The organism is Caballeronia mineralivorans PML1(12), from assembly GCF_001028175.1.
In the GTDB taxonomy this organism is placed as follows: Bacteria; Pseudomonadota; Gammaproteobacteria; order Burkholderiales; family Burkholderiaceae; genus Caballeronia; species Caballeronia mineralivorans.
In genome coordinates, this window is the sequence record NZ_AEJF01000134.1 from 1 (window position 1) to 56,039 (window position 56,039).

At 60.6% G+C, this 56,039-nt stretch carries 54 protein-coding genes and 1 pseudogene (1 of these 55 running past the window's edge); 32 read left to right on the plus strand and 23 right to left on the minus strand.

What is annotated here, in order from left to right:
* The first annotated feature begins 12 nt into the window (after positions 1-12).
* Together EOS_RS21515 and dapA are read left to right on the plus strand one after the other, a co-directional pair.
* Positions 13-1,740 (plus strand): ABC transporter permease subunit, encoded by a 1,728-nt coding sequence (locus EOS_RS21515; protein ID WP_063779101.1) that lies wholly within the window; start codon positions 13-15, stop codon positions 1,738-1,740.
* A 26-nt stretch (positions 1,741-1,766) separates the two neighbouring features.
* Positions 1,767-2,672 (plus strand): 4-hydroxy-tetrahydrodipicolinate synthase, encoded by a 906-nt coding sequence (gene dapA / locus EOS_RS21520; RefSeq protein WP_047848729.1) that lies wholly within the window; start codon positions 1,767-1,769, stop codon positions 2,670-2,672.
* Between the two features lie 15 nt (positions 2,673-2,687).
* Here dapA and EOS_RS21525 read toward each other — a convergent pair whose 3' ends face one another.
* The gene (locus EOS_RS21525; RefSeq protein WP_047848730.1) at positions 2,688-3,515 is read right to left on the minus strand and encodes an IclR family transcriptional regulator; all 828 of its coding nucleotides are present in this window, start codon (positions 3,513-3,515) and stop codon (positions 2,688-2,690) included.
* 94 nt (positions 3,516-3,609) lie between these two features.
* Here EOS_RS21525 and EOS_RS21530 point away from each other — a divergent pair, with 94 nt between their 5' ends.
* Both EOS_RS21530 and EOS_RS21535 read left to right on the plus strand, forming a co-directional pair.
* Positions 3,610-4,758, plus strand: a complete 1,149-nt coding sequence (locus EOS_RS21530; RefSeq protein ID WP_047848731.1) for an alpha-hydroxy acid oxidase — start codon at positions 3,610-3,612, stop codon at positions 4,756-4,758.
* Positions 4,759-4,842: 84 nt separating this feature from the next.
* A complete protein-coding gene (locus tag EOS_RS21535) occupies positions 4,843-5,184 on the plus strand; it encodes a zinc ribbon domain-containing protein YjdM (protein WP_047848732.1) in 342 nt (113 codons plus the stop codon).
* Between the two features lie 77 nt (positions 5,185-5,261).
* Here the strand turns inward: EOS_RS21535 and EOS_RS21540 are convergent, their stop codons facing one another.
* Positions 5,262-5,909, minus strand: coding sequence for a YukJ family protein (locus EOS_RS21540; protein ID WP_047848733.1), 648 nt, complete (start codon positions 5,907-5,909; stop codon positions 5,262-5,264).
* Between the two features lie 63 nt (positions 5,910-5,972).
* A complete protein-coding gene (locus EOS_RS21545; protein ID WP_082163459.1) occupies positions 5,973-7,430 on the minus strand; it encodes a metallophosphoesterase family protein in 1,458 nt (485 codons plus the stop codon).
* A gap of 320 nt (positions 7,431-7,750) precedes the next feature.
* Here EOS_RS21545 and EOS_RS43625 point away from each other — a divergent pair, with 320 nt between their 5' ends.
* On the plus strand, positions 7,751-8,062 hold the full coding sequence (locus EOS_RS43625; RefSeq protein WP_152693156.1) for an XRE family transcriptional regulator: 312 nt from the start codon (positions 7,751-7,753) through the stop codon (positions 8,060-8,062).
* 67 nt (positions 8,063-8,129) lie between these two features.
* Here the strand turns inward: EOS_RS43625 and EOS_RS21555 are convergent, their stop codons facing one another.
* Entirely contained in the window at positions 8,130-8,516 is a 387-nt protein-coding gene (locus EOS_RS21555) for a nuclear transport factor 2 family protein (RefSeq protein ID WP_047848734.1), read from the minus strand.
* A 389-nt stretch (positions 8,517-8,905) separates the two neighbouring features.
* On the minus strand, positions 8,906-10,048 hold the full coding sequence (locus EOS_RS21560; RefSeq protein ID WP_047848735.1) for a GGDEF domain-containing protein: 1,143 nt from the start codon (positions 10,046-10,048) through the stop codon (positions 8,906-8,908).
* 626 nt (positions 10,049-10,674) lie between these two features.
* Here EOS_RS21560 and EOS_RS21565 point away from each other — a divergent pair.
* Positions 10,675-11,367: a nucleoside 2-deoxyribosyltransferase gene (locus EOS_RS21565; RefSeq protein WP_082163460.1), complete on the plus strand. Its 693-nt coding sequence runs from the start codon at positions 10,675-10,677 to the stop codon at positions 11,365-11,367.
* A 44-nt stretch (positions 11,368-11,411) separates the two neighbouring features.
* Here the strand turns inward: EOS_RS21565 and EOS_RS21570 are convergent, their stop codons facing one another.
* On the minus strand, positions 11,412-12,167 hold the full coding sequence (locus EOS_RS21570; RefSeq protein ID WP_047848736.1) for a DeoR/GlpR family DNA-binding transcription regulator: 756 nt from the start codon (positions 12,165-12,167) through the stop codon (positions 11,412-11,414).
* An 82-nt stretch (positions 12,168-12,249) separates the two neighbouring features.
* Between EOS_RS21570 and EOS_RS21575 the strand changes: the two genes are divergently transcribed.
* Together EOS_RS21575 and EOS_RS21580 are read left to right on the plus strand one after the other, a co-directional pair.
* The gene (locus EOS_RS21575; protein ID WP_047848737.1) at positions 12,250-12,849 is read left to right on the plus strand and encodes an NUDIX domain-containing protein; all 600 of its coding nucleotides are present in this window, start codon (positions 12,250-12,252) and stop codon (positions 12,847-12,849) included.
* Positions 12,846-13,226, plus strand: coding sequence for an NUDIX hydrolase (locus EOS_RS21580; RefSeq protein WP_047848738.1), 381 nt, complete (start codon positions 12,846-12,848; stop codon positions 13,224-13,226). Before EOS_RS21575 ends, EOS_RS21580 begins: the two co-directional genes overlap by 4 nt.
* Positions 13,227-13,286: 60 nt before the next feature.
* Here EOS_RS21580 and EOS_RS21585 read toward each other — a convergent pair whose 3' ends face one another.
* Together EOS_RS21585 and EOS_RS21590 are read right to left on the minus strand one after the other, a co-directional pair.
* Complete coding sequence (locus tag EOS_RS21585) at positions 13,287-13,793, minus strand: methylated-DNA--[protein]-cysteine S-methyltransferase (RefSeq protein ID WP_047848739.1); 507 nt, start codon at positions 13,791-13,793, stop codon at positions 13,287-13,289.
* Positions 13,790-15,232, minus strand: a complete 1,443-nt coding sequence (locus EOS_RS21590) for a DNA-3-methyladenine glycosylase 2 family protein (RefSeq protein ID WP_047848740.1) — start codon at positions 15,230-15,232, stop codon at positions 13,790-13,792. Before EOS_RS21590 ends, EOS_RS21585 begins: the two co-directional genes overlap by 4 nt.
* A gap of 206 nt (positions 15,233-15,438) precedes the next feature.
* Between EOS_RS21590 and EOS_RS21595 the strand changes: the two genes are divergently transcribed.
* Complete coding sequence (locus EOS_RS21595; RefSeq protein ID WP_047848741.1) at positions 15,439-16,071, plus strand: LysE family translocator; 633 nt, start codon at positions 15,439-15,441, stop codon at positions 16,069-16,071.
* A gap of 18 nt (positions 16,072-16,089) precedes the next feature.
* Here EOS_RS21595 and EOS_RS21600 read toward each other — a convergent pair whose 3' ends face one another.
* The 6 genes from EOS_RS21600 to EOS_RS21625 form a co-directional block, all read right to left on the minus strand.
* Positions 16,090-16,986 (minus strand): DMT family transporter, encoded by an 897-nt coding sequence (locus EOS_RS21600; protein WP_047848742.1) that lies wholly within the window; start codon positions 16,984-16,986, stop codon positions 16,090-16,092.
* Positions 16,987-17,218: 232 nt separating this feature from the next.
* Entirely contained in the window at positions 17,219-18,448 is a 1,230-nt protein-coding gene (locus EOS_RS21605) for a CaiB/BaiF CoA transferase family protein (RefSeq protein WP_235442908.1), read from the minus strand.
* A 1-nt stretch (position 18,449) separates the two neighbouring features.
* The gene (locus EOS_RS21610; RefSeq protein WP_047848743.1) at positions 18,450-19,232 is read right to left on the minus strand and encodes an enoyl-CoA hydratase/isomerase family protein; all 783 of its coding nucleotides are present in this window, start codon (positions 19,230-19,232) and stop codon (positions 18,450-18,452) included.
* A gap of 59 nt (positions 19,233-19,291) precedes the next feature.
* Complete coding sequence (locus EOS_RS21615; protein ID WP_047848782.1) at positions 19,292-20,593, minus strand: MFS transporter; 1,302 nt, start codon at positions 20,591-20,593, stop codon at positions 19,292-19,294.
* 198 nt (positions 20,594-20,791) lie between these two features.
* The gene (locus EOS_RS21620; protein WP_047848744.1) at positions 20,792-23,812 is read right to left on the minus strand and encodes an FAD-binding and (Fe-S)-binding domain-containing protein; all 3,021 of its coding nucleotides are present in this window, start codon (positions 23,810-23,812) and stop codon (positions 20,792-20,794) included.
* A 75-nt stretch (positions 23,813-23,887) separates the two neighbouring features.
* Positions 23,888-25,108 (minus strand): pyridoxal-phosphate-dependent aminotransferase family protein, encoded by a 1,221-nt coding sequence (locus EOS_RS21625; protein ID WP_047848745.1) that lies wholly within the window; start codon positions 25,106-25,108, stop codon positions 23,888-23,890.
* Positions 25,109-25,265: 157 nt separating this feature from the next.
* On the opposite strand from EOS_RS21625, the gene EOS_RS21630 reads away from it, so the two are divergent.
* Complete coding sequence (locus EOS_RS21630; protein ID WP_047848746.1) at positions 25,266-26,030, plus strand: GntR family transcriptional regulator; 765 nt, start codon at positions 25,266-25,268, stop codon at positions 26,028-26,030.
* 42 nt (positions 26,031-26,072) lie between these two features.
* Here EOS_RS21630 and EOS_RS21635 read toward each other — a convergent pair whose 3' ends face one another.
* Positions 26,073-27,155, minus strand: a complete 1,083-nt coding sequence (locus tag EOS_RS21635) for an aldo/keto reductase (RefSeq protein ID WP_047848747.1) — start codon at positions 27,153-27,155, stop codon at positions 26,073-26,075.
* A 166-nt stretch (positions 27,156-27,321) separates the two neighbouring features.
* Between EOS_RS21635 and EOS_RS21640 the strand changes: the two genes are divergently transcribed.
* The 3 genes from EOS_RS21640 to EOS_RS21650 all read left to right on the plus strand — a co-directional run bounded on the left by EOS_RS21640 (position 27,322) and on the right by EOS_RS21650 (position 30,566).
* On the plus strand, positions 27,322-28,218 hold the full coding sequence (locus EOS_RS21640) for an AraC family transcriptional regulator (RefSeq protein ID WP_047848748.1): 897 nt from the start codon (positions 27,322-27,324) through the stop codon (positions 28,216-28,218).
* Positions 28,219-28,410: 192 nt separating this feature from the next.
* A complete protein-coding gene (locus EOS_RS21645) occupies positions 28,411-29,520 on the plus strand; it encodes a porin (RefSeq protein ID WP_047848749.1) in 1,110 nt (369 codons plus the stop codon).
* A gap of 2 nt (positions 29,521-29,522) precedes the next feature.
* Entirely contained in the window at positions 29,523-30,566 is a 1,044-nt protein-coding gene (locus EOS_RS21650; RefSeq protein ID WP_047848750.1) for a nucleoside hydrolase, read from the plus strand.
* 19 nt (positions 30,567-30,585) lie between these two features.
* Here EOS_RS21650 and EOS_RS21655 read toward each other — a convergent pair whose 3' ends face one another.
* Entirely contained in the window at positions 30,586-31,494 is a 909-nt protein-coding gene (locus EOS_RS21655) for a LysR family transcriptional regulator (protein ID WP_047848751.1), read from the minus strand.
* 93 nt (positions 31,495-31,587) lie between these two features.
* On the opposite strand from EOS_RS21655, the gene EOS_RS21660 reads away from it, so the two are divergent.
* The 3 genes from EOS_RS21660 to EOS_RS21670 all read left to right on the plus strand — a co-directional run bounded on the left by EOS_RS21660 (position 31,588) and on the right by EOS_RS21670 (position 35,462).
* Positions 31,588-32,937, plus strand: coding sequence for an NCS2 family permease (locus EOS_RS21660; protein WP_047848783.1), 1,350 nt, complete (start codon positions 31,588-31,590; stop codon positions 32,935-32,937).
* Positions 32,938-32,965: 28 nt separating this feature from the next.
* Positions 32,966-34,060 carry an adenosine deaminase family protein gene (locus tag EOS_RS21665; RefSeq protein ID WP_047848752.1) on the plus strand — a complete coding sequence of 365 codons (1,095 nt, stop codon included), beginning with the start codon at positions 32,966-32,968 and terminating at the stop codon, positions 34,058-34,060.
* A 127-nt stretch (positions 34,061-34,187) separates the two neighbouring features.
* On the plus strand, positions 34,188-35,462 hold the full coding sequence (locus EOS_RS21670; protein WP_047848753.1) for an MFS transporter: 1,275 nt from the start codon (positions 34,188-34,190) through the stop codon (positions 35,460-35,462).
* 21 nt (positions 35,463-35,483) lie between these two features.
* Here the strand turns inward: EOS_RS21670 and EOS_RS21675 are convergent, their stop codons facing one another.
* On the minus strand, positions 35,484-36,548 hold the full coding sequence (locus tag EOS_RS21675) for an AraC family transcriptional regulator (RefSeq protein ID WP_047848754.1): 1,065 nt from the start codon (positions 36,546-36,548) through the stop codon (positions 35,484-35,486).
* A 350-nt stretch (positions 36,549-36,898) separates the two neighbouring features.
* Here EOS_RS21675 and EOS_RS21680 point away from each other — a divergent pair, with 350 nt between their 5' ends.
* Positions 36,899-37,183 (plus strand): hypothetical protein, encoded by a 285-nt coding sequence (locus EOS_RS21680; protein WP_047848755.1) that lies wholly within the window; start codon positions 36,899-36,901, stop codon positions 37,181-37,183.
* A gap of 26 nt (positions 37,184-37,209) precedes the next feature.
* On the opposite strand, the gene EOS_RS21685 is transcribed toward EOS_RS21680, so the two are convergent.
* The gene (locus tag EOS_RS21685) at positions 37,210-38,124 is read right to left on the minus strand and encodes a LysR family transcriptional regulator (RefSeq protein ID WP_047848756.1); all 915 of its coding nucleotides are present in this window, start codon (positions 38,122-38,124) and stop codon (positions 37,210-37,212) included.
* Between the two features lie 93 nt (positions 38,125-38,217).
* On the opposite strand from EOS_RS21685, the gene EOS_RS21690 reads away from it, so the two are divergent.
* Positions 38,218-39,225, plus strand: a complete 1,008-nt coding sequence (locus EOS_RS21690) for a zinc-dependent alcohol dehydrogenase family protein (protein ID WP_047848757.1) — start codon at positions 38,218-38,220, stop codon at positions 39,223-39,225.
* A 54-nt stretch (positions 39,226-39,279) separates the two neighbouring features.
* Positions 39,280-39,789 carry a DinB family protein gene (locus tag EOS_RS21695; RefSeq protein WP_053064002.1) on the plus strand — a complete coding sequence of 170 codons (510 nt, stop codon included), beginning with the start codon at positions 39,280-39,282 and terminating at the stop codon, positions 39,787-39,789.
* Positions 39,790-39,810: 21 nt separating this feature from the next.
* On the opposite strand, the gene EOS_RS21700 is transcribed toward EOS_RS21695, so the two are convergent.
* Both EOS_RS21700 and EOS_RS21705 read right to left on the minus strand, forming a co-directional pair.
* Positions 39,811-40,272 (minus strand): GNAT family N-acetyltransferase, encoded by a 462-nt coding sequence (locus tag EOS_RS21700; RefSeq protein ID WP_047848759.1) that lies wholly within the window; start codon positions 40,270-40,272, stop codon positions 39,811-39,813.
* A 51-nt stretch (positions 40,273-40,323) separates the two neighbouring features.
* Positions 40,324-40,572 carry a hypothetical protein gene (locus EOS_RS21705; protein ID WP_047848760.1) on the minus strand — a complete coding sequence of 83 codons (249 nt, stop codon included), beginning with the start codon at positions 40,570-40,572 and terminating at the stop codon, positions 40,324-40,326.
* 105 nt (positions 40,573-40,677) lie between these two features.
* Here EOS_RS21705 and pdxR point away from each other — a divergent pair, with 105 nt between their 5' ends.
* From pdxR to EOS_RS48990, 4 genes are all read left to right on the plus strand, one after another.
* Positions 40,678-42,177: a MocR-like pyridoxine biosynthesis transcription factor PdxR gene (pdxR, locus tag EOS_RS21710; protein ID WP_047848761.1), complete on the plus strand. Its 1,500-nt coding sequence runs from the start codon at positions 40,678-40,680 to the stop codon at positions 42,175-42,177.
* A 146-nt stretch (positions 42,178-42,323) separates the two neighbouring features.
* Positions 42,324-43,571, plus strand: a complete 1,248-nt coding sequence (locus tag EOS_RS21715) for an MFS transporter (protein ID WP_047848762.1) — start codon at positions 42,324-42,326, stop codon at positions 43,569-43,571.
* A 6-nt stretch (positions 43,572-43,577) separates the two neighbouring features.
* Positions 43,578-44,411 (plus strand): amidohydrolase family protein, encoded by an 834-nt coding sequence (locus EOS_RS21720; protein WP_047848763.1) that lies wholly within the window; start codon positions 43,578-43,580, stop codon positions 44,409-44,411.
* Between the two features lie 105 nt (positions 44,412-44,516).
* Positions 44,517-46,088 carry a methyl-accepting chemotaxis protein gene (locus tag EOS_RS48990; protein WP_075645382.1) on the plus strand — a complete coding sequence of 524 codons (1,572 nt, stop codon included), beginning with the start codon at positions 44,517-44,519 and terminating at the stop codon, positions 46,086-46,088.
* A 19-nt stretch (positions 46,089-46,107) separates the two neighbouring features.
* On the opposite strand, the gene EOS_RS21730 is transcribed toward EOS_RS48990, so the two are convergent.
* The 3 genes from EOS_RS21730 to EOS_RS21740 all read right to left on the minus strand — a co-directional run bounded on the left by EOS_RS21730 (position 46,108) and on the right by EOS_RS21740 (position 47,845).
* Complete coding sequence (locus EOS_RS21730; protein WP_047848764.1) at positions 46,108-46,830, minus strand: GntR family transcriptional regulator; 723 nt, start codon at positions 46,828-46,830, stop codon at positions 46,108-46,110.
* A gap of 124 nt (positions 46,831-46,954) precedes the next feature.
* The gene (locus tag EOS_RS21735) at positions 46,955-47,284 is read right to left on the minus strand and encodes a TfoX/Sxy family protein (protein WP_047848765.1); all 330 of its coding nucleotides are present in this window, start codon (positions 47,282-47,284) and stop codon (positions 46,955-46,957) included.
* Positions 47,285-47,314: 30 nt separating this feature from the next.
* Positions 47,315-47,845 (minus strand): GNAT family N-acetyltransferase, encoded by a 531-nt coding sequence (locus tag EOS_RS21740; protein WP_047848766.1) that lies wholly within the window; start codon positions 47,843-47,845, stop codon positions 47,315-47,317.
* Between the two features lie 338 nt (positions 47,846-48,183).
* Between EOS_RS21740 and EOS_RS48780 the strand changes: the two genes are divergently transcribed.
* From EOS_RS48780 to EOS_RS21780, 9 genes and pseudogenes are all read left to right on the plus strand, one after another.
* The gene (locus EOS_RS48780) at positions 48,184-48,897 is read left to right on the plus strand and encodes an SH3 domain-containing protein (RefSeq protein WP_075645383.1); all 714 of its coding nucleotides are present in this window, start codon (positions 48,184-48,186) and stop codon (positions 48,895-48,897) included.
* Positions 48,898-49,166: 269 nt separating this feature from the next.
* Positions 49,167-50,027 carry a DMT family transporter gene (locus EOS_RS21750; protein ID WP_235442909.1) on the plus strand — a complete coding sequence of 287 codons (861 nt, stop codon included), beginning with the start codon at positions 49,167-49,169 and terminating at the stop codon, positions 50,025-50,027.
* 604 nt (positions 50,028-50,631) lie between these two features.
* Positions 50,632-50,718 (plus strand): annotated as a pseudogene (locus tag EOS_RS46370) (VOC family protein); the annotation flags it as partial.
* 89 nt (positions 50,719-50,807) lie between these two features.
* A complete protein-coding gene (pxpB, locus tag EOS_RS21755) occupies positions 50,808-51,581 on the plus strand; it encodes a 5-oxoprolinase subunit PxpB (protein WP_047848769.1) in 774 nt (257 codons plus the stop codon).
* The gene (locus tag EOS_RS21760; RefSeq protein ID WP_047848770.1) at positions 51,578-52,528 is read left to right on the plus strand and encodes a 5-oxoprolinase subunit C family protein; all 951 of its coding nucleotides are present in this window, start codon (positions 51,578-51,580) and stop codon (positions 52,526-52,528) included. Before pxpB ends, EOS_RS21760 begins: the two co-directional genes overlap by 4 nt.
* 76 nt (positions 52,529-52,604) lie before the next feature.
* The gene (locus EOS_RS21765) at positions 52,605-53,927 is read left to right on the plus strand and encodes an MFS transporter (protein WP_053064005.1); all 1,323 of its coding nucleotides are present in this window, start codon (positions 52,605-52,607) and stop codon (positions 53,925-53,927) included.
* Between the two features lie 51 nt (positions 53,928-53,978).
* Positions 53,979-54,803 (plus strand): putative hydro-lyase, encoded by an 825-nt coding sequence (locus EOS_RS21770; protein ID WP_047848786.1) that lies wholly within the window; start codon positions 53,979-53,981, stop codon positions 54,801-54,803.
* A gap of 290 nt (positions 54,804-55,093) precedes the next feature.
* The gene (locus EOS_RS21775; RefSeq protein WP_047848771.1) at positions 55,094-55,489 is read left to right on the plus strand and encodes a VOC family protein; all 396 of its coding nucleotides are present in this window, start codon (positions 55,094-55,096) and stop codon (positions 55,487-55,489) included.
* Positions 55,490-55,530: 41 nt separating this feature from the next.
* Positions 55,531-56,039, plus strand: partial view of a twin-arginine translocation signal domain-containing protein gene (locus tag EOS_RS21780; protein ID WP_053064004.1) — the 5' portion only. Its footprint extends 124 nt past the window's final position; only the first 509 of its 633 coding nucleotides appear in the window; it begins with the start codon at positions 55,531-55,533; the stop codon falls past the right edge of the window.

Here is a 56,039-nt window from a genome sequence, read left to right on the forward strand (position 1 = left end):
TGGCGCGCGTGGCTGCGGCCTGGCGCGATGAGCGCGCCGATCATCGTGCTGCTGCTGGTGATGCTCGTGTATCCCGTCGGGCAGTTGCTGCTGTTAAGCGTGCACAACAACAGCGGCTTCACGCTTGTCGAATACAAGCGGCTGTTTGCATCGTCGGTCTATGTGGATGTGTTGTTGATCACGCTGAAGGTATCTTTGTGGACGACCTTCTTCTCCGTGCTCACCGGTTATCCGATTGCGTACCTGATTTCTTCGCTGACGCGTGAACGCAAGAACCGCCTACTGTTCTGGGTGCTGCTCTCCTTCTGGACCAGCTTTCTAGTGCGTACCTTTGCGTGGGTCGTGCTGCTCGGGCGCAACGGCGTGATCAATCAGGTGTTGCTTGGACTCGGGATCATCGACCGCCCGTTGAGTCTGCTTTATAACTTTTCCGCCGTGATCGTCGGCATGGTTCACGCACTGATGCCGCTCGCGGTGCTGACCATGCTCTCGGTGATGGAGAACATCGATCGCCGCTTGCCGAGCGCCGCCGCCACGCTCGGCGCGCGTCCCGGCACGGTGTTCTGGAAGGTCTACTTTCCGCTGTCGCTGCCGGGTGTGGCAGCCGGCGCGTTGATGGTGTTCGTCACGGCCATCGGCTTTTTCATTACGCCCACGCTGCTCGGCGGACGGCATCAGACCATGATCACGCAACTGATCATCGACCAGGTGATGCAAGCGCTGAACTGGGGTTTCGCGGGGGCAATCTCTGTGCTGTTGCTGACGGTCGTGCTACTCGTGTTCCTGATCTATGACCGCATGGTCGGACTCTCGACAATGGCCGGCGGCAGCTCCGCGGCACGTGGTCCGAAGCAAGGCGGCCGATGGAGCCGCAAGCTCGGCGATGTGATCCTAACCACGCTAGGCAATGCAACCGACGCCGTGATCGGACTCTTCCCCAAACGTCGCAAACGCGCCGCCAACGGTGAAAGCCTGACCTTACGCGTAGTCGTGATCCTGCTGCTCGTGTTCCTGAGCGCACCCGCGTTCCTGATGATCCCGCTCTCCTTCGATTCCGCGTCCGGCCTCGCGTGGCCGCCGCGTGGTTTCTCGTTGCAGTGGTATCGGCAGATCGCGGATTCACCCTTGTGGATGCAGGCCATCACGCGCTCCATGCTCGTGGGTATCGGCACCGGTTTTCTCTCGATGCTGATCGGCACGCCCGCCGCGTTCCTGCTCGTGCGCGGCGGCATGAAGGGCAAGGCGGCCATGCTCGCGTTCATACTCGCGCCGATCGTCGTACCGCGCATGATCATTGCGGTCGGCGTGTTCTATTTCTTCGCGAAGATCGGCTTGATCGGATCGTCGTTCGGTCTCGTGTTGGGACATACCGTCGTAGCCGTGCCTTACGTCGTCATCACCATGATGGCCGTGCTGCGCAATTACGACACGCGTCTCGATCTCGCTGCGCACAGCATGGGCGCGCGCCCGTGGGCCACGCTGCGCCGCGTCACGTTCCCAATTCTCAGCGCCGGTTTGATGTCGTCGTTCCTGTTCGCTTTCGCCACGTCCTTCGATGAACTCACTATCGCCCTGTTTTCGTCGGGCGGTTTGAGCACGACCTTGCCCAAGCAGTTCTGGGACGAAATCACGATGCAGATTTCCCCGGTCATTGCCGCTGTTTCAACGTGCCTGTTTGCCTTTATAGCAATCTTGATCTGGGTGGCGGACCGGTTGCGCCGACGCAGCCTCGCTTCCTGAATAACCTTGTTTTCTAGGACTTTCTCATGCTTTCAGCTCAACAACTGCGTGGCGTTTTGCCGGCCATTCCGACTCCCGTCAATCCCGACGACACGATCAACGCGGACGCCGCCCGCGCACTCATGCGCTATCTGCTGAAACAAGGCGTCGACGGCGTCGTGCCGCTGGGCGGCACCGGCGAATACGGCGCTCTCTCGCGCGTCGAGCGCATTCGCATGGCGGAGATTACGGCGAAGGAAGCGGCCGGAAAAATCCCCGTGGTGGCGGGCGTGCTGGACCCCGGCTATCACGACGCGATGCAGGCCGGCAAGGATTTCGCTGCGGCGGGCGCCGATGGTCTGCTTGTCTTGACGCCCTACTACACGAACCCGACGCAAGGTGGCATACGCGATTACTTCATGCGTTACGCCGATGAATCGCCGCTGCCGATCCTCATCTATGAAATCCCTTACCGCACGCGTATCGCGATCGCGCCCGAGGTACTGCACGAGTTGTCGAAGCACGAGCGGATCATCGGGATGAAGGCGTGCAACACGGACATGTGGCATTTCCTGCGCACCGTTGCAGGCGTGGACGAATCGTTCGCCGTGCTGAGCGGTGAGGACACGCTGTTTCCGCTGCATGTGGCGGCCGGTGCGCGGGGTGGCATTGTGGTGACGGCGACGTTGTTGCCGACGGCGTGGAGAAAGATTTATGAGCTGGCTTCGCAGGGGAAGACGCAAGAAGCGCTTACGTTGCATCGCTCGCTGATTCCGCTGATGAACATGGCGTTCGCCGAGACCAATCCCGGTCCGATGAAGTCCGTGATGGATCTGATCGATGTCCACGCGCCGGACATGCTTGCGCCGCTGGTTCAGGCAGACCCCGGGTTGTCGGCGAGCTTGCGAGTCGAACTGGAAAAACAGCTCGCCTTGTTCGAACGAGGTCTTTGAAGCTTCGCTAAAGGCTCAACGCTTATAACCCGACAGCCGCGCCTTCGAGATCGAAGTCGCAGCAACCTGCACATGCTGTGCGAGTTCAGCTTCCACCCGCTCGATCGACCAACGCGAAGTGGGCACCGAGATGTTGATCGCGGCAACGGCCATGCCGCCATGATCCGTGACCGGCGCGGCGACGGAAATATCGCCAAGCACGGTTTCATTCTCGATCACCGCGTAACCACGCCGCGCGACTTTGCGTACGCGTTCGAGCAGTTTGTCGGGATGGGTTTCGGTGTAGTGCGTAAGTGGGTCGAGGCGGGTCGACGCAAGAATTTCGCGCACACGTTCGTCGGAAAGACGCGACAGGATGGCGATGCCCGCGGCGGTGAACATGGCCGGCAAACGCGCGCCGACCACAATGTCGATGTTCACCAGATGCTGCCCCGGAAAGCGCGCGACAAACACGATTTCGTGGCCGTCGAGTTCCAGGAGGTTGGTGGTTTCACCAAGACGGCGGCTGATGTCAAGCAGATACGGCGAGGCTTTATCGATGAGTTCGTTGGCCCGTACATAGTTGTACGAGAACTGCAGCACCTTCGTCGTCAGGCCATAGTTGCGCGTTTCCGGCACACGGTAGAGGTAGCCAAGCACTTCGAGCGTATGGACAAGACGTTGCGTCGCGCTGCGGTCGAGTCCAGACGCGCGGGCAATATCGACGAGAGTCATGTGGCGGCTCGGACCGTCGAAGGCGTGCAGCACCTGGAAAGCCTTTTCAGTCGATCCGACGAACAGCGACGAGCGCTCAAGAGCTTTCTCGTCGGGCTTTTGCGGCGTGCCAGCGGCGCTTTTGGACATGCTTGTGGGCGTTGGAAGTATCGGATTGTGATTATCTCAATTGTAGTGCAATCGAATCACGGGTTTGTGGCCGATTGTAAATCGTGGAGCATTGATGCTTTCCTCTGTCGCTGAATACCGGATCGCCGCACAACGGCGCTTGCCGCGACTTGCCTTCGATTATCTCGACGGCGGTGCCGAAGACGGCGATGCCTTGCAGCGTAATAACGATGCGTACCGGCAGTGGCTTTTCAAACCGCGTGTGCTCACCGACGTGTCACGCTGTTCGAGCGTGACACAATTTTTCGGACGCGATGCAGCCGCACCCATGATCGTCGGACCGACGGGTCTGAACGGCCTCTTCTGGCCGCGGGCCGATGAACTGCTCGCACAAGCCGCGAGCCGCGCAGCCTTGCCGTTCGTGTTGTCGACGGCATCGACTTCGCTGCTGGAAGATGTGCGCACCGCCGCGCCGCATGGCGATCTTTGGGTGCAGCTCTACGTGCAACAGGATCGCGGCATCGCAGAAGATCTGATGCGGCGCGCAAGCGCTGCGGGTTATTCAACGCTGGTTCTCACCGTCGATGTCCCCGTGCACGGCAAGCGCGATCACGACACGCGCAACGGTTTCCGCATGCCGTTGCGGCTGTCGCCCAGGCTTCTCGCCGATTGCGTGACGCATCCGCATTGGTGCTGGCAGATGACACGGTCTGGTTCTCCGCAATTGAAGAACATTGCGAAGAGCGTGGGCGAGCGTGCGGATTTATCCCGCCATGCCGCGATGCTGAGCCGGCAGATGGACCTGACACTGGGCTGGGCGGATCTGGAATGGGTACGACGGCACTGGAGCGGCAAAGTGATCGTCAAAGGGGTTATGGGTGTCGACGATGCGTTGCTGGCCGTCACGCACGGCGCGGACGGGATTGTTGTATCGAATCATGGCGGGCGGCAGTTGGGAAGCACGTTCGCGCCGCTGGAGGTGTTGCCGGGGATTGTCGAGGCAGTACGCGGACGGATGGAGATTTTTATCGATGGCGGCGTGCGGCGGGGAAGCGATGCGTTGAAGGCGGTTGCATTAGGCGCGCGTGGCGTATTGCTTGGGCGAGCACCGCTGTATGGTGTCGCATCGTGCGGCGGAGCCGGCGCCAGTGAAGTGCTCGCGCTGATGATGGACGAGATGCTGATTTCGATGCGCTTGTTGGGGTGCCAGGGGATTGCCGATGTGAGTCCGGCGTTTGTCGGGCACGCCGGACGCGCGGTTTAAACAATGCGATCCGCGAGCCGCTTATAATCCCGGCCGCCGGAGCGCGTTCGCACCGCCTCGAATTCATCACTATTGGAAGGAATCATGTCCACACTCCCCGCCTGCCCGCTATGCGCGATGGAAAATACCTACGCGGACGCCGACCGCATTATCTGCGCAGACTGCGGTCATGAGTGGTCGATGACGGAAGCCGCATCAGCCGATGACGACACGAACGCCGTGGTGAAAGACGCCAACGGCAACGTGCTGGCGAACGGCGACTCCGTGGTGCTGATCAAGGACCTGAAAGTGAAAGGCTCGTCGATCACGCTGAAGGTGGGGTCCAAGGTGAAGAGCATTCGCCTGGTTGGCGGCGACCACGAAGTCGACTGCAAGATGGACGCTGGAAACTTTATGCTGAAGGCCTGCTATTTGAAGAAGGTTTAACGGGCAACTGGCGTTCATGGAGCCATGGCACGGTCATGGCTCCTCAAACAAGAAACAGTTGCCCCCAGCATTCAACTTCACGCAATCGGATTGCCCTGGTCGTCCGTATCGAAGGTCTGCGACTGGAACGCGAAGAAAAATGCGCGCCACGTGTTGTCCGCATACGCGATCATGAGCGCCCCGTCCTGATACGTACCGTTATCCTTCTCGTACTGGCCGCTGTTGCCCTGGTTCATGTGGATGTCGTGTACGCCATTGCCGGGGACAAACTTGAAATACTGATCCGGCTTGTTTTCTTCAGGACCCCATCTCGATCCAAATGCGTAGACGATCGATCCTTCCATGGACATCGCCGCGACGACCGCGCTTTCCAGCTTGTCTTTCAGGTCGTTGGTCGTGCCGATTGCGTCGGCGGGAACGGGTGTCATCGCTTTGGTATCGACGAGGCCGCCGCGTACATAGTCAATTGAGAGACCGCCGGGCGTAGACGGCAGCTTGGTGAACCCCGGCGTCAGCGCGGCGAGGCCACGCGTCAATGCGTCTGGCAGCGTGTCCCGCTCTTCGAACAAGACCGTTGAAGGCGCGTGCGGCGCCGACGATTTCACGTTCGATGCAATTCGAAAGACCGTTGTTCCTGCGTGGACCAGGATCTGATAGTGGTCGTCATCGGCATTGCGAAGATGACCGGTCACGGTGCCCTTGAGCACCCCGTAATTCACTGCCATGCATCCTCCTCGTATTAAAGCCGGCAGCAACCGCTGCCCATGCGAAAAACAGGGTCCTGCACCCTACCCCTGCGAACGTGTCTTCTCGAACATTGCGCGCGCTGTCGCCGCGCCTGCCGTGCGGCCAAGATCGGGCGCGGCGAAGTGCGCGATCTGACGCGTAGCGAGATCGACGGTGACATAGTCGCTGGGCGACTTCTTCGAAATCGTGTCGGATGTTGCGTGATATTCGATACGAAGCTGCGCCTGCGTCACGACAACACGCAGATAACCGTAGTGGTTGTCGTCGTAACTTTCCAGGACGACCTGATCCGTCGTGCTGGTTGCCGCCTGGATGACCTGCGGCGCGCGCATCGTGGGGTCGCCGTGTTTCGCAAGCTTTGCCAGCCCGTGGCCGCCATTTCCGCACACCAGATAAGGAATATGCGTACCGTCCGCGCTGCGCGTGCGCGTGAAGCGTTGATAGTTGTGCGCGTGCCCCGACAAGAATGCATGCGGCCAGATCCCGTTGGCGCTGCAGACCTTGTCGATCTGCGCCAGCATCTCGACGCTCCAGCCATGAGCCGCAATGGTGTATGGCGGATGGTGATCGGCAATAAGCAGCGCGCCCTGATAGTTCTCCGCGCGGACCCGCTTGAGTGCCGCATCGAGGAATTGAAGCTGGCTCTTGCCTATATGCGAATCCGCGATCACGCCGGGATCTTCCAGCGTATTGCTGTACAGCACCAACACGCGGACGAACGGTGCTTCGAACGTGAAGAACACCCCTGGCTGGATCTGCGCCGTGCGCGACAAGTTACCCGCTTCCGGTGTCACCACGACTCGTTGCGAGCAGAAATTCCGCAGGTAAGCGTCCAGGCTCTTCGCGTGCGCTTCAGGCGACACCATGCCGTCGTGGTTGCCCGCGCAAGCCAGGATCGGCGCCGGATAGTCGCGATACGGTTCGTAGAACTGGTCGTAGTAGTACCTGCCCTCGCCGAAGTTGTAGACCACGTCGCCGAGCAGCAAGGCGAACTGCGGCACTTCGTTCGCGGCCGTCTCCAGGAAGTCGGCGGTCATCGTGTCCGCCACCTGGTTCTGGGACGCTGGACCCTTGGTGCTGCCGCAATCGCCCGTTGCGTGAAAGACGAGCTGGCCGCCCGCATTGATCCTGTTGATTGCGGTCACATTGCCGCCCATCACTTCGGCCAGCGTCAGGGTTGGCTCGACTCCGCCTCGCGGGGTGGGGAACGGCAATGGAAACAGCTTGTGTTCGGCATTGAGCTTGTCGATCTCCTTGTAGGCCGCGTCATCGGACGGATGGGGAACGCGGAATACGGTGGGATCGGGGGTTGCCTGCGGCTGCGAAAAAACCGGCTGGGCCAGCACGCGCGGCGCAAGCGGGTTTTTCTTGCTGGCAACATCTTGTGCAGATGTTTTGCTACCGCGCTTTGTTGGCGCGGTGGCGCGCCGCGTGGCTGACAGTTTTCGAGTGGCTTTCTCGCGACCACCCTTTGTACTCGACTTGGATTTCGCTGGCATTCATCCTCCTTGCAACCGATCGACGTGTGCGAAGCGACGCAGCCGTTGCGCCCGCCGCCGATCGGTTCGACAAACAGCCTGATAGGAAGTGCCGCCGAAACTGCGCACCTGTCGAATACCCGGTTCAATGTGCGTTTGCCATCAAGACGTCATGAAAAAAGTGCAGCGGCGGCGATCGTCCTTAGCGCCCTTTTGTCTTATGTACGCTCGCAGACACATTGCCTTTTGTGAGGGGTATGTAATGTCATTAACGCGACTCCTTGGTCACGTACAGTGCCCCGTTCGAGCACCGAAACCGTCTATCAGGTCCCGCGCCACCCATGAACACACCCTCCCTCTCCGACCACCATGTAAGCGACAGCTCCGATAGCCAACGGCTAGGCCGGGCATTCGCCGCAAGACTTGACATGACCATCAAGCGCTCCGGGCTTTCGTCCAGCCGCGTGGCGAAATCATTGGGTGTAACCGAGGGTGATGTCGCGCTATGGCGAGCCGGCATTACGCTGCCGCGAACCGCCGACTGCCGTCGCTTGTCGGAACTGTTGCACGTGGATGTGCTCTGGCTGAACGCCGGGTCGAAGCCGGCCAAAGAGGGCGAACGCAAGTCAGACGGAGTGAATGCAGCTGCCTAGCTTCGTTAACTAGCGGCGCGGCGTCACGCTCCCGTGTGCCGCGCCCGAACGTCGAGCGAACATGCACCTAGGCATTCACGCGCGCCGCCGTGTCGAAGAACTCGATCCAGCGCGTCAACAAGCCGTCCTTGACCGTGCAGATGTGAACCCACTCTGACTCGAACGGCTTACCAGTTTCGGTAAGCGTTACCCGGACAAATCCCAGAACGACAATATGCTCGTTCGCGTCGATGAACTCCCGCGGTTCGAACACCGTGATATCGCCATCCGCTGCGAGCTCTTTAAAGAAGCGCGCGACCTCCTGCCGGGTGTGACATTGCGTTGGGAAGGGTAACGAAGCCGGGCCTACTATCCGCCAGTCGACCGTCGGGGCGATGCACTCGAGGACACCCTCGATGTCGTTACGGCCGAACGCCTGGTAAGCACGCTTCACAACAGCCATGGGCGTATCCATGAATTCCTCCTTGGGGTGAAAGGGTGGTGCGGGACGGCCCCTCGGACGAATCGAGTTGTCGCGAAGGGCGTTGCTTGCGGCCGGACCGCCTGCATCAGGCAGCGCCGTCATGAGGGGACCCACGCATCCCCTCGACACGCCGTCCCACGTGAGACGGTTAGCCTTGCATGCTTTAGACGGTGTTATAGGTTGCGCATGGACATAAATCCAGGGTGTGGCAGGCGAATCGACCACGGCCATGGCAATAAATACTGAATCAAGGATGCCTAAGTATTAAGTAGCTTACTTTGAACATCGCTTGCTGAAGCAATATGACGATTCGATCGACAGCGGGTTCCAGATTTGTCAGCGCTGAACCCAATGCCGGAGCAAAGGCTTGGTAACCAACGCTAGGACGCGAGGCTCCAGCGCGATTTGCCCATTGCCTTGGCAACGTTCAGCGCCTTGTCGGCGGCATTGAGCGCCGTCAGCACGTCGGTGCCGTGATCGGGAATCAATGCCACGCCGATACTCGCACCCACATTGACCGAGATATGCGCCGTCAATGCAAACGATGCCGACATTTCGCTGATCAGGCGATCCGCGAATGCAGCCGCTTCCTCATGGTCGAGCGCGCTGACCGTGACGACAAATTCGTCACCGCCAATTCTAAACACCATGTCGTCCGGACCCTTCAATGCGTTGAGACGGCCACCGATCATCACGAGCAAGAGGTCCCCCGCCTCGTGTCCATACTGGTCGTTGACCGGCTTGAAGCCGTCCAGGTCAATGTAAAGAACCGCAGTTTTCACGGCGCTCTCCGACGCTGTTTTGTACCGCGTTTGCGACGCATGGATCAACCCTGCCCGATTCGGCAAGCTGGTCAGCGCGTCATGGCGCGCGCGATGGTCGTTCTCCCGTTCCGCTTTCATGGTCGAAACGAGCAGCCCGTTCAAGCGAAATGCAGCAATGCTCATTGCGACGAGATAAAACGGAATTTGAATAAGCGTAATGCTCAGAATGAGCTCCTTGGACATTGCCGCTGCAATACAGCAAGGGCCTAAGGACAACAAAATCATGATCGCCACCAGCCTGGGCGCGCCGAAATTTCTGAAGCAAATGCCTCCCACCATCGCGGCGGCCGACAAGCAGGAAAGCGTTGCGGCTATCCAGTCCGTGCTCAGGATGCTGATAAATGCACCGTAACCCACGCTTGCGCCCCAAAGGACCCCCAGCAGCAGGTAGACATCGGTGAAAGTCGGCTGTCCACGCCGGGCCGCCCGATGCGCCGCCACCAATAAGATCAGGCGCGTGCCGCACAGGACGACCTCAATCACCACCCAGGCGATAAACGCTGCAGTAGGTTCGCGAAGGGCGATCACAAGCGAAACAGCAATGGTATTGAGCACGCCCCCGGCGAAAATAGGCAGCGTGCCAAATAGACTCCCGATCAGCGCTACACGAATGTCATCGGGTACAGCTGGCCCGGAATAACATAACCAGGTCGTAAATCGCCAGCGGGGCAAGCTAAACGGCGCTATTTTCGTATCCATGGATTGTCTGATTCATGCGCGACGGCCTGGCCACCTTGGTGTCGCAATTTTTGCCTGCCATGGACTCAATCGGGTTTGTTGAAGATACGACTATCGGCCATGCCAATTGGTCTGCTAGTCGCGGCGTTGGCGCTTCTCCGGGAGCGCTAGCGGACAAATCGGTATTCTATGCCTGCTTAGATAGTCGTCGCTATTGCGCGCTTACCGAATGTTGGCGGTAAATCCGCTAAGGCAGGAGAAATCGGTGGGCTCGGGCGGCGGGCTCGGGCAGCGGGTTTAGTCAGATGACGCAAACCGGATGTTCGAACAATTGCTCGTTTGTCATAACGCTGACTCCGACTTGCGCTCTCAGGACAGATATGGAAGCTCACCGGCGCTGATTCGATAATCTTTATACTTCGCGTGGGCGCCGGGAAAACCACTCGACGCTGGGACCCAAGGCCACGCCATCCCGGCAAAGCGGTGTCAGCCGGATGCGGATTGCGTCGGAATGGCCGGGTTTCCCGGTGCTGTCGAACCGTAAGCTTCAGGCGTGTGCAACGGGCGTCTTGACTTGACCTGCGTTCGCTATTCTACTTACGCCCCTATTGGGGAATGTCTGCCGGAAGCGGCATTTGAGGAGAGCAATGCGCGGCCCAACAAAGAAGCAACTGACCTTAATCGAACTCGTCGACCAGGGCTTAAGCGTCGAGGAAATCGCGACGCGCACCGGGAAACTGGTGGCGTCGGTTCATAAGCAGTTGAACCGGGTTCGACGCAAAGTGCGTGAAGGGCACTTTGCGCCCGCCCCGCTTCCCATCGAACGTGCAGCGGCGACGCCGCGTGTCTATCTTGCTGGCTTCGACGTTTTCCGAAGCGACGCGCTAAGTCACGGCCAGCATCTGAAAGCGCTCTGTCAGGTCCGCGGAATGATCGGTCTGTATCCACTCGATAAAGAGGTTCCCGACGAACTCGAGCCACGCGTCAAAGCGCAGTGGATATGCCGCGCGAACATGGACGCGATTCGTTCCGCCGACGTCGTCATGGCCAACCTGAACGACTTTCGCGGACCTGGCGAGCCGGACAGCGGCACCGCGTTCGAAGTGGGTTTTGCCGCAGCGCTCGGTAAGCCGATTTGGGCTTACGTCGATGACGATCGCCCGCTCCTCGAGCGCGTATCGGTAAGCACGGACGGATCCGCTGCCTATTGTGCAAAGGGTTTTGCGGTCGAGGATTTCGGCTTGAACGTGAACCTCATGCTGGCGTGCAGCGCCCGCATTGTCGTAGGCGGTCCGCAAACCTGCCTGGACGCCATGATTGCGAGCATGCAGTTCTCTTGAATGGAATGCAGCCTCTCTTTATCGCTTTCACGTTTAGTCCCGTGCTAAGCGCGGACTATCGTCATGCCGGCGTCCTCTAGCGGCCTGGTTAGTGCAAGCTCGGTCGCCCGTTCAACGATGATCGTCTGAGCCAGCGTAACTTCGCCGATCACATACTGCGACGCGGCGTTGATCTTGTCGGACGATGCCAGCACCACCGTTTCCGCCGCGCGCGCCGCAAGGGCTCGCTTCACGAAAGCCTCCTCGAAATTCCCGGTGCTCAAGCCTGCCGTCGGATGCACGCCGGTCACGCCCATGAAATAGATATCGGCCTGGATATGCGACATCGCTTCCACAGCAGCGGCGCCGACCGTCACGATCGAATGCTTGAAAAGCCGGCCGCCGATGACAATCACCTCGATCGACGGATGATCGACCAGCCCGACGGCAACGCTCGGGCTATGTGTCACCACCGTCGCGGATAAATCGCGCGGAATCTGGCGGATGAGTTCGGCGGATGTCGTGCCGCCGTCGACAATAACAACTTGCCCCGTTTCGATCATCGCCGCCGCCGCTGCGGCGATCGCGCGTTTGGCGGATGACTCCAGCCCCCGCCGCTCGGCGAACGGCGCTACGGCCGTTGAAGCGGGTAGCGCGCCGCCGTGAACGCGCTGCAGCAAACCCTCGCCGGCCAGCTCGCGCAGGTCGCGCCGCACAGTGTCTTCCGATACCCCGAAGGTCTCGCTGAGTTGCTTGGCGAGCACTTGCCCGTCGCGCGCCAGTGTGTCGAGGATCGCTTTCTTTCGTTGAGAGGTCAGCATGGGGTTTGCACGAAATATCTTGATATTGCACGAAACCGCACGATACCATGACTCTTCCTTTTGCGCGACGTGGAGCTAAGAGATGGTTGCTACGAAAGACAGGGTTCGCATTATCGACACAACGCTTTTGTCCGAGGATTGGTACGTGCTGAAGAAGACGACCTTCGATTTTCTGCGTCGCGACGGCACGTGGCAGCGTCAAAGCCGCGAGACCTACGACCGGGGTAACGGGGCAACTATTCTGCTGTTCAATCGCGACCGGCGGACCGTCGTGCTGACCCGGCAGTTCAGGTTGCCGGCGTTCGTCAATGGCCATGACGGCATGATGATCGAGGCCGCCGGGGGGCTGCTCGACAACGCTTCGCCGGAAGAGCGGATCCGTGCCGAAGCTGAAGAGGAAACGGGGTATCGCGTGCAAAACGTGCAGAAGATTTTCGAAGCGTATATGAGCCCTGGTTCGGTCACGGAGAAGCTGCATTTTTTCATCGCCGAGTACGACGCGTCGGCGCGCGTGGGACATGGCGGCGGCCTGGAAGCAGAGGGCGAGGATCTTGAGGTGATTGAACTGACCTTCGACGATGCGTTGCATGCGCTGCGTCGCGGTGAAATTGTCGATGCGAAAACCATCATGCTGTTGCAGTTCGCGGCGTTGAACGGCGTGCTTGAAAGGAGCGTGTCGTGACAGCTCTATTGATACTCATCGCGGGGCCTTACCGCAGTGGCACTAATGGCGATGCCGCCTTGATTGCCAGAAATCTTCAACGGCTTGAAGAGGCCGCGTTGCACGTCTACCGGCTCGGGCATATGCCGATGATCGGCGAGTGGGTGGCGCTTCCTTTAGCGGCAGCGGCGGGCTCCAAAGCCGTGGGCGATACGGTAAGCGAAACGTTCTTATATCCAGTCGCGAATCGCCTGATCAGGCAATGCGACGCGATATTTCGCATCGACGGTGCGTCGCAAGGTGCCGATAACGATGTCCGGCTCGCCGAAGAACTAGGCTTACCGGTTTATAGAAGCCTTAGCGATATTCCGGAAGTTGAGGCGATGGCTAAAGCGTAACGCGGTCAAACGAGTCCGGCTAAGTTCGCCCGATAGAAAACGCGGCTAAGCTAAGGCACCTCACGCTTCGGTGAAGAGATCCATGTGCGCTCCTTTCTCCAAGGCAAGGAGCGCTTGCTTGCGGTCAATTCCGCCCGCGTAGCCGGTCAAGTCGCCCGTAGAGGCGATCACGCGATGGCATGGCACGATCAAGGACACAGGATTCTTTCCATTGGCGCTTCCCACCGCCCTGGCCGCACCGCTAGTCAATCCCATGCGTTGCGCCATTGCACCGTACGAGACCGTCACGCCATAAGGAATCTTCGATAACTCTTTCCAGACCAGCCGCTGAAATGCCGTTCCCCTAAGGTGCAGCGGGACCGTAAATACGCGTCGCTCGCCCGCGAAGAATTCGTCTAGTTGCGTTTGTGCCTGACGAGCAACCGGCGGCATGAATTGCTGAGCGGACGTAATAGACAGAGCCGGAAAATACTTCTGGCCGACGAAAAACAGGCCCGTCAATAAATCGTCTTCAACCCGCAAAACGATACCGCCTAAAGGACTGGCAATGCGGTAACCGGGTGTCATGAACAATGCTCCTCAGAGTGTCTCCAGATATGCAGCGTGGCATAGGCGCGCCAGGGTTCCCAACGCGTCGCATGCTGCCTTAGCGCCGACGGGCTGAGTTGATCGAGTTGGCGCTTCAACACAGCGTCGCCTTCCGGAAATGCATTCGGCCACGCGAGCGCACGCATGGCGATGGTTTGCACCGTCGACTCCCCAACGCCACGAATCCGGCGCAGCGCCGCCAAGGTGTCGTCGAGCGGTGCCATCGGCTCTAAAAGAAGGCGGCCGGATGCGACTTCTTTAGCAAGTTCGATAATCGCTTCCGTGCGAATTACTGTGATGCCAAGGTCCGACAGCGACGAAGCTGGTAACGCAGCCAAAACGTCGGCAGAGGGGAATGTGGTGGCGATGGCGTTGGGCGCATCGATAATTTTTGTACCGAATCGAGCCGCAATACATGCCAGGATCGATCGTGTTTTCGATGCCGAAATCTGCTGCCCCACTATTGCGCGCACCGCTATCTCAAAGCCATCGAACGCGCCGGGCACCCGCATTCCCGGCATATCCGCGGCAAGCTCTCCAAGCTGCGCATCGATCAGATCGGGCCGCGCGTTCAGGTCGAAGAGCCGGCTTACTCGCCCGAGCACCTGCCCGATGACGGGCGCGAGAACCATCGGCACGGTCACCTCGATTGCGTGCCGCTGCGGGACATGCTTCACGCTGAGCCACGCAGCCAGCTTGCGTTCGCCGCACGTCAATTCGACAGCGCGGCTGTAGACCTCGTCGTCGATAGCTTCAACCGAAGATATCGCGCGACGCGACAGGAACGCCAGGACGCCGGGCCATGAAAATGGCGGCCGGTATCCCAGCATGAAGCTCAGATGATCTGTGGCGCTAGCGCCGGATGCCTTCCTTAGACGGAGCGGATTCAGTCCGTAGCGCGTGACGAACAAATCGTTGAATCGCCTGACGCTGCCGAAACCCGCCGTCAGCGCAACGGCCGCGAGTGGAAGCGCTGTATCGGTCAGCAAGCGTTTTGCGAGCAGCAAGCGCTGGGTTTGCGCGAACTCGATCATTGAAACGCCGTACGCCGTGGCGAAGATGCGCCGAAGGTGCCGTTCCGTCACGCCCACCCGATTCGCCAGATCCGTGAGGCTTGCGTCGTTTAGAAAACCTTCCGTAATCAGCGTCGCCGCCGCGTGCGCCAGCCGGCTGGAAACGTCCAGCAAGCCATTGCCTGGAGCCAGCTCGGGACGGCAGCGCAGACACGGACGATACCCCGCCTTCTCAGCCGCCGCGGTGGTCGAAAAGTAGCTGCAGTTCTCACGCTTGGGCGGGCGCACCGGACACACGACGCGGCAATAGATTCCCGTGGAAGAAACGGCCACGTAAAACCACCCGTCGAATCGACGGTCCCGCGAAAGCAGGGTTCGATAACACATGTCTGGATCGAGGTTCATGTCCAGACTCTAAAGGAAAAACCCTCCGGATTCTGGCCATATTCGGACATGAGTATTCGTGCCTCGCTGCAGGCCTCAAGCACCTTCCGGCATCAAGCCCGCCGCCTTGGCGTTTTCCTCTAACGAAGCCTCAAAACAGGGATCACTAAGCCAGAAAACGCTCATCGATTCGCGGCAATATCAGAGCATCGAAACGGAGGTTGATCATGGTCTCGCTGCAATTGCTGCTCGTCTTTATCGGGGCCCTCGCGGTAGTTTATGCACTCCCCGGCCCGGATATGGCGCTCATCCTGCAGACAAGCTCAACGCGTGGGCTAAAGCACGGGCTCTCGACCGCCGCCGGCCTCGCGATTGCCCGCAGCCTGCACGTCACGTTGTCCGCGCTTGGCGTTGCAGCGTTGTTGCGCAGTGCCCCGTGGCTTTACGACGGCGTGCGTATTGCCGGAGCGCTGTATCTCGCCTATATCGCGATCCAGATTTTCCGCTCGCCGGCGTTCGGTCTCGACGACAACAACAATACGACCTCGAAGACACGCCCGACGCTGCGCGCAGCCATGTCGAAGGGCGTGCTGAGCAGTCTGCTCAACCCGAAGGCACTGCTGTTCTGTTCGGTCCTGCTACCGCAATTCGTGCATCCCGAGGCGGGTACGGTGTGGTCGCAAGTGGTGGAACTCGGTGTGGTGCTGGTTGTTATAGGCGCGGTTTTCGACACGACGCTCGCGTTTTCTGCCGTGCGTATTTCGGGCTGGCTGCGCAGTCATCCGCGCGCTCAGGTCGTGCAGCGCTGGACGTTCTCGGCGGCATTGCTGGCGTTCGCGTTGAGGCTCTCTATCGAGTAATACCGGCCAAGCTCTGAATTAAACCAGCGGGCCGTCGGCCTGCTTGCGCCGGATCGCAACCAATATCGAACTGCCGACAATCAGCAGAATTCCCATCAGCGACACCATGCCGACAGTCTCACCCCAGGCCACATACCCAAATATCGCCGCCCAGACGATGCTGGTGTAGTTATACGGCGCGAGCGCGCTTGCATCGGCTTGTCGAAATGCCATGGTCAACAGCAGTTGCCCCGTGCCGGCCAGGATGCCAAGCAAGCCCATCAATGCCAGGGAATCTAGCGTCGGCGTCTGCCACGCGAAAAAGAGCGAAAGCCCGCTGACGAGTGCGCCAATCATCGTGAAGTAGAGCACGGTGACACTCGAATCGTTCGATGCGCGGATGCGTTTGATTTGCAGAATCGATAACGCCCCGAAAATCGCGCTCAACACAAGCAGCACGGGACCAAGCCAACTCGTCTGGTCGCTGCTTGGACGAACGACCAGCAGCACGCCAATAAACCCTATCGCGGCGGCGCCCGCGTCGCGCCGTCTTAGCGTTTCCTTGAGAAGCAAGGGCGCCAGTACGATCACGAAGATGGTCTCCGAATAGACAATAGCCACCGCCTCGCTCAACGGCACGTAGGGCAACCCGGCGAAGAACAAGCCGAGTGCGCAAAGCAAGGTCACCGCGCGCAGCGTCTGCGCCGGAAAATCCAGTGTCCTTAAGCGCTCGGTCAGTGGTTTTCCTTGCATGCACATGGCAATGGCGGGCAGCAAGCCGAAGATCATCCGGAAGAACGTGATCTCGTTAGCGGGGTATTTCAGGCTTAGCGACTTTGCAAGTGCATCGACCAATGCAAAGCAAAACATGGCGGCCAGGATTTGCGTGATGCTGCGCAGCGGCACCGCTCTGCTTTGGGCGATGGAAAGAGGCATAGTGATTCACGGTCGGAAGGGAAACGCGGAGGTCCGCGTAGCTTATCACCGGACGACCGTATGTCAGATGATGCTTTTGCTCACGCTATTGATTAAAAACGACGAGGGTTTTTGAGTCGTGGCGGATTAAATCACCTTGGTGACGGCTTAAGACATTCCTCTTTAACGGGGCTGTGCTTAGCCGGATTCGCTTAGGGTAAAAAGAAAACCGAACGGTTTTAATCACGGTACCTTAGACCGTTACATCGCTCGAGAGAATGGCGCCTTCTTCCTTTAGCGCGTGGATACGTTCATCGGAGAAACCGTATTCCCGCAGCACTTCCGATGTGTGTTGACCGAGCAGCGGCGCGGGCACGGGCGATTGCGTACGGCCCTCGGAGAAGTGGATCGGCAGACCCAGACCGCGCATGCGCCCCGCAACCGGATGCGTCGTCTCCACAATCATTCCGCGCGCGATCGCTTGTTCGTGCGCGACTGCTTCGGGCACGCCGAGCACCGGTCCCGAAGGCAGGCCGATTGCATCGAATGCCGCGAGCCATTCATTCGTCGTCCGCTCGACAAGCCGCACGGTCAGGATTTCGACAAGCTCGCCACGATGCTGCAACCGTCCAGCGTTGGTCTTGAAACGCTCATCGTCGGCGAGACCCGAAATATCCAGTGCACCCACCAGACGCTCGTAATTGCTCTGATTCGCCGCGCCGATATTGACCCACCCGTCGCGTGTCCGGAACGCCTGATATGGCGCGCTCGTTGGATTAGCCGAGCCAGCCTTGGGCAACACCGTGCCGTCGGCGAAGTAGTTGGCGAAGGCCCAGTACATCTGCTGCAAACCCGCTTCGAAAAGCGACGTGTCCACCATCTGGCCCAGCTCGGTCCGCTGCTTGCCGGCGTAGGCCGCGCAGATTCCGAGCGCGGCGAGAATGCCTGCGTTGATATCGGTGACGGGCGAGCCTGCCTTGATCGGCGCCTGACCGGGTTCGCCGGTCATGCTCATGAGGCCGCTCATGCCCTGCGCGATCAGGTCGAAACCGCCTTTGTCGGCCATCGGTCCGCTGCGGCCAAATCCGGAAATCGCGCAATAGATCAAGCCGGGATTCTCGGCCTTGAGCGCTTCATAACCCATGCCGAGTTTTTCCATCGTGCCGCGCCGGTAGTTCTCCGTGACTACGTCTGCGGTGGCCAGCATTTTGCGCAGCACTTCGCGGCCGCCCTCGGTCTTGAGGTTGATTGCGACGCCGCGCTTATTGCGGTTCACGATCATGAACGACGCCGACTCGCCGCCTTCCAAAATAGGTGCGAAGCGGCGGCAATCGTCTCCGCCTGGAATCTTCTCGACCTTGATGACATCGGCGCCCATGTCGGCGAGCATCATTCCGCAGATGGGGCCGGACATGATGTGAGCGAGTTCGATGACGCGCATGCCCGCAAGCGGACCTTTGCTGCGTGTTTCTGTTTCGAGCATTTCAACGCCCCTTGAATTCCGGTTTGACCTTATCGAGGAAGGCCTGATAACCCGTACGAAAATCTTCCGTACCGAAGCACGCAAAACCTTCGTCGCGTTCCTCGGCCGTTAGCGGCGCCGGGTTCATTGCGCGCTTCACGAACTGCTTGTGCCAGCGCGCGACGAGCGGCGCACCGTCGGCAATCCGGCGCGCTGTGGCTAGCGTTTCTGCGGTGACCTGATCGTCGGCGACGACCCGCGTGACGAGTCCTTTGGCAAGCGCTTCTTGCGCGCCGAAAATGCGCCCTTCCAGCAAGATTTCGAGCGCGACGGCGGGACCCGCGAGTTGCACGAGGGCATCAAGTTCCGCGTGCGCCATCACGAGGCCAAGGTTCTTGATCGGCACGCCAAAGCGGCTGGATTCCCCGCAGATGCGCAGATCGCACATGGCCGCAATTTCGAGCCCACCGCCCACGCAGATGCCGTGAATCATGGCGACGATCGGATGCCGGCATGCGCCAAGCGATGAAAGCGTGCGATGCATGATCGCGCCATACGCGCGGGCTTGTTCGACGTTGGAGCGATCGGTCTGAAACTCGGCTATGTCGTTGCCCGGCGAGAAGGCTTTCTCGCCGGCGCCGCGCAGGATGATGCAGCGGATGGAATCATCGGCGGAGAGCGCTTCGATGTTTTCGCCCAGCGACTGCCATAACGGCTTGGTCATGGCGTTGAGCTTCGCGGGCCGATCGATGACAACGGTCGCGATGAAATCATCGCGTTCGATCAAGATGGATGGTTCAGCCACATCGTCTCCTGGAGCAAGAAATAACCGCTTCCGGCGCGATCGCGCTTCTAAACAAGCTTCTAAACAAACTTCCGCTCCGGCTCCGCGCCCTTCTTTCCTTCAGCACCGGCAGCAACGTCATCCAGCGCCCGGTCTGGCCGCATGGTGAACGAAAGCACAATCCCGACAACCATCAAGATCATGGACACCGTGAAAGGCAGATTCCAGTTCCCGGTCCGGTCGATCAGGAACCCGCCGACAACCGGGCTAATAATCGCGGCGAGCGCAGAACCCGAATTCATGATTCCGCTAGCGGTGCCCGCGTGTTTCGGCGCGATGTCCATAGGCACGGCCCACATCGGTCCGATTGTCATCTCGTTGAAGAAGAACCCACCGCTCAGGCACGCCGCGGCCAAGGTGATCGACATGTTGGAAACCAGCATGATGGGCGCAAGCGAAAGCAGCGTCAGGAACATGCAGACACCGACCATCACATTGCGAGCCAGGCGGATGTTCCCGCTGCGCCGCAGGATGCGATCTGTCACTGATCCGCCGAGCCAGTCGCCAAGCACGCCGGCAAAGAAAACACCCGAAGCGAACAACGCCGACTTCCCTAACTCCATGTGATAGTTGTGGAGAAAGTACTGCGGAATCCAGCCAAGGAAGAGCCACAGCACCCAGCCGTAGCAGAAGTACACGGCGGTCACGGGGGCCATCCGTCCCAGCAGTGCACGCCACGGCACGGGCACGCGCTGCTTGACTCCGGAGAACGACGAAAGCGTGGCGCACTCGTCGGCGGTAATGCTCTTATGCTCGCGCGGGTTATCGCGGAAATAGAAGATCCACACAACCGCCCACAAAAAGCTGATAACCCCCGTCACGATAAAAGCACCACGCCAGCTCGTGGCAATCATCAACCAGACGATCAACGGCGGCGCCACGGCGTTACCGATGCGCGATGCGGCATGTGTGGTCCCTTGCGCGAAACCGCGCTTATCGGCGGGCATCCAGTTCGACATGGCGCGGGTAGCGGTGGGGAACGTTGCCCCTTCGCCCAGCCCGAGCAACAAGCGCGCGATGATCAGCGATACGAACCCGCCGGCCAGCCCGGTCATCACCGTGGCTGCCGCCCAGATCACAGCGCAGACGGTGAGCGTCCGTCGCGGCCCGAACCGGTCGCCCACCCATCCGCCAATAATCTGGAACACGAGATACGGATAGGCAAACGCCGAAAAAACAAAGCCGATCTCCGTATGCGACAAGTGCAGTTCCGCGCCGAACTGCGAGGCGGCGGTACTGACGTTGACACGGTCGACATAGGTAATGAAATACATTGCGCACAGCAACAACAGAACGCGCGTCGTAGCTCGACGGAACATCATCGTCTCCTTGATTAGTGCGTGCTTCATCACGACGCCCACGGGCGCCTAAAGCGAACTGCATCTGAAACGTCGATAAGGCTTTACTGAATGGGCGTTAAAGAGATGTGTCGAATCCTGGGTCTGCGCGGTCGTGCCATGCTTGTCTCCTGTTCGCGGAACGTGAGCCCATCCGCTGTTTATGTGAATCCCTGCGCGTCGCTAATCTTTTAGCGCCGATGCCAATACCTGGGCGACATGCAGCGCCTTCGTGTTCGTGCCGTCGGCTATCTGATGACGGCAACTCGTGCCGTCAGCGACGATCACGGCGTCCTGCGCCCGGCGTACGGCCGGCAGCAGCGACAACTCCGCCATCGCCTTCGATGCTTCGTAGTGCTCGGCTTCATAACCGAAGCTTCCGGCCATGCCGCAACACGACGATTCGACCACCGACACATCGAGTTGGGGGATCCAGCCGAGCACGGCCTGCACGGGACGAAACACATCGAAGGCTTTTTGATGGCAATGGCCGTGAACCAGCGCCTTCGGCTGAACGAGGGGTTTCAAGGAAAGCTTCAGCCGTCCCGCTTCTTTCTCGCGAACCAGGAACTCTTCGAACAAGAACGAGGATTGCGAGAGCTTGCGGGCTTCGTCGCCATAACCGTAGTCGAGGAATTCATCGCGGAAAGAAAGCAGGCACGAGGGTTCGAGCCCGACGATGGGCACACCGCGTTCCAAGTAAGGCCGCAGCGTGTCCAGCGTGCGGCGCGCTTCGGCCTTCGCTTCGTCGACCCGTCCCGCCGACAGGAACGTGCGTCCGCAACATAGCGGCCGTTCGCCCGCCTTCACATTAAAATAAACCGTGTAACCGGCCGCTTCCAGCACGCGCTGAGCGGCGCGGGCGTTGTCGGGTTCCACGTAGTTGTTGAAGGTATCGACGAAAAGCAGCACTTCCTTGTCAACCGGGTTGGGTGATGAGGGCTGCGCGGCCGTCGATAAAAACGACTTCAGGAAGCGCGGAAACGAGCGCTGCGGCGCAAGGCCAAGGCGCGTTTTCAACCAGCCCGCGAAGCGCGGCAAACGTTCCACCGATCCGAGCAACGACGGCACGCGGCTCGCATACGGTGCGTAACGCGGCAGGAATGCGACCAGCCGGTCACGCATGCGCAGGCCGTTCCTCGCAGTCCACGCCGCACGCGCTTCGATCTTGATCTTCGCCATATCGACGCCGGTCGGGCAATCGCGCTTGCAGCCCTTGCACGAGACGCAGAGGTCCAGCACGTCCTTCACGTCCTGGCTCGCAAGGCCGTCTTCGCCGAGTTGTCCGCTGATCGCGAGCCGCAGCGTATTCGCGCGGCCTCGCGTGACATGCTGTTCGTCCTTGGTGATGCGATAGCTCGGGCACATCGTGCCTGCATCGAACTTGCGGCAATGGCCGTTGTTGTTGCACATCTCGACGGCCTTCGCGAGACCGCGGGTGCGATCGTTGCCCGTTCCCGGCGCGGTCTCTACTCCGGTCAACGGATCGCGTGTCACGTTCCATCGCGACCAGTCGAGTTGCGTCTTTAACTCACGCTCGCGGTAGCTCGGCGGGAAACGAAAGTTCGTCGCGTCGTCCATCTTCGGCGGATTCACGATGCGATCCGGACTCATGCGATTCTCGGGATCGAACAGCGTCTTGATCTCGCGGAACGCAGCGTTGATGCGCGGTCCGTATTGCCACGCAACCCATTCGCCGCGACACAAGCCATCGCCGTGTTCACCCGAATAAGCGCCCTTGTATTCGCGCACCAATGCCGATGCTTCTTCCGCAATCGCCCGCATCTTCTGCGCGCCCGTGCGACGCATATCGAGAATCGGCCGCACGTGCAGCGTCCCGACGCTCGCGTGTGCGTACCAGGTGCCTTCGGTATGGTGCTTGTGGAAGACCTCGGTAAGACGCGTGGTGTACTGCGCCAGATGTTCGAGCGGCACGGCGCAATCTTCGATGAACGATACTGGCTTGCCGTCGCCCTTCATGCTCATCATGATGTTGAGGCCAGCCTTGCGCACTTCCCACAACGCTTTTTGTTGCGCGGCATCGGGCATCTCGACCACCGAACCGGGCAAACCGAGATCGCCCATCAGCTCCACGAGTTGCGCGAGCTTCGCGACTTGCACGGCCTTGTCAGCACCGGCGAATTCGACCAGCAACACGGCTTGCGGTTGACCAACGAGCGCCTGTTCGATCACCGGACGGAACGCGGGATTGGACATCGACAGATCGATCATCGTGCGGTCGACCAGTTCGACCGCAACCGGTCCCAGCTTGACGATGTGCTGCGTCATGTCCATTGCGTCGTAGAACGTCGGGAAGTTCACGACGCCGAGCGTCTTGTGCTCAGGCAACGGCCACAGCTTCAGCGTGAGTTGCCGGCTGAATGCGAGCGTGCCTTCGGAGCCCACCAGCAACTGCGCGAGATTCGGTTCGCCGTCGGCGCTGAAGGGCAAGGGGCTTTGGCAATCGAAGAGATCGATGTTGTAGCCTGCAACACGCCGCAGCACCTTCGGCACCTGCTCGCGGATTTCGTCGCGTTCACGTTGTGCGATGCGCTGCACGCCTTCCACCAGCAAGCGTGTGCGGGGGTCGGATGACATTGCGTGCAATGCGGCGAATGTAGCTTGATGACCATCGGCCAACACGGCGTCGATCGAGTCCACGTTATGGACCATGATCCCGTATTCCATTGACCGCGAACCGCACGAGTTGTTGCCCGCCATGCCGCCGATCGTGCATTGCGCGCTGGTCGAGACATCGACGGGAAACCACAAGCCATGCGGTTTCAGCCACGCGTTCAGATGATCGAGCACCACGCCCGGCTCCACCGTCACCGTGCGCGCTTCACGGTCGAAGTGGACGATGTTGTTGAGCCACTTGCTTGTATCGATAACCAGCGCCTCGCCAATCGTCTGCCCGCACTGGCTCGTCCCCGCACCGCGTGCAAGCACGGGCACGCCGGCGTCGCGTGCAATCTCCAGAGCGAGCAGCAAGTCGGCCTGATCCTTCGGCACAACTGCGCCCAGCGGCATGATCTGGTAGATCGATGCATCCGTCGCGTAGCGTCCACGCGCCGCACGGTCGAACAGCACATCGCCCTTCAACTCGCGGCGCAGACGCGTAGCCAGCGGCGACAGCGTGGCACGCGCCGAAGCCGGCATCAGGTGGATGGGCTGGACGAGTGCTTCGGAAGATTTAGTCAGCATCGGCGTCTGCGCGCGGTTGATTTATAGGAGCGATCAAGCAGGAGCGATCAAGCTTGCTGCAGGTCCCGCTTCGCGTCACGCCGCCGCTCTTAACACCGGCGCTGCCGTGTGGCTCGTCAAGTAGTCCATCGCCGCGAGGACACCGCTGCCGGCGAGCTTCACGCCCGACAACTTGAGGCCCATTTCGCATCCTGTGAGGGTGGCCATCAGCGTGAGGTCGTTGCAGTCTCCCAAGTGCCCGATGCGGAACATGCGGCCTTTGAGCTTGCCGAGACCGGTGCCGAGCGACATATCGAATGTCTCGTAGATGGTCTTGCGGATCGCGTCCGCGTCCACACCCTCAGGCGTCATCACGCCCGTCAGCACCGGCGAATACACGGCTGGGTCGGCGCATTGAATTTCGAGTCCCCACGCGTTAACAGCCGCCCGGCAAGCCGCGGCCAACCGTTGATGGCGAGCGAACACTTGATCGAGGCCTTCGTCGCCGATCATCTCGAGTGCTTCCGACAAGCCGTACAACAAATTGGTGTTCGGCGTGTACGGCCAGTACCCGCTCTTGTTCATCTCGATGATCTCGTCCCACGCCCAGAACGCGCGCGGCAGCTTCGCATCCTTGCTCGTCTTCAGCGCCTTCTGCGAGACCGCGTTGAAGCTGATCCCCGGCGGCAGCATCAAGCCTTTTTGCGAGCCGGACACGGTGACATCGACGCCCCATTCGTCATGCCGGTAATCCGCGGACGCAAGGCCGGAAATCGTATCGACGAGAAAAAGCGCCGGATGCCCCGCCGCATCGATCGCGCGGCGCACCGCTGCGATATCCGACGTGACGCCAGTCGAGGTTTCGTTATGCACCACGCAGACCGCCTTGATCGTGTGCTGCGTGTCTTCACGCAAACGGGCTTCGATCATGTCCGCCTGCACACCGCGCCGCCATCCCTCGATGCCCGGGAGGCCCAGGAATTCCGGCTTCAGCCCGAGGTTTTCGGCCATCTTTTTCCAGAGCGTCGCGAAGTGACCGGTCTCGAACATCAGCACGGTGTCGCCAGGGCTCAGCGTGTTGCAAAGCGCCGCTTCCCACGCGCCCGTGCCCGAGGACGGATAGATAATCACCGGCTGCGCCGTCTTGAAGATCGCCTTGATGCCATCCAGGACCTTCAGCCCCAACGCACCGAATTCCGGCCCGCGATGGTCGATTGTCGGGTAACTCATTGCCCGCAGGATGCGGTCGGGCACCGGGCTCGGACCCGGAATCTGCAGGAAATGGCGACCAGCGGGATGGAAGTCGAGCTTCAACATGATGCGTCCTTTGAATTTTGCATGCAAAATACTTTAGCGCAGCGTTGCGACGACTCAAAGCGTTAAATGCGTGTTTTGCTTAGGTGAAAACCCGTCCCTCCTATTTTGTGAGGGTCGTACGGTAAAATCGCGTCAACAGAATGATTCGAGGTTTTGAATGCAAAATGATCACCTGCCTGGTGCGGAGATCGCACAGATTGCGCAGATCCCGACCATGCTTCCGAAAGTCGAGCGGCAACGGCTGCACGACACGGTGGTCGATCACCTTCGCAATTTCATTGTCGAGGGGTTGCTCGCGCCGGGCATGAAGCTCAACGAACGTACGTTGTGCGAGACGCTCGGCATTTCGCGCACGCCGCTGCGTGAGGCGCTGAAGGTGCTGGCAGCCGAGGGCCTGATCGATATCCTGCCGAATCGCGGCGCGTCGGTGTCGCAGATGAGCGAGGCGGAGATTCGCGAGACCTTCGAATTGATGAGCGGGCTGGAAGCGTTTTCGGGCGAACTCGCGTGTGAACGGATGACGCCCGCCGAACTTAGCGAGATCAAGGCACTGCATTACGCCATGCTTGCATGCCGCGAGCAGAACGATCTGTCGGGGTACTACAGCCGCAATCAGGCCATTCACGACAAGATCAACGACGCCGCGCGGAATTCAGCTTTAAGGCAGACCTATATCGCGGTGAACCGGCGGCTGCAGGCGTTACGGTTCCGGTCCAACTTCCAGACGGTGAAGTGGGACAGTGCGATCCGCGATCACGAAGCGATGATCGAAGCGCTGGAAGCGCGCGACGGCAAGCGGATGGCGGCGATCCTGCGCGGCCATTTGCTGTCAAAGCGCGATGCGGTGCTGGCGGAAAGGACCATGACGACGCTGCGGCCGCGCTCGGAAGGCGGAACGGTGGATGATCCGCCACCTGGTTGATCGCGCCGGGGCTTAATCTCCGGCGCCGTTGCTCACCAGTCTTCAGTATCGAACCATGTTTTCGGGCAGCAAGGGCAAGACCGCCGTCCGCTGACCGTCGACAGTCGCGCCTGCAAACGCAAAGCTTGGCGAAAGGTCCCTGTTGATATCGGCGGGGAAGTTGAGAGCCGGCTTCGATGCCTCGTCGAGCGCCGCGATCTGCGCCTCTGTCAGCTTGAGCTCGAGCGCAGCAAGATTGGCCCGAAGCTGATCGATCCGGCGCGCACCGATAATCGTCGAGCTCACGCCCGGACGGCTTTGCACCCACGCAAGCGCCACCGCCGCCGGACTGGCATTCGCTTCCTTGGCGACAGCGGTCAGCGCGTCGATGACCTGAAAATCCCTCTCGCCCGGCAAGCCGACGAGAGAACCGCGATCGGACGTCACGGTCCTGACGTTGTCACGGCTGTATTTGCCCGACAACCACCCGTTCTTCAGAGGACTCCACGGCATCACACCGATACCAAGCTCTTGCGCCATGGGCGTGAGTTCGCCCTCCACGGTCCGCTGCAGCAGGGAGTATTCGACCTGCATCGCGATCAACGGCGTCCAGCCGCGGAACTGCGCGATGACCTGCGCCTGTGCGACCTTCCACGCGGGTGCGTCGGAGAACCCCAGATAACGCACTTTCCCGGCGCTCACGAGATCGTCCATTGCGCGCATCGTCTCTTCAATGGGCGCGGTGCGATCCCAGTTGTGCATCCAGTACAAGTCGATGTAATCCGTCTGCAGTCGGCGCAGCGATTGTTCACATTGTTCGACGATAGCCTTGCGCCCGGCGCCGCCGCCGTTCGGATCCCCACGATACAGATTGCCGAAAAACTTCGTGGCGATGACCGTGCGATCCCGGCGGCCTTTTTGCCGCGCGAAGAAGTCGCCGATGATCTTTTCGGAATGGCCGACGGTGTAGATGTTGGCGGTATCCAGGAAATTGCCGCCCCGATCGAGATACTCGGCGAGGATGGTTTCTGCCTCAGCGGGGCTCGAGCCCCAGCCCCAGTCTTCGCCGAAGGTCATGGTGCCGAGACAAAACGGGCTGACACGAAGGCCGGAGCGGCCGAGGGTGACGTAGGAATCCAGCGGCATGATGTTTCTCCTGAAAATTGACGGGTTCGCCTGACATCAATGAGACCACCGTGCGCTTGGCCTACGGTAGATCAAGGCTCGCAAGTTCTTGCACAATCCTGCCAATGTTGAGCGAATCATGCGTTCCAGCCTTGCGTCTCGCGCGTTCGTCCCTTACCGTAGAAAGATGGACCATCTCGCCGAACTTCGCTCATTGATCACCCGCCACGCCCGCGCCAACATGATGGTCGAGGCGCTGCCGGGCGTCGCGGTAGTAGCCTCCAACGCCACCACCGAGCCGATCCATCATGTGTACGAACCCGCGCTTGGCGTGGTCGCCCAAGGCACCAAGCGCACCGTGCTGAACGACAAGATTTTCGAGTACCGCGCGGGTCAATACCTGGTGGTGTCCGTCGACCTGCCGATCACCGGCCACGTGGTTCAGGCTAGCGCCAGCGAACCCTTTTTGGCAATGGGGCTGGTGCTGAAGCCGGCGAACATCGCCACGCTGCTGCTGGAGACTGCGACCAGTGACCGGGCCGTGATCGAGCCCCTGGGTCTGGGCATCAGTAACGCCTCGCCCGAATTGCTCGATCCGGTCGTACGTCTGCTTCGTCTGCTGGATCGTCTCGAGGACATTGCCGTGCTCGCGCCCATGATCGAGCGCGAAATCCTGTGGCGGCTGCTCGCGGGCGAACAAGGTGCCATCGTGCGGCAGATCGGGCTGGCGGACAGCCGGTTATCGCAAGTCAGCCATGCCATCCGCTGGATCCGCAGCCACTATGCCGAGACGCTCGCGACCGAAGAACTCGCCCGGCTGGCGGGCATGAGCGTTTCGTCGTTTCATCGGCATTTCCGTGCAGTTACTTCGATGAGTCCGCTTCAATATCAGAAGCGCATACGCCTGCAGGAAGCGCGCGCCCGGCTCCTGAGTTCAGGGGATGTTGCCGCGGTGGGATTCGAGGTGGGCTACGAAAGCCCGTCGCAGTTCAGCCGCGAATACAGCCGCCTGTTCGGCGCGCCGCCGGGACGAGACGCGGCGCGCTTACGGACCGAGCCGATGCTGGAGCAAGGCATCGCCTGAGCGTTCAGCGCTTGACTCCCCCTCGCTTGCGAATTCCCTGAGCGTGAACCCTTGTATAAATCCATTTGATGGGTTTATAAGAAAACACAATTATTTTTATGGTTTTCAGCTTTGTACAGTCCGATGCAGTCACAACGCGCCAAGCAATTAAAAACGAGCGCGATAAAAACATCCACTCGCCACCGGACCACCATGAAACTACTCAAGCTTGCTCCCCTCGCGGTGCTCGGCGCCTTCACGGCTTCGTCGTATGCACAGAGCAGTGTCACCCTTTACGGCCTGATTTCAGGCGGCGTCGGCTTCGCGACTAACCAGGGCGGTCACAACGCCTATCAGGCGCTTAGCGGCACGAACCAGAATCCCCGTTGGGGCTTGAAGGGACGAGAAGACCTGGGCGGTGGCCTGAGCGCGGTGTTCCAGCTTGAAAACGGCTTCAACCTCATGACCGGCACGGCCTCGCAGAACGGCCGCGAATTCGGCCGCCAGGCATACGTCGGTCTTGCGGATAAAACCTACGGCACGCTGACACTCGGCCGCCAATACGATGCGATCCACGATTACATCGGCCCGGTGATCATCGCGAGCAACGGCGTGAATATCGGCGATAACGACAACGGTTATAACGACATCCGCATCCAGAATTCTGTCAAGTACGTGAGCCCGGATTATCGCGGGCTGAAGGCGACCGCCATATACGGCTTCAGCAACGCGACCGGCTTCAGCAACAATAGCGCGTACAGCTTCGGGATCGGTTATGAGCACGGCCCGCTCAAGTGGAGCGCGGTCTACGCCCAGTACAACCACCCGTACAGCAGCACGAATCAGGACGGTGCGATCTCGAACGACTACGCTTCGTCGCTGCTGATCTTTGCAAAGAGCGCGACCACGCCGTCCGTGTTCGCGAGCAAACAGCGCATTGCCGGCACCGGCGGTTTCTACACTATTGGCCGGGCGCAGTTCGCCGCGCTCTTCACCGATGTCCACTACGATTACCTCGACAACTCCCACCTGCATTTGCAGAATTTCGGCCTAAACGTGGTCTACACGATGACCCCATCGCTATTCCTCGGTGCTGCATACGGCTACACGGACGGCAAATACGACGTGATCAACCAGAGCCCGAAGTGGCATCAGGTGAACTTGCAGGCAGACTATTTCCTCTCGAAGCGCACGGACGTAGCGTTGACGGTGATCGGCCAGCAAGCCGCCGGCGACGCCCAGCATGCGCAGATCTTCGCGTTCGCCCGTTCGACGACCACGCGCCAACTGGTCGCCACCATCGGCATGCGCCACGTATTCTGATCATGAGCCAGACTTCTCGTTTCCCTCGCCGTACGTTTCTCAAGGCATCGGCGGCGCTGACTGCCGGTGCGCTTTTCAACCCGTTGGCGCAGGCTGCGAACGAACGCCGCACGGTGATCTTCGACTGCGATCCGGGCCAGGACGACGCCATCGCCATCCTGTTTGCGCTCGGCGCTCGAGACCGGCTGGACGTGCGCGCGCTGGTGGCCGTTGCGGGCAACGTGCCGCTGAATCTGACAGAACGCAACGCCCGCATCATTCGCGACTGGGCGGGTCAAACGAAGACGTTGCCGGTGTACGCAGGCTGTCCGCGTCCACTGATGCGCCCGCTGATCACCGCTGCGAACGTGCATGGCAAGACGGGCCTTGAAGGCGTGGAGTTGCACGAGCCGCTGGCGCCGCTTGGCGCCCAACATGGCGTGGCGTATCTCATCGAAACCTTGAAAGCAGTCGCGCCCCATAGCGTGACGATCTGTGCGACCGGACCGCTGACGAACCTTGCCACCGCGCTGACCGAAGCGCCGGAGATCCGCGAAGGCTTGCGCGAAATCGTCATGATGGGGGGTGCGTTCTTCGAGCGCGGCAACATCACGCCGGCCGCCGAATTCAACATCTACGTCGATCCTGAAGCGGCCAGCATCGTGTTCGCGAGCGGCGTGCCGATCATCGTGCTGCCGCGCGATGTCGCCGTGAAAGCGTCCATCACGCCCGCGCGCATTGCGCCAATACGCGCCATCGGCAACCGCTGCGGCGCGATCGTCGCGGACATCATGGCGGCCGAGGTCAAGTATCAGAAGGGCCGCCGCGGCGTAGAAGAAGCGCCGATGTACGACCCCGCCGCAGCCGGTTATCTCGTCGACCCGACGTTGTTCAAGGGGCGCCAGGTCAATGTTGTGGTGGAAACAACCGGGCAATGGACGCTGGGCGAGACGGTGGTCGACTGGAGCGGTCACAGCGGCCGTGCGCCGAACGCAACCTGGATCACCGAGGTCGATGCCGATGCGTTCTACGCCGCGTTACGGGCGAGCATTGCTACGCTGCCCTAAACCGCCGTTTACCAATGTCTCAAATGTGCGCGGCGATATAGTCCCAGCACGCTTTCACATGCGGACCGCGATCCTCGCCGACCAACGAGATCAACGCGATGGCACGCGTGACGCGCGGTTTGTCGAGACGCAGGGCTACCAGTTCGGGATCGTGCAAATGCAGCGTGTAGAGGCTCGGCAGCACCGCAATCGCGAGTCCGTTGCGCGCCAGCGCGTAGAGCGGTTCAGAGTATTCCATCCGGTACGCCACCGAGAGGCGCAGGTTTTCATCGCCACTCGTACGATTCAGAGCGTCGCTCACGCTGCCGCGCACGAATACAGCGAGATCGCGGCCAACGAGCTTCGCCCACGGCAGCGTCTTGCGCTTGGCGAGTGGATCGTCGCGTCGCAGGACCACCACGATCTCGTCTTCAAAAATGTCCTTGAAGCGCAAGGCCTCGTGGTTTGCTTCCGGCTCATGCACGCCGATACCGATATCCGCCACCCCGTCGCGAACAGCGTCGATAAGCGCCGTATTCGGCAAGTCGGTAAGCGTGAAACGCAGCGAGGACCGTTGTTCGCGGAAGGCGTTCAACACCGGCAGCAGGCGTCCCGCCACCGATGGAATCATCGCGATACGCACCGTCTGCAGACGTTCGGCGAAGGTGCTGGCCATGTCGTCGAAAGTGCCGCGCGCGTGATTGAGCAGGCGTTCGGCGAGCGGCAGTATGCTGGCTCCGGCAGCGGTCAGTGTCAGACGGTGGGCGGAACGCGCGAACAGGGGACCGCCGAGCAGGAACTCGATCTGCCGGATCGCGGCGGTCAGGGCGGGTTGCGTCAGCGAGAGCGATTGCGCCGCCTGCGTAAAGCTGCGCGCGTGCGCGAGCGCAACGAAGTACTGCACTTGCCGCAGCGTCAGCGCAGGCAAGAGGGACGAACGATCGGACATTGAGCGCCACCGCTTGAGACAGATGCGCCGCAGTATAAAGCGCGTGCAAGCCTGGCCGGGCAAAGGAAATTAATAGTGAACAAGGAATCTTCGATGTCATCTCCCGACCTGACCGCAGCAAAAACATCAAGCGGCTGGCTGGATCGCCGCTTTGCATTGAGCGCGCGCAATACCAGCGTGCGCATCGAGACGCTTGCGGGTATTACGTCGTTTTTGGCGGCGGCCTATCTCCTCGTCGTGATTCCTTCGCTGCTTGCAACGGGTGGTATGGATCGGGGCGCGGCCACCACGTCGACCATCATCGTTTTCGTTTTGAGCACCATTTTCATGGGGCTTTATACGAATCTGCCATTTATCGTCGGGCCGGGAATTGGGGGGTCCGTGATCCTTGGCGTGACGCTGGCTGCAACCGAACATGTGGCGTGGCAGACGGGTCTTGGCATCGCGTTCATCTCGGGCGTGCTGTTCCTGATCCTCACGCTGGTCGGCGCGCGCAGTCTCGTCGTGCGGCTGATTCCGGCGCAGATCAAGCTGGGATTGGGCGCGTCCATCGGGCTCTTTATCGCGGTGCTCGGATTCCGCAACGCAGGCATGGTGATCGCCAATGCGAAGACCAACTCTCTTGCGCTCGGCGATTTTTCGCGGCCCGGCACCATCGTCGCGTTGATCGGATTGGCAGCGGCTGTTGTGCTGCAAGGGCGCCGTGTTCCCGGTGCGATTCTCTGGGCGATCCTGATCGCAGCGGCTGCAGGTGTACCGCTTGGCGTCACGCATCTGCCGTCATCGATGATCTCCTTGCCGCACGACATCATGCCCGTTGCGTTCAAGCTCGATATCCCGGGCGCGCTGACCGTTGCTGCGATTCCTTATCTGTTCGTGTTCTTCGCCGCCGAGTTTTTCTCGACCCTCGGCACGACGCTCGCGGTCGGCGCCAAAGCCAATCTCCTCGATGAAAACGCCAACCTGCCGAATATCAACCGGCCGTTCCTCGTCGATTCGATCGCGGCGACGCTTGGCCCCGTGTTCGGTATTCCGGCGCTCACGGCGCTGGTCGAATCGGCGGCGGGCGTGGAAGCTGGCGGCCGCAGCGGTCTCTCGTCGTTGGCCGCCGCAGCCATGTTTGCGTTGATGCTGCTGTTCGTGCCCGTCGCGCTCGCGATCCCGAAGGAAGCCACAGCGCCGGCGCTGATCCTGATCGGCCTGTCGATGTTCAGCACGATCCGCCACGCGCATTTCGATGATTTCACGGACGCTTTCCCGGTCCTCTCCATGGTCCTGCTCACGCTGATGTCGAATAGTTTCGGCACGGGCATTGCAGGCGGCCTGTTGTGTTTCGTGATCGTGAAGCTGCTTGCCGGGCGCTTTAAAGAAGTCCCCTGGGGTCTTGTTGTGCTGGCGATTCCGCTGGGTTATTACTTCTGGACCGTTGTAAAACATCATTAATTTTGCACTACCGCAAGTACTGAAAAATATGAACGAGACATTTGGCAACGTGCCTGCTTCACGCACCGGCGTAACGATCACGCCCGCGCACCGGGCATTCTTCAAGGCAATCCCGAAGGTCGAACTGCATTGCCATCTGCTGGGTGCGGTTCGGCACCAGACGTTTATTGCGCTGGCTGAAAAAAGCCGCGCGCCGATCGAACGGGCTGAGATCGATGCGTTTTATACGCGCGGCGAGAAGCCGGTGGGCGTGTTGCGCGTGCTGCGCGCGCTCGATGAATACCTGCTCACCGATGCAGACGACCTGCGCCGCATCACCTACGAATATCTGGAGGACGCCGCTGCGCATAACGTGCGCCATGCTGAATTTTTCTGGAATCCGACTGGCACGGTACGCGTATCGAAGATTGAATACGGCGATGCGCAGGCGGGCATTGTCGCGGCTATTCGCGATGCCTCGCGGGACTTCGGAATGTCCGCGCGTCTGATTCCGAGTATCGATCGTGAGGCCGATCCGGACGAAGCGGTGACCCTGGTCGAGTGGATGAAAGCGCATCGCGCCGATGAAGTCGTGGGCATTGGCGTGGATTATCGTGAGAACGACCGGCCGCCGGAGTTGTTCTGGAAGGCATATCGCAATGCTCGCGAGGCGGGTTTCAAGACCACCGCACATGCCGGCGAGTTCGGCATGCCCTGGCGCAACGTGGAAACTGCGGTCGAGTTGCTGAAGGTGGATCGTGTCGATCATGGTTATACGATCATCGACAATCCTGCGCTGGCTGCCAAGTATGCGGCGTCAGGTTTGGTGTTCACGGTCGTGCCGACCAACTCTTATTATTTGCGCACGCTGCCGCCGGAGAAATGGGCGGAGTTGCATCCGATCCGCCGGATGCCAGGGCTTGGTTTGAAGATCCATCCGAATACCGACGACCCGGCGCTGCACAAGGTGAATCCGAGCGAAGCGTGGGAACTGATGTTCAGCCATTTTGGGTTCGGCATCAGCGATTTGCGCGGTTTTATGCTGAACGGGATTGACGCGGCATGGATCGATGGCACGACGCGGGACGCCTGGAGAGTCCAGTGGCTTGGGGAGTTCGATGCGCTAGCCGCGAAGTTACCGTAGGGGGTTTGCTCGCGCCGGTGGACGGGTTTTGGGTTCGCACTCAAGCGCGAGTATTCGCATTGCCTTATCATTCGCCGACCAGAAAAAAGCGACCCATGCACATGGGCACAGCCGCCAACGACCGCCCATGTACCCCGCAGCAGACCACCTGACCCACGCCCCAAAAGCAAAACCCGCCCGCATTGTCCTGGCGACCATCATCGGTAACGCGTTTGTCGCGTATGACTTCACGGTCTACAGCTTCTCCGCCGTCATCATCGGCAAACTTTTCTTTCCGTCGCACAACCCGCTGTCTTCGCTGTTGCTGTCGCTGGCGACCTTCGGCGCAGGCTTCGTCATGCGCCCGCTCGGCGCAATGATCATCGGGCAGATCGCCGACAGCCGGGGACGCAGGGCCGGCATGGCCTGCTCGCTCGCGCTCATGACACTCGGCACATGGCTGATCGCATGCCTGCCCACCGTTGCGTCCATCGGCCCGGCAGCAACCGTGCTCATGGTCGTCGCGCGGCTCATGCAGGGGCTCGCGGCAGGAGGGGAGATCGGCCCGGCGTCAGCGGTGCTGATGGAATCGGTCGCGCGCAACCGGCGCTGTTATCTCACCAGCTGGCGTGGTGCGAGCCAGGGCGCCGCCGCGTTCGCCGCGGCACTGGTCGGCGCAATCACAACCGCCTTGCTTTCTCCCGCCGACATGCAGGAATGGGGATGGCGGATTCCATTCGTGCTCGGCGGCCTGATTGGCCCCGTCGGCTGGTATCTTCGCCAGCGCATGCCCTCGGTTGTCGTGGATGCGCCCGAGCGCCCGCGGCTCGCCAGCCTATTCGCTCAACACACCCGCCCGCTGCTCTTCGGAACGTTGATGATGGCCGCGCCCTCGGTGGGCATCTACATCACCGTGTTCTACATGCCGAGCTATCTGGTGCGAACGCTGCATCGGCCCGCAGCCATCAGCCTGATGACCGCCAGTCTGTCCGGCCTTGTGATCCTGGTGGTCAATCCGCTGCTGGCTCGCATCGCCGATCGACAACGGAGCCGCAAGCCGATCCAGTACCTGACCCTCGTGATCTGTCTCGTGATGACTTATCCGGCCTTTCTCGGCCTAAGGTCAGGCGTAGGCGATGTCACCGCGCTGCTGATCATCCTCGCGTATGTCGCCGTGGCGCTGAGCAATGCCGGCGCCAGCACGGTGCTGATGCTGGAGGCCTTTCCGCAGCATCAACGCGCCGCCGCGCTGTCCATCATGTACAGCTTCGGCGTGACGATCTTCGGGGGTTTCTCGCCGCTCATCGTTACGTGGCTGATCGCCGCGACGGGCAATCCGATGATGCCCGCGTGGTACCTGATCGCCGCCATCGTCATCACGCTATTTGCCTTGCAGCGCTTTCCCGAGACGATGCTCGACTGATCGCGTCAGCAAGTCATCGAATCATTTACCGCCGGGCGCGTGCGACGACAGCATGTCCAGCCTGCTCGCCCGCTGCAGCTCGAACGCGCGGGCGCGCGCATCTTGCGGGCTCATGCCGTAAGCGCGGCGAAACGCGCGGGTGAAATCCGACGCACTGTTGAAACCCAGGCCATAGGCAATATCGATGACCTGCAGGTGCGGGAAGCGGACCAGCTCGTCGGCCGCCTCGCGCAAACGGCGATTGCGGATATAAGCCCCCAGTCCGCCCTCATGCTCGAACCAGCGATAAATCGTGGCGCGCTTCAGTTGCAGCGCGTGCACCACGCTCGAGGGCGAAAGGTCCGGCTGGTTGAGGTTCGCTTCAATAAACCGCCGCACCTGGCTCATCACCGCGACCTGCACGGCCGCACGGGCATCGCCTGTCAGTCGTGCCTGCTTGTGAAAAGCGGCGAGCAGCAGTTGCGCGCCGGCATCCAGTTCCTGCGCTGCCAGCGCCGCGCTCATTCGCAGCAGATTACGGCTCAGTGCGGTGGCGTGATTCATGACGAGCTGGGTCAATGGCGCACCCAGCTCGACCACGCGGCCATGAATCGAATCGACATCCGGGAACGCCGCCGCAACCATCTCTTTCGGCACGAAAAGCGTTAATACATGGCACGCAGGCCGCTCGACGTGAAACGGCTGATCCAGGTCGAAAGCGATAATTCCCCGCACGGAATTCGCGGCGCTGCGTTTCTTCTGCATGCCCGTTACCGTGCCGACCTCGCCCTCCGCGAAGACGTGGAAAACATAGTCGCGCCGTGCGTCGGTGGACACTCTCGCGACCGAGCGTTCGAGCTGCATCGCGTCGGTGACGGTGTCAGTGAAGACGAAGTCGCCGACCGCGTACCGGTCGATACGGCCGCTGAAGCCGCCGGCGATGTGCTCGTTCGAAGGCGGAACATCCACGATATGCCCCACACGGTCACGCCAGGCCAGAAGTTGCCGGTCCACTGCCGTGCCGTGCGTGCTGAAACTGCTGCGGACGATGCCGACATCTGGCGTCGCAGCCTGAACGGACCCGTCCGGACGGGAGTGTGAAGACATTTTCGTTACCTGATAGCGCCCCAAAAACAGCCAGACAATCCGGCGGGGACACAGAGTTCAATTTATTTCGAGAACTGAGACATAGGGTAAAGCCTGCCAAAAACAGTGCGATATCTTCAGATTAATAACATCGCTGTCCATTCCCGATCACGAATGGCGATGCTTGGTTTACGGCATTGCACGCTGGAATCGCAGGCTCACTCTTCAGAAAGACCGGAGTAACGGTACCGCGGCCCTTGTTCATCGGAATGCGTATGGGCTGAGCGAGCGGATTGATCGGCGATGTCCGGACGAACTGATCGCAGCATCCTTCCTGAGAAGCTCAGCGAAGCAAGACGAGATATCAGCAAATGAGCGCTTTAAAGAAAGCACCGTCGCCTAGCCCCGGCAACTTGCTGCCCGCAAGTCTAGCCGATCGCCAGCTTGACCATATTGAACGCATGGTCCGTTCCGTCGCGCGTGCCAACCCCGTCGGACCGGTTCACGGCATGGGCCAGGAGTACTGGGAGAGCCGGATTCGCGCGTTGGTAAAGGAGAACAACCTGGTGGCCGTGCAACAACACCGCGTGCAGCGACTGTTAAAAGACCTCTCTAAGCGGGCGCGGCCAAATGCGCTGAAAAAAACGGCAGCGTGAGCTGCGAGGCGGCGGTCGAGGGGCGGCTAGATTGCTTCCTGCCACGGACGATTGGCGAAGACCCCAACTATCCACTCCACAAACGCGCGGGTCTTGGCCGGCTCATGTTGAATGGATGGCCGCACCACGCTGACCCCCGACTCTCCGCTAACCGCCCAGTCCGTCAGCACCGGCACGAGCCGGCCGTCGGCCAGTTCCCGCGCCACCTGCCAGTCGGCCGCCATGAGGATGCCCACGCCGGCTAGTGCTGCCTGGACGCCGGCTTCCGCATCGTCCGTTTCCAGCCGTCCTGTGATCCTCACCGTCCGGGTTTTGCCATCGCGATTCAAATGCCAGACCGGATAGGTAACCAGCCGCGTGAAGCCGACGCAGTCGTGACGCAGCAGATCATCCGGCTCTCTCAACGCGGGCCGCCGATCAAGATACGAGGGCGCGGCGCATAGAAGCCGGCGCGTCATCGCGAGGCGGCGGCCGATCAGCCGGCTGTCTTTCATCTCGTCTAGCCGGATACCAGCATCGAATCCTTCGGCAATCAGGTCGGTGTATCTATCGGTATAAAGCGCCTCGACGCGAACCGCCGGATACCGTGCTAGGAACTCGGGCAACCGCGACGCAATCCACATACGCCCGAACGTAACGGGTAGCGTAAGCCGCAGCAGACCCGTCGGCGAAGCGGCCATCGCGCGCGCCTCGTCTTCGGCTGCGCGCACCATCTCCATGGCGTCGCGCATCCGGTCGCGGAAACGGACACCGGCTTCGGTCGGCGCCATGCGGCGCGTCGAACGTTCGAGCAGGCGAATGCCGAGGCGCGCTTCGAGTGCCGCAACCCGTCGCGACACGACCGATCCATCACGACCGAGTTTGCGGCCGGCCGCTGAAAAACTCCCGAATTCGACAACGGCGAGAAAAGCCGCCGTCTGGTCTGCTTCTACGCTATCCATTGATGCACCACACGCAGTAGTGTTTTGTTTTCACGATGAATTATAGCGTCGGGACGTTGTTACGATTTTCTCCATTGCCTCCTGGAGATTGCCATGCGTGCCTTCCACCTGACCGCCGCTTCGATCGATGCCCTGAAGCGTGTCGATGCCCCTACACCCCGTCCCAAGCCCGATGAAGTATTGATCCGTCTGCACGCGGCGAGCCTGAATTACCTCGACTTGATGGTCGCGTCGGGACGATTCGGTAACGCGATCATGCCGTTTATCCCCGGCACGGATGGCGCGGGCGAGATCGTGGAGACCGGTAGCGGAGTGCAGGGCTGGGCGGCCGGCGACCGGGTCGTGCCCGGTCTGATGATCGACTGGCCGGCCGGGACCTTGACGGCCGTGGGCGTCAAGCGCCTGCGTGGCGTGACCATGCCGGGTTCGCTCGCCGACTATGCTGTCGTTCCCGCCACGTCGCTGGTCCGGATCCCCGATCAGCTTTCGTTTGTAGAAGCCGCCACGCTGCCGATAGCCGCAACGACCGCCTGGAACGCTATCGTCACCGGACGGGTGCGCCCGGGATCGACGGTCATGTTGCTGGGTACGGGCGGGGTCAGCCTGTTCGCGCTGCAGTTCGCCAAGGCGGCAGGGGCTCGGGTGATTATCTCGTCGGCATCGGATGAAAAACTCGAGCGCGCGCGCTCACTCGGTGCGGATGTGACGATCAACTATCAATCGACGCCAGCCTGGGACGAAGCGGTCCTCGCCGCGACCGACGGTTTGGGCGCAGACCTGATTGTCGAGACGGTGGGCGGGCAGACATTCGCGCGCTCGCTTAACGCGGCGGCTGCGGCCGGGACGATCTTTGTGGTGGGTTTTGTCGGCGGGATGGAGCTCACCATTCCGGTCTTGCCCATCAACCTCAAGACACTGAATATTGTGGGCAACAACACGGGATCGACAGCGAATCTTGCCGATGCGGTGCGTGCAATCGCCATGGCCGGCATCAAGCCAGTGATCGATCGGACCTACGGCTTCGAGCGAGCCGTGGATGCTTACCGGTTCCTTGAAAGTGCAGCGCATTTCGGGAAGGTCGCCATCGATCTCGACGCTTGATTTTGATATTAAAATCCGTCCAATATGAGCGCCGCGGCGCCAGAAGGAGACGATATGGACGGGTTACTCAAACAGCACTTCGACACATTCGCGCGCTACAACGCGTGGGCAAATGCACGACTCTTCGATGCTGCCGCCCTCTTGAGCGACACCGACTATCGAGCCGATCGCGGTGCGTTTTTCCGATCGGTACATGGCACGCTCAATCACTTGCTGGTAACCGACCGGGTGTGGATGTTTCGCTTCACCGGCGAGGGCGATGCGCCTGACCGGCTCGATGCAATCCTCTTCGAGCAACTCGAGTCGCTGCATCGCGCGCGCGAGGTGGAGGACGCACGGATCGTGCGCTACGTAACCGGGCTTGAAGAGGCCGCGCTGGAAGGCTCGATTACGTACCGGCGTGTATCGACGCCCGAAGCAATCACGCAACCGCTCGCGCACTGGTTCAATCACCAGACGCATCACCGCGGTCAGGTGCATGCGTTGCTGACCGGCCTGGCCGGGCGTGCGCCTGAACTCGATCTGCTGTTCTACCAACGCCTCGCGGACAAAGGGCTTGCTTGAACACGAAGCGCACTGTGTCGCTTAGAGCAGCTTGCGATAGACCACGGACCCTTGCTTCTCGGCGACCTTGTCGTACAGTTGCATCGCCGTGGTGTTCGTCTCTCGCGTGTGCCAATACACGCGTTCCACGCCTGACGTCTGCGCGCATCGATAGACCTCGTTGATCAGCCTGCGACCGACCCCTTTTCCTCTGGCAGATTCCGCTGTAAACAGGTCCTGCAGATAACAACTCGGTCCCAATTGGATCGTGCTTCGATGAAAAAGAAAGTGCGTAAGGCCGATCAACTCTCCCGCGCTTTCTGCGACCAATGCATGCATGGGCTCGTAGGCGTCGAAGAACCGCGACCACGTCATCTTGGTGATTTCAAGTGGTAACGCCGTGTCGCCGTGGCGGCCATAAAAGGCGTTGTAGCCATCCCAGAGAGGCTTCCACGCGGGAAAATCGGATAACACAACAGGGCGTACGTGGATGGCTTCGGTCATATCGAGTGCTTGAGTGATTAGCGGCCCGGTGGCCGCGATTGGAATGGTGCGTCATGTAGAAGCAGCGCAGTCGCCGAGCACCGTGTAGCGCTCCGCCGGCTGAAGAGCTCGCGTTTGCTTTTCTCGCGCTGCGGCGGTGCGGCTTGCCACGCATAACTCGACATTTCTCTTCGACGCGTCAGCTATGCGACGAATAGGGTGAGCGAACGCGAGCGCCGCGACGAGCACTGCGGCAAGCAGCAGCCGAACCAGATTCCATGCGAAAGCACGCGTTTCAAGTTGTCGTGTAGTCGTTCGCATCGTGCTTCTCCGGCTCGTCAGGTCGGTTATAAGAATAAAATGGTGTTGGCACCATTCATAGACCCAATAAACTCATTCGAACTAGAGCCACGGCCGGACTCCCGCATGGACCTTGCGCTGCTGTTTTCTTCATTCACTGCCCGGCTAGACGGCAGAAAAATAACGCAGCAGCGAATGCTGTATGAAGCGTTGCGCGATGCCATCCTGGAAGGTCTGCTCCCGGCAACTACGCGCTTACCGGCAACGCGCGCGTTAGCGAAAGAACTGGGTATCGCCCGGAACTCGGCGATGTTCGCCTACGAGCAACTCGCGGAGGAAGGCTTTCTCGACGTCAGCCGCCAAGGCTCGGTCGTCGCGCGGGTCGGTGCGGCATCGCTGCTGAAGTCGACCGGGCACAAAACGGCTGCGGCGAAGTTGTCGCGCCGCGTCGACGGATTGAGGCGTGAGCCGCTCACCCGCGAGACCCCCATTTCGTTTCGTCCCGGCCTGCCCGCCCTCGACGAGTTTCCGATGCGGCCATGGCGGGCAGCCATCGCCCGCGCGTGGCGCAATCTGGACGCGGCGGATCTCGGTTACGCAAGCAGCGCGGGCCTGCCCGACCTTCGGCACGCGCTGGTCGACTATCTGAAGGTATCGCGGGGCGTGCGATGTGACGTTGAGCAAGTGTTCATCACGGACGGCACGCAGACCAGCCTCGATCTATGCGCGCGAATGCTGGCCGATGCCGGCGACCGGGTCTGGATCGAAGAACCCGGATACATCGGTGCGCGCGCCGCGTTTCAGGGCGCTGACCTCACGCTTTTACCCATACCTGTCGATGCTGACGGCATCGCGCCATCGCCGATGGATTGGGTGACCTCACCGCCCAGACTTATCTACGTCACACCCTCGCATCAGTATCCGCTCGGCAGCGTGCTCAGCATCGAACGGCGGATGGACATGATCGAGCGCGCACGGGAGCACGGCGCATGGATCATTGAAGACGATTACGACAGCGAATTCCGTCACACCGGTTCTCCGTTCGCCGCCATGCAGGGACTGGCGGCGGATACGCCCGTCGTCTATCTCGGCACCTTCAGTAAAACCATGTTCCCGGCGCTGCGGATCGGCTTCATGGTCGTGCCGGCCGCTCTGTCTAGCGAGTTTGCCCACACGCTTGGCGAGATCTCTCGCCAAGGCCGCGTCGCCGATCAACTGGCACTCGCCGATTTCATGCGAAGCGGCGCATACACCCGCCACCTGCGACGCATGAGGATGCTGTATGCGCAGAGGCGCGTTGCATTGATCAGTGCCCTCCAGCGCCACTTCGGCGAGGCCGTGACCATTTCAGGCGACGCCGGTGGCATGCATCTGACGGTACGGCTGAACGTGCCGCTCGTCGACGTGGACGTGTGCCATGCCGCTCGATCCGCCGGGTTATGGGTCGCACCGGTCAGCACATTCTGTCTGGCCCGGGGAAGAGCCGCTCGCTACAACGGCCTTCTGCTGGGTTATGCAGGCGTGGCCGCAGCACACGCCGACGAAGCCGTCGGCAAGCTTGCCCAGATCGTACGGTCCATGTTGAAACCAACGGCCAAGCCGCCAAAGACAAGCGCTAAAGTCTGAGTGTCACCTGCCGATAACGGGTAAACACCTATGCCACGGATTCTCTATTCATATAAACATATATATGTTTCATCGAATGGTTGACTATGGGTCAATCTCGGTTCGCCTCATTCATCCAAAGCACGACAAAGACGCACGGAGACTCGATGTTTTCCTGGTACCGGCAGGTTTCTCAAGGTGAGCGATACACGTTCTGGGCGTGTTTCGGCGGCTGGGCGCTCGACGCCCTCGATGTCCAGATGTTCAGTCTTGTCATTCCCGCGATCATCGCCGAATGGGGCATCAGCAAGACCCAGGCGGGCCTCGTGAGCGGTGTCACGCTGGTGGCGTCGGCGCTTGGCGGATGGATCTGCGGTGCGGCGGCAGACCGGTACGGCCGCGTGAAGACGCTGCAGGTCACCGTGATTTTTTTCTCCGTGTTCACGTTGCTGTCGGCGTTCGCGCAAAACTATCCGCAGTTCATCGTGCTGAAGGCGCTGCAGGGGTTTGGCTTCGGCGGCGAATGGGCAGCGGGCGCGGTGCTGATGGCGGAGACGATCCGCAACGAGCATCGCGGCAAGGCGATGGGCGCCGTGCAAAGCGCGTGGGCCGTGGGCTGGGGCGCGGCCGTGCTGCTCTATGCGGCCGTGTTTTCGTTCATGTCCCCCGATATGGGCTGGCGCGTGATGTTTGCCATCGGCATCTTGCCTGCGCTCCTGATCATCTACATCCGGCGTAATGTGAAGGAGCCGGTTGCGCCCGCGAGCAAAGCGGCGGTAGCGAAGGGCACAAAGGAGCGCACGCCCCTGCTGTCGATCTTCGCGCCGGATGTATTGCGCATGACGCTGATCGGCGGCCTGCTCGGCGTGGGCGCTCATGGCGGGTATTCGGCCCTGACCACCTGGCTGCCGACCTACCTGAAAACCGAGCGCCATCTTTCGGTGCTGAGCACCGGCGGTTATCTCGCGGTGATCATCGCGGCGTTCTTCTTCGGCTGTCTCGCCGCGTCCCAGTTGCTGGACCGGATCGGGCGCCGCCAGACCATCCTGTTTTTCTCCGTATGCTGCGTGGCGACGGTGATCGTGTACTTGTTCGTGCCGCTCTCCAATCACGCGATGCTGGCGCTCGGCTTCCCCCTCGGCTTCTTCGCCGCCGGCATTCCGGCCAGCATGGGCGCACTGTTCAACGAACTCTATCCACGCGGCACGCGTGGCACGGGCGTGGGTTTTTGCTACAACTTCGGCCGGGTGGTGTCCGCCGGATTCCCGGTGATGGTGGGACATCTGGCCGCGAAGTATTCGCTCGGCTTTGCAATCGGCGTGGACGCGGCGTTCGCTTATGCGATCGTCGCCGTCAGCGTGATGATGCTGCCGGAAACGCGCGGGCGCACGCTCACTGAAGACGTTGCGGTATAGCCAACCATGACCGATAGCCTAATTACCGGCATCGACACGCATGCCCACGTCTTCACGCGAGACCTGCCGCTCACAGCCGGCCGGCGTTACGCGCCGGCCTACGACGCCACGCCGGATCGCTACCGGGCGATGCTCGCGAGCATCGGGATGTCCCACGGCGTGCTGATCCAGCCCAGCTTCCTCGGCTTCGACAACAGTTATCTGCTCGCGTGTCTCGACGCCTATCCGCAGCAGTTGCGCGGCGTCGTGATGGCCGATCCGGAGAATGCCCTCGGATATATCGACGATTGGCATGCACGGGGTGTCGTGGGAATTCGCGCAAACCTGATCGGCGCCCAACTGCCCGATTTCGCCGATAACCACTGGACCGCCCTGCTATCGCGAATGGCCGCGCTCGACTGGCACCTCGAAATGCAGATCGACGCGGGGCGACTGGACCAAGTGACGCCCGCCCTGCTGGCGAGCGGCGTGCGGATCGTGATCGATCATTTCGGCCGCTTCGATCCGGCGCTTGGCATGGGCGACCCGGGTTTCGCGCACCTGGTCTCGCTCGGCCAAACGCGGCGCGTGTGGGTGAAGGGTTCGGCGGCGTATCGGGTAAGCGCAAAACCGGGGGATGCGGAAGCGACCTTCGCGACAGCCGCGAGCGCCTGGGCCGCACTGCTGCCCGCTTTCGGCGTCGACCGGTTGCTCTGGGGCACGGACTGGCCGCACACCCAGTTCGAGCAAGTCTGCGATCCCCAACGCGCGATAAACGACCTGCACCGCCTTGTCACCGATGCGTCACATCGGCAGGCCGTGTTGATCGACACGCCTGCGGAGCTGTTCCACTTTCGCTAATAACAAATAGCTAAGTCGATAACAGGAAAAAAACCCTCAAGTCTTCTGTCCCCGGTCCGTTAAACATAGTCATATATATGTTCATATCATTGAGGCCAACGGACAGTGCTTAGAAACCTTTCAATCAAGACAGGCTTGACCCTTGCGACAAGCGTGTTCGTCTTGCTGGTACTCGTTGTCGGAACGTGTGCATTTGTTTCGCTAGGCCAGGCAAACCACGCGCTCAGTGGTATGTACGAGCACGATCTGGCGGGGAGCACGGCGTTGACCCGCAGTTCCGAGTTGCTGTTGCGTTGCCGCTCGGCGAAGAACCGCTATGAATCGCTGACAGCCGATAACAAGGCCGACGCCGCCGCGAAACAACTGGCCGCGGCCCACGAGTACTGCAACGAATCGCAAAAGCAGTGGGATGTGTTTGCCGCGTTGCCGGTATCGGGCGACGCACAGGCGCTCATTACCGACGCCGCCGCCAAGCACGCCGCGATGATGCAAAAAGGCATCATGCCGGAGTTCGACGCGCTCGAAGCGAAAGACTTCGACGCGTATAAGCGTATCCAGATGCAGTTCAGCAGCCCACTCTACAACCAGTTCGACCAGCTTTCGCAGCCGTTGCTCGGCTATGTATCGACGCGTGCCCAGCAGCGTTTCGAAGCCGCAGAGACAACCGCCGACATCGTGAACACAGTGCTGGCCGCATGCGCGCTGCTGGCGCTGGTGATTGGTGTCACGGTGCGGGTTGCGTTGACGCGTCTGGTCGTCGAGCCGATCACGGCGATGGCCGCCGACTTCGAGCGCATTGCTGGCGGCGACCTGCGTACGCCGATCGTCGTTGCGAGCGACAACGAAATCGGCCAGTTGCAAGGCGCGTTGCGCCGCATGCAGACCGAACTCGCGACCACGGTGCGGCACATTCTCCATTCAGCGGAATCGATTACTGTCGCGGCCGGCGAGATTGCATCGGGTAACACCGACCTGTCATCGCGTACCGAGCAGCAGGCGGCCTCGCTGCAGGAGACCGCGGCGAGCATGGAGCAGATCAGCGGCACCGTCGAACGCAACGCCGACAACGCCACCCAGGCCACCGCGCTCGCCGCGAACGCATCGGCGATTGCGAGCCACGGGAGCACGGTGGTCGACAACGTGATATCGACCATGGCCGATATTTCGAAGAGCTCGGCGAAGATCGCGGACATCATCACGATCATTGAGGGAATCGCGTTTCAGACCAACATCCTGGCGCTTAACGCAGCCGTGGAAGCCGCTCGCGCGGGCGAGGAAGGCCGCGGGTTCGCGGTCGTGGCAGGCGAAGTGCGTAGCCTCGCGCAACGGTCGTCGAGTGCGGCGAAAGAGATCAAGGACCTGATCGATACATCGGTGGAGCGGGTGAATGCGGGCTCGGGACTCGTCGGAGAAGCAGGCACGACAATGACGCAGATCACGCAAGCCGTGAAGCGCGTGACCGACATCATGAGCGAGATCTCGGCGGCATCGGGCGAACAGAGCCGCGGCATCAGCCAGGTCGCCACCGCCGTCACCCAGATGGACGCAGTCACGCAGCAGAACGCCGCACTGGTGGAAGAGGCCGCAGCCGCCGCGCAATCGCTTGAGGATCAGGCGAAGTCGTTGAAAGACGCGCTCGCGATTTTCAGCGTGGGCCCGGAAGCGCGGACGTTCTGAATACGCTCGGGCGAGCGGCTCAGCGTATCTCGGACTGATACAGGAACTGGCTCGCCGGGCCGCGCGAGCGACGCCATTCGAGCGGATGGCGGTCGTATCCGTAGGCGAGCCGCTCGATCACCACGATCGGCGTTCCCTTCTCGATTCCCAGCAGCTTCGCGTGTTTCGGGCTTGCCGCTTCGACCGTCAACGTTTCCGTGGCCGACGCGACGACCTGATTACATTTCGCTTCGTACACGGGATAAAGCAGATCGCCGATGGACTCGAGCGGCAAATCGGCGAACGCCGCGAAACGGTCGAGCGGCAGCCAGATGTCCTCGGTCAAAACAGGTGCGTCTTCGATCAGGCGTAGCCGCACCATCTGGATCACATGGGCACCGGGCGCGATCTGCAGCGTCGCAGCGACAGTGGCCGGCGCCTCCACCACGCTGCGTTTCAGAATCTGGCTCTTCGGAATCCGTCGCTCGCCCGACTTGCTTTGGAAGCGGAAAAAGCGGAACAGCGAACCGTCAAAACTCGCACGGCGGACGAACGTGCCGCGCCCTTGATAACGTTCGAGCAGGCCTTCGGCGACAAGCAGGTCGATCGCCTTGCGCACGGTTCCAACCGCGAGATCGAAGCTCTGCGCAAGTTCCTGTTCTGTGGGAATGGCGTCGCCGGGTTGCCAGCGACGCTCCGCTATCCTCGACGCGAGCTCGTCGCGAAGGCGTTGATAACGGGGAAGTCGGCTGTCGGATTGCATGCGTGATTTTCGGTGTAATACATGCACAGGATTGTATGACTTCCCTCGTATTTTGTTGCGTCAAATTGTTGGCGACGTGACATGGCGTGTCGCGCTCTCAGCCGATCTCAGGCAGCGCTTCGATCTATTTCGCCGGCAGCGACCGGGCGAATTCGAGAGCGGCGTCCATCAGCTTCCGGCGTAACGCGTCTTTGCCATAGACTTCCGGGGCAGCCCACACCCAGCCTTGCATTCGACGGCCTTGTGAAATCATAGGGACGATGCCGGGTATTTGAAGAGCCCAGGCATCCTTGTCCTTGCCGAGCCGCGCCAGCATTCCGTCTTCCCGGGCGCCGCACAGAAGGTTGCCGTTCACCAGCCAAACCCAGCCGCCGAACATCGCCTTTTCCGTGATTCCCGGCTCCTCCCTCAGCTCGTCGGTTAATAGTTCTTCGAGACCTTTGTCGCGTGCCACGGTGTTTTCCTGTTTGGTTGATTCCACTATTCAGGCGCTGCTGAGAGAGCAGCAGTATCGAAGCTCGGTCAGCCACTTGCCGCCGAGCTGGACACCTCTGCTGGAGTTATCGCAGACAAAGCCGGCTCGCTTATAAAAGGCCCGCGCGCGACGGTTGTCCAGCAAGACCCAAAGCGCGACGTCCGTATATCCGGCGGACTTCAATACATGTCGCGCAGCGTCGATCAATCGCTTGCCCACGCCCTTTCGCCAGAACGCCGGGGCAATGTAGAGCGTCTCTACTTCGGCCCAGTGGTAATCCTTGTCCCCGTCCCGGCTGCGCCCGAATGCGATCCAGCCGAGAATCGTTTCATCGGTATCGGTGTTAGCGTCGGCGACCAGGACCCGGGGTCTTCCAGACATGATGGATTGACGCCATGCCTCGCTGCGCGCCTCGACAGTCAGCTTCGCCAGGTAACCGTCGGGCAAGATTCCCTGATAAGCCGCTTGCCAGGAGTTCACGTGGATCTTGGCGATGGCCTCCGCGTCTTCGACCGTTGCCTCCCGTATTCCAACAAGCATGGAAAGTCCTTCTGATTTGGGTTGCGCTACAGACTAACTTTGGCAGATCGGCGGCCATTCTACAAAGCGGCTAACTTCCAGCAGCGGCGGCCTTACCTGTGTTGGCCGTCGCGACAGCGGGCTCTGCGGATCGCCGTGTCGCCGATGTTTAAAGCCTTGCGCTGAGCCGACGCAGTAGATTTTCTGTTCTGCCGCGCGTCACGCGCATAGACTCGTCAAAAAGTGAACTCCACACCTGCTTAAATCGTCCGATAATCGGATTATCGGATCGGAAACCGCTGTTACGGGGACGGTTGCCGATAAGCATCGGAAGTTGCACTCGCACGATGAGAGGCCATATGCGAAAACAGTTGATTCAATGGGGATGCGCCGGGATTGCGGGTCTGTTGGCGCTGCCTGGCGCGGCGTTCGCGCAGCAGCAGGCGTACACCAATAGCCCGGTCTATATGTTCGCCGGGCCCGCGGGAGATTATCCGGCCGTGGCTCAGTTGCCCGGCGGCGTGCCCGTCACCGTGATGGGTTGCGTCAGCGACTATTCGTGGTGCGACGTCGTTGTGCCCAACTTGCGCGGCTGGGTCTACGGGGCAAATCTCAGCTATCCGTATCAGGGCAACAATGTGCCGATCCTCACTTACGGGATGGTGATCGGCTTACCTATCGTGACGTTTTCCATCGGCTCGTATTGGGACAGGTATTACCGTGGCCGCCCTTGGTATAACGACCGATCGCGCTGGGAAAGTCATCCGCCGCCACGGCGTGAGCCGGGCGAAGGCGGACGTCCACCGCAGGGGCCACAGCCTGGGCATGGAGAAGGCGGACGTCCTCCGGGGCAACAACAAGGTCAAGGCATGGCCGGGGGCCGCCCTCCGGGGCAACAAGGGGGCGGCGGACATCCTTCGAACCCACAGCCCAGTCACGGCGGCGGGGGTGGTGAACAAGGCGGTGGTCGCGGAGGCGAAGGCGGTCACGGTGGTGGCGGTGGTGGCGGTGGCGGACGAGGCGGTGAAGGAGGACAAGGCGGAGGTGGTGGCAATCAGCCGCCTCACAATTAAGCGCGACATCGCGTCGAACAAGAGGAAATCCGGATATCCGACGTCGGCGACAAAGCGCGAGCGATTGCAGAAATCTCAAAGCTTTCGCGACGTCGGTGTCACCGCAACGACCTGCAAGAACCAACCCTCTCGACGAGCGCCCGCTTTTACGGGCGCTTAAAGGATCGATACCTGCTGCAAAGAGGGATCGGAGAGCACTCGAGCCAGGAACAATGCTGCCAGCCAATGCGTCGACGCAACATGCTAGCCAAAAGACTTTCGCTGCCAAGATGGTTTTCGTCCTGCTCTGGTCGGGCGGTTTCCCGATCGCGAAACTAGCGGTTGGATACGCGCCGCCGCTGACCTTGCTGGCGCTGCGCTACGGATGCACCGTCTGTTTGCTGATCCCGCTTTTCATCATCACCAAACCTGCTCTGCCTAAAGATCCCATTGCCTGGGCGCATGCGAGCGTGGTCGGGTTCCTCGTGCAGGTTATCTACTTCGGCATGAGTTACCTCGCCTTCAAAGCGGGGGCTTCAGCGGGCGTGGTGGCAGTCATCGTGTCCTTGCAGCCCGTGCTGGTTGCGGCGCTTGCTCCACGACTTGTTGGTGAGCGGGTAGGCGGGCGGCAATGGCTGGGTTTGGCGCTCGGGTTGATAGGTGCGACGGGAGTGATTATTGCCAGGTCGAGCTTGTCGGTGAATTCGGCATCTGGTCTTTTTCTCGCGATTGGTGCGTTGATTGGAATGACGGCTGCCTTGCTCTATGAGAAGCGGTTTGGTGTAGGACAGCATCCGGTGACGGCGAATCTGATCCAGTACTCGATCGGCTTGGTCTTTTGCGCGCCTCTGGCGCTTCTTCTGGAAGACGCTCATGTGGAGTGGACCGGGACGTTTATGTTTGCGCTGGGTTACCTCGTGATCGGCAACTCGCTGATTGCGATTACTTTGCTTCTTGCGCTGGTTCGGGCGGGCCAGGCATCGAAGATCGCGTCGTTATTTTTCTTCATTCCGCCGGTTGCCGCCGTGCTCTCTTCGCTGCTGTTGAAGGAAGTCATGCCACCGCTCGCGTGGGGCGCGATGGCCTTTGCTGTTGCTGGTGTAGCGCTGGCAACATGGTCGACGTCGAATGCGAAACTGCGAAAAACGTGACGATAAAGCCGTAAACCGAATTAAAAGTGTCGCCGTTGCGCCTATAACAAGCCTCAACGCACTGAGACGGTCAAAGTTGCTTTGACCGGTTTTCCAAAGCGGCAATGGTTCGCGAGGAATGAGATCCTTCAGCCCCGCCCAGCCCAGCCTGTCTCTCCCACCTTGCTATAGCAATTCTGAAGCAGACCGGCTTCGGAGCGATTACCCCCTAGTACCGTGCGCGACAGAACCAACCCTCTGCAAACTGGGCCGCGTCGTGGTTACGTGTGCGTCAGCCAGCGCGCACCCTGGCAGCTTTGCCCCCGGGGTTTAAGCAAGCCAACCACAGCGTCAATTCAGTGTTGCGAAAACGGAGGTGGCCAGGGATTTGAGCTCTCGCATCATGGGTTGATTGATCGAAATTATTGATGCTGAGGGTAAAAATATATCGTTTTTACGCTATTTTTGTCATCCCTAGACTGCTCCTCATGGCGTGTTCTCCAGGCGCACCAACATGGCGGGAAGATCCGGTTGCGATCCTGTCGCGGGCTAAATCATTCAACTTATATCGGTTTGATCATGAGCGGCACGACTGCAGTCACCTCTCCTTTCCATCTTGCGTTAACAGGCCACGATGGTCTTCCTCGACCCGTCAGGTAACGCGTTCGAGATCAAGGCATTCGCACATATCGAATTGCTGTTCGCAAAGTAAGCGTTGCGCTGCGTGTTCACTTCGTAAATGACGGCACCGTCATGACGCCGCTCATTGCATTGCATTCCCCCTGAAGCCGGATCTGCCCCATGAAAAGCGCGTCCTACCTGCCAGAAGCTGAGGCTATTCCTGAGTACGCATGGTCGATCTTCCCATCGGGCGAGAGCCTTCTGATTATCGAGGTGGCGGGAACCGACCGCATCGTGCAGAACCAGCTTGCGCGGAACTTTGCAGCGTGCGTGGCGGCCGCGCAGCTTGCCTGTGTGATCGATATCACGCCTGCCATGACGACTGTCGGCATTCACTATGCGCCGTCGCGGGTTCCGCTGTCACATCCGGCAGAGGCGCCTTACGACGCGCTGGTGAAAGTAGTGACCGGCCTGCTGGAACGCGCAACTGCAGCGCAGCCCAAGTCGGCGCGCATCGTGGAGATCCCCGTGTGCTATGGCGGGGAGCACGGACCGGATCTTGAAAACGTCGCTCGTTCGTGCGGTCTCTCCAGCGATGAAGTCATCGCGTTGCACAGCGAGTCGCTGCTGGATGTGATGCTGCTCGGCTTTGCCCCCGGACATCCGTACATCGGCATGTTCGACGAACGCCTGTCGCCGCCCCGGCGCGCAACACCTCGCGTGGCGGTCGCGCCTGGCTCCGTGGGTCTCGCAAACCGGCAAAGCGTCATCTATCCGATGACCATGCCGGGCGGCTGGAATCTGATCGGCCGGACCCCCAGTCTGATGTTCGATGCATCGCGCGATACACCCTGTCTTGTGAATGCCGGCGACCGGATCCGCTTCGTGCCGATCACGCCGAAGCAATTCCAGGCATGTCAATCGACGGATCGGCATGCGAGGGCAGCTCGATGAGTATCGAGGTCATCAAGCCGGGTGCGTTGAGCACGTTTCAGGACCTCGGCCGCGTGGGATATCAGCATCTCGGCATTCCGGTCAACGGCGTGATGGATGAACGGGCGCATCGGCTGGCCAATGCACTGGTCGGCAACCCGCCCGCCACGCCGACGCTCGAAATTACGCTGATGGGGCCGACGCTCAGGTTTCACGACACGGCAACGATCGCGTTCAGCGGCGGCAATCTCGACTGCCAACTCGACGGACAGCCGCTCTTTAGCCATTGCGCCTTGAATGTGCCCGCAGGCGGCGAGATCTCGTTTGGCGATCGCCGAACGGGGCTACGCACCTACCTTGCCGTGCGCGGCGGCTTCGCCATCGAACCGGTCATGGGCAGCACGAGTACGTTCGCCCGCGGCGGTTACGGCGGCCACGCCGGTCGCCCCCTGAAGAAAGGCGACAAGCTGGTCACGCGGGAAAGCACGCCATGGCATAGCCGCTCACTCTTTTCGGAAACGGTCTTTGCCGACGACGTACTGTCATCGAATAACGCGCCGATCAGGATCACACGAGGGCGCGAATGGCGATATTTCACGGCGGATGCACAGCGGGCGCTCGAACATCAAACGTACAGGATCACTGCGCAATCCGACCGCATGGGTTATCGCCTGCAAGGCCCGGAACTAGGCCTCGTGGCTCCCCGGGAAATGGTGTCCGAGGCGGTGGCTTTCGGCGCGATCCAGGTGCCCGCCGATGGCCAGCCGATCATCCTGATGGCGGACCGCCAGACGACCGGAGGCTATCCGAAGATCGCGCACGTGTGCGCCGTCGACTTGCCACGTCTCGCTCAGCAGATACCCGGAGACAGCGTCCGCTTCGCGCTGGTCGACCTGGCCGAGGCGCAGCGCCTTCTTCTATCGCAGGAAGGCAGCTTCGCGCAGTTGGAGCAACTGTGTCATGCGTAATCGCGATTTGAATCGCGACTTCGACCGCGATCCCGGCGGGACGAGTCTATCTTTCACCCCCACAACGGAACGCACAATGTCCCACGCCCCAACAGCCGCCTTTAACGAAGACATTCCGCCTGCGTCCCTTCCGGCCAAACACGTCGCTCGCAAGGCCGCGACTGCCGCCGCCGTCGGAACCGCGATCGAGTACTACGAATTCGGCGTGTACGGATACATGGCCGCGGTAATCGGGCCGCTGTTCTTTCCGTCGGACAATCCGACTGCGGCACTGCTTTCGATCCTGGCGATCTTCGGCAGTGCATTCCTCATGCGCCCAGTTGGCGGAATCGTGCTGGGGCGCCTTGGCGACAAGCTCGGGCGCCGCGCAATCCTGCTGGTGACCGTTATCGGCATGGGTGTCGCGACCGCCGTCATTGGCCTGCTGCCGACCGCAGCGAGCGCGGGTGTGTTCGCTCCGGCGGCGCTGCTGGTCGTGCGTCTCGTGCAGGGATTTTTCTCAGGAGCGGAAGTGACCGGTGCTGCCGCTTACGTCGCGGAGTCGGCGCCTCACGGACGGCGCGGATTCTACGGCGCATTCACGCCCGTCGGTGTGGCTCTCGGTGGCGCGCTTGCTGCGGCAGTGTGCGGGTTGACTACGGCTGCCATCAGTTCGTCGCAGTTGCATGACTGGGGCTGGCGGATTCCTTTCCTTGCGGCGGTTCCGCTCGTGCTGATATCGGCTTATGTGCGCAAACGCGTGGAGGAGTCGGTCGCGTTCAAGAAGACGCTCGAACACAGCGAGCCGCTGAAGGCGCCGCTCAATGAAGTGTTCGCGCACCATCGTGCCGCCATGCTCAAGGTCTTCCTGATTTCGTTCGGGCAGAACGCCGGGTATTGGGTAGGTTTCGTCTTCATGACCATCTACATGACCACGTACCTGAAGTACGACAAGACAAGCGTCTACTGGATCATGTCGATCGTCAGCATGTCGATGGCTGTTCTGATGCCCCTGTGGGGAGGACTTTCGGACCGTATCGGGCGTCGTCGCGTGCTGGCGATCGGCTTTGTCGGATACATCGTGCTGGTGTTCCCGATGATGATGCTCATGAACCATCAGAATCTCGCTCTTGCCTTCCTTGCAATGTTTATCGTCGCCCTGCCGATGCCTGTTGTTCAATCGGTTGGTTATCCTACTTATGCCGAGCAATTCCCGACGCGGGTGCGCCACACCGGGATGGCCTTCAGCTTCAATTTCGGCGCCATGCTCGGCGGCGGCGTGACGCCTTACATTGCGACTGCGCTGATCGGCAAGACCGGCAACCTGTTGAGTCCAGCGTTCCTGCTGGTTGGCGCGGCGGCAATCGGTTTGTTGACGCTTTCCAGGACGCGTGAGACCGCAGACTCCTCCTTGCTGTAAATGCCATCGCGCAACACGAATCTCAACGCAATCCTGCTTGAAGGACCTGTCATGAACCAGGCAATTGGCGCATCGCCGGGCAGCGTCCTGGCCGGCTTGGCTTCCACGCCTCGCGGTGCGAGAGCCCTTATTCGTGCCGGCTTCAACGGCAATACGAGCGGTATGGCTCCCGGCTTCGCACAGGGCAACCTCGTGGTTCTGCCGCAATCGTGGGCTGACGATTTCATCGCGTACTGCCATGCCAATCCCACACCTTGCCCGCTCATCGGAATGACCGACCTCGGGAGCAGCCTTGTTCCGATGTTGGGCGACGACGTCGACCTGCGCACCGATATTCCGCGCTACCGGGTCTGGCGCGACGGCATACTCGTGGAGGAACTGACGGATATCTCCGCGATCTGGCAGGAGGACTTCGTTGGTTTCGTGCTTGGCTGTTCGCTGTCATTCGAGCACGCGCTGGAATCTGCAGGTTTGCGGGTGCGGCACGTGGACGAAGGTAAGGTCGTTCCAATGTACCGCACCTCCATTCAGACGCAATCCGCTGGCGCTTTTCGCGGGCCGATGGTCGTATCGATGCGGCCGTACACGCCGGCTGAGGCGGCGATCGCGTATGAGGTTTGCCGGAAGTTACCGGGCGCGCACGGTGCGCCCGTCCATATGGGTGACCCTGCGTTGATCGGGATTGCGAATGTGGACTTACCCGATGAGGGCGAACCGACCGAGGTCCGCGCCGGAGAGATTCCTGTTTTCTGGGGCTGCGGAGTGACGCCCCAGGCAGCGGCGATGGAAGCACGGCCGCCGATATGCATCACTCACGCCCCGGGTTACATGCTGATTTGCGATGTAAGGACGGAGGATCTAACACTCATTCGATAGTGTTGGACGGTAGCTCACATCCTTTGAAAGAAACGAAGGGCGCCCCGCACAGTGGCTGATAATGGTAAAGAAAACAGCTAGGACAGACCGCGCAAAGGCCCGAGCAGCAACAACCCGGCATCGACCCAGCCCAACGAGCGCCAGAACCCCAAAACCCGTCCACCGGCGCGAGCGAAAACCCTCCCTCTAGGTGTTTAACCCGACCAAACCAAACCCTCGTAACAACCCGCTATTACCCGCTTTTGTGTCAACGTTGCATACTGAAGTGACGCTACGACACGAGTCCGCGCATGTCCAAATTCCTTCACCTCATGATCCGCGTTGAATCGCTGGATCGCTCTATTGCGTTCTATCAAAACGCCTTCGGTATGCGCGAGTCGCATCGCCTTGACTTCGATACCTTCACGCTCGTTTATCTCCGCGATCCCGAGAGTGGCGCCGAGATCGAACTCACTTTGAACAAAGGCACAACCACGCCATACACCCACGGCACCGGCTACGGTCACGTAGCGTTTGCCGTCGACGATATCGAAGCATTCCGTGACCGTCTGCTGAGCCTGGGCCTGCAACCGGGCGACCTGAAATCGCTAACGCATAACGGCGCTATCGCCGCGCGCTTTTTCTTCATCACCGATCCCGACGGTTACAAGATCGAGGTGTTATCCAGGGAGGGTCACTACGTATGAACTGAGGTTGCTGCAGTACAAAATATAAAAGGAGACAAATCATGCCAAAGGCAATCCCCATTGCCATAGTCGCCGCCGAGACCTTCACCGGATCGACGGGCGATGCGATCCCCGCTGTGTCGTCTGCGCGCGTAAGCCGCAGGCACTTCCTCAAAGGTTCCGTGGTGCTGTCCGGTTTGCTGGTAGCCGGCACCCCGATCGCCCTGCTTGCGCCGAGCCGAGCCTGGGCGGTGGAACTGAGCCATATCGATCAAAACCAGGCTGACGCCATCATGGTGCTCGCGCGCACGCTCTACCCGCACAAGACGCTGCCGGATGCGGTCTACGCGCTCGCGGTGAAAGATGTGGATGCAAAAGCCACCGACCCGAAGACCGCCGATGTCATCAAGACCGGCGTGGCGAAACTGAACGACGCGGCGTCCGGCAAATGGAATGACACCGCAAGCCTCTCGGACGCGCAGCGCACTTCAATTGTCCAAGCGAACCAGGCCGATCCGTTCGTCCAACTGGTGCGTGGCCAGTGCATCACCTCGCTGTACAACAACGATAT

Bases quoted from the DNA above. Each gene is read 5' to 3' on its own strand.
- EOS_RS21650 (WP_047848750.1), top strand. From the start codon at position 29,523: ATGAGCCAGACTTCTCGTTTCCCTCGCCGTACGTTTCTCAAGGCATCG.
- EOS_RS21740 (WP_047848766.1), bottom strand. From the start codon at position 47,845: ATGCTTGTTGGAATACGGGAGGCAACGGTCGAAGACGCGGAGGCCATC.
- EOS_RS21615 (WP_047848782.1), bottom strand. From the start codon at position 20,593: ATGATGTTCCGTCGAGCTACGACGCGCGTTCTGTTGTTGCTGTGCGCA.
- EOS_RS21635 (WP_047848747.1), bottom strand. From the start codon at position 27,155: ATGCCGCTGGATTCCTACGTCACCCTCGGCCGCTCCGGCCTTCGTGTC.
- EOS_RS21690 (WP_047848757.1), top strand. From the start codon at position 38,218: ATGCGTGCCTTCCACCTGACCGCCGCTTCGATCGATGCCCTGAAGCGT.
- EOS_RS21715 (WP_047848762.1), top strand. From the start codon at position 42,324: ATGTTTTCCTGGTACCGGCAGGTTTCTCAAGGTGAGCGATACACGTTC.
- EOS_RS21600 (WP_047848742.1), bottom strand. From the start codon at position 16,986: ATGCCTCTTTCCATCGCCCAAAGCAGAGCGGTGCCGCTGCGCAGCATC.
- EOS_RS21655 (WP_047848751.1), bottom strand. From the start codon at position 31,494: ATGTCCGATCGTTCGTCCCTCTTGCCTGCGCTGACGCTGCGGCAAGTG.
- EOS_RS21565 (WP_082163460.1), top strand. From the start codon at position 10,675: ATGCGCGGCCCAACAAAGAAGCAACTGACCTTAATCGAACTCGTCGAC.
- EOS_RS21560 (WP_047848735.1), bottom strand. From the start codon at position 10,048: ATGGATACGAAAATAGCGCCGTTTAGCTTGCCCCGCTGGCGATTTACG.
- EOS_RS48780 (WP_075645383.1), top strand. From the start codon at position 48,184: ATGCGAAAACAGTTGATTCAATGGGGATGCGCCGGGATTGCGGGTCTG.
- EOS_RS21595 (WP_047848741.1), top strand. From the start codon at position 15,439: ATGGTCTCGCTGCAATTGCTGCTCGTCTTTATCGGGGCCCTCGCGGTA.
- EOS_RS21590 (WP_047848740.1), bottom strand. From the start codon at position 15,232: ATGAACCTCGATCCAGACATGTGTTATCGAACCCTGCTTTCGCGGGAC.
- EOS_RS21575 (WP_047848737.1), top strand. From the start codon at position 12,250: ATGGTTGCTACGAAAGACAGGGTTCGCATTATCGACACAACGCTTTTG.
- EOS_RS43625 (WP_152693156.1), top strand. From the start codon at position 7,751: ATGAACACACCCTCCCTCTCCGACCACCATGTAAGCGACAGCTCCGAT.
- EOS_RS21645 (WP_047848749.1), top strand. From the start codon at position 28,411: ATGAAACTACTCAAGCTTGCTCCCCTCGCGGTGCTCGGCGCCTTCACG.
- EOS_RS21640 (WP_047848748.1), top strand. From the start codon at position 27,322: ATGGACCATCTCGCCGAACTTCGCTCATTGATCACCCGCCACGCCCGC.
- EOS_RS21680 (WP_047848755.1), top strand. From the start codon at position 36,899: ATGAGCGCTTTAAAGAAAGCACCGTCGCCTAGCCCCGGCAACTTGCTG.
- EOS_RS21570 (WP_047848736.1), bottom strand. From the start codon at position 12,167: ATGCTGACCTCTCAACGAAAGAAAGCGATCCTCGACACACTGGCGCGC.
- EOS_RS21535 (WP_047848732.1), top strand. From the start codon at position 4,843: ATGTCCACACTCCCCGCCTGCCCGCTATGCGCGATGGAAAATACCTAC.
- EOS_RS21760 (WP_047848770.1), top strand. From the start codon at position 51,578: ATGAGTATCGAGGTCATCAAGCCGGGTGCGTTGAGCACGTTTCAGGAC.
- EOS_RS21555 (WP_047848734.1), bottom strand. From the start codon at position 8,516: ATGGATACGCCCATGGCTGTTGTGAAGCGTGCTTACCAGGCGTTCGGC.
- EOS_RS21670 (WP_047848753.1), top strand. From the start codon at position 34,188: ATGTACCCCGCAGCAGACCACCTGACCCACGCCCCAAAAGCAAAACCC.
- EOS_RS21540 (WP_047848733.1), bottom strand. From the start codon at position 5,909: ATGGCAGTGAATTACGGGGTGCTCAAGGGCACCGTGACCGGTCATCTT.
- EOS_RS21705 (WP_047848760.1), bottom strand. From the start codon at position 40,572: ATGCGAACGACTACACGACAACTTGAAACGCGTGCTTTCGCATGGAAT.
- EOS_RS21750 (WP_235442909.1), top strand. From the start codon at position 49,167: ATGGTTTTCGTCCTGCTCTGGTCGGGCGGTTTCCCGATCGCGAAACTA.
- EOS_RS21700 (WP_047848759.1), bottom strand. From the start codon at position 40,272: ATGACCGAAGCCATCCACGTACGCCCTGTTGTGTTATCCGATTTTCCC.
- EOS_RS21605 (WP_235442908.1), bottom strand. From the start codon at position 18,448: ATGCTCGAAACAGAAACACGCAGCAAAGGTCCGCTTGCGGGCATGCGC.
- EOS_RS21530 (WP_047848731.1), top strand. From the start codon at position 3,610: ATGCTTTCCTCTGTCGCTGAATACCGGATCGCCGCACAACGGCGCTTG.
- EOS_RS21765 (WP_053064005.1), top strand. From the start codon at position 52,605: ATGTCCCACGCCCCAACAGCCGCCTTTAACGAAGACATTCCGCCTGCG.
- EOS_RS21630 (WP_047848746.1), top strand. From the start codon at position 25,266: ATGCAAAATGATCACCTGCCTGGTGCGGAGATCGCACAGATTGCGCAG.
- EOS_RS21660 (WP_047848783.1), top strand. From the start codon at position 31,588: ATGTCATCTCCCGACCTGACCGCAGCAAAAACATCAAGCGGCTGGCTG.
- EOS_RS21620 (WP_047848744.1), bottom strand. From the start codon at position 23,812: ATGCTGACTAAATCTTCCGAAGCACTCGTCCAGCCCATCCACCTGATG.
- EOS_RS21730 (WP_047848764.1), bottom strand. From the start codon at position 46,830: ATGCAATCCGACAGCCGACTTCCCCGTTATCAACGCCTTCGCGACGAG.
- dapA (WP_047848729.1), top strand. From the start codon at position 1,767: ATGCTTTCAGCTCAACAACTGCGTGGCGTTTTGCCGGCCATTCCGACT.
- EOS_RS21695 (WP_053064002.1), top strand. From the start codon at position 39,280: ATGGACGGGTTACTCAAACAGCACTTCGACACATTCGCGCGCTACAAC.
- EOS_RS21665 (WP_047848752.1), top strand. From the start codon at position 32,966: ATGAACGAGACATTTGGCAACGTGCCTGCTTCACGCACCGGCGTAACG.
- EOS_RS21525 (WP_047848730.1), bottom strand. From the start codon at position 3,515: ATGTCCAAAAGCGCCGCTGGCACGCCGCAAAAGCCCGACGAGAAAGCT.
- EOS_RS21675 (WP_047848754.1), bottom strand. From the start codon at position 36,548: ATGTCTTCACACTCCCGTCCGGACGGGTCCGTTCAGGCTGCGACGCCA.
- EOS_RS21585 (WP_047848739.1), bottom strand. From the start codon at position 13,793: ATGACACCCGGTTACCGCATTGCCAGTCCTTTAGGCGGTATCGTTTTG.
- pdxR (WP_047848761.1), top strand. From the start codon at position 40,678: ATGGACCTTGCGCTGCTGTTTTCTTCATTCACTGCCCGGCTAGACGGC.
- EOS_RS21775 (WP_047848771.1), top strand. From the start codon at position 55,094: ATGTCCAAATTCCTTCACCTCATGATCCGCGTTGAATCGCTGGATCGC.
- EOS_RS21770 (WP_047848786.1), top strand. From the start codon at position 53,979: ATGAACCAGGCAATTGGCGCATCGCCGGGCAGCGTCCTGGCCGGCTTG.
- EOS_RS21625 (WP_047848745.1), bottom strand. From the start codon at position 25,108: ATGTTGAAGCTCGACTTCCATCCCGCTGGTCGCCATTTCCTGCAGATT.
- EOS_RS21685 (WP_047848756.1), bottom strand. From the start codon at position 38,124: ATGGATAGCGTAGAAGCAGACCAGACGGCGGCTTTTCTCGCCGTTGTC.
- EOS_RS21720 (WP_047848763.1), top strand. From the start codon at position 43,578: ATGACCGATAGCCTAATTACCGGCATCGACACGCATGCCCACGTCTTC.
- EOS_RS21545 (WP_082163459.1), bottom strand. From the start codon at position 7,430: ATGCCAGCGAAATCCAAGTCGAGTACAAAGGGTGGTCGCGAGAAAGCC.
- pxpB (WP_047848769.1), top strand. From the start codon at position 50,808: ATGAAAAGCGCGTCCTACCTGCCAGAAGCTGAGGCTATTCCTGAGTAC.